We start from the raw sequence: 52,234 nt of genomic DNA on the forward strand, positions 1-52,234 counted from the left end.
AAGAAACGCTGCAAATACGAACGATTGTACTCTCCCGTTTCGGGATCGAGCAAATGAATCCCCGCAAAATGGGCTTCTCCTTTGCGCAGGGATAGAATTCCGGCTAAACTCCCCACGTGAGCTGAGGCAAGTGCTCCGCGCCCGTCCCTAGACTTCATATGACTACTCAAAACATCGAGGGTCAGATCATGGGACCCAATACACACGAGAGTTTCTTCTAGCTCCGAAACAGGGCGCAAGAGATCAACGGGTACGGTTTCTCCCTCATGAAACCCTTCCTGTAAGCGGGGAACCCGGATCATTCCGTCCGCTCTGACTAAACTCATGGTCACTCCTGCACCCCGACTCAGAGGGGCAGCAACCCAACGTTCTCCAACCTTCCCTACCTTAACACGCACAAACTCTTCACTGCCTAATGAGGAAAAAACTTTCTTGCTGATCACAGCATCCAGTCTCGCGGGCAGGCCTTTTGATAAACCCTGCAAGTGATAAACCCAAGGCTCTAGGAACAAATGCGCAGTCAAGTAAGTTGACACCGGGTAACCCGGTATGCCAAAGGTTGGCTTTCCTTGAATCTCTCCTAAGACCACCGGTTTGCCTGGCTTGATGGCTACGCCGTGTAAATACAGTGTCCCATGCTTTTGTACCATATGGGAGGTATAATCATCTCGTCCTTGGGAGGATCCAGCGATGATGACCAGAATATCTTGAGACGCTGCCATTTCAAGAATAGCATTTTCCAATTTTTCAGGTTGATCCGGTGTTATCGGCCAAATCGTAGCCGACCCACCCCATTCTTCGACTAAGGAAGCAAGGACGGTGGAGTTACTATCGACTATCTCTCCCACTTGAAGGACCGCCTCAGGTGGGCAGATTTCATCTCCCGTAGGCAAAATCCCCACTCGCGGCTTACAGCGAACTTCGACGTCGAGAATCCCGGCAGCGAGCAAGGCTCCCTGATCTTGGGGGCGAATGCGATGATGAATGGGGAGAAGTACTTCCCCTTCCACAATGTCCTCTCCTACTGGTCGCACATGATTCCAGGGAACAACGGGAGCTTGAATTAAGATCCCTCGCTCCCCCAATTCCAAAACGTCTTCCAACATGACTACGGCATCCATTCCCTCAGGAACAGGATCTCCTGTATCGACTTGAATGGCTTGGTTTCCAAGTTCTAGCCACCGCGGCTCCCGCTCCGAGATTCCGTGAGTATCCTTGGCTCGAATGGCATAGCCATCCATGGCCGATGCTGCAAAATGGGGTGAACTTCGTCTGGCCCTGACAATCGAACCGGTGATTCTATGGAGTGCTGAACGTACATCTACAAACTCATTCTTCGGAACACAGCGCTCAGCTAGCTTTTCCATCATCAAAGCCAGTCCCTCTTGCCAAGCCTTGTTTTCAAGATATATTTGCCGTTCCACAGTTTACTTGACCTCCTCATACCATTCTATAATTCTATAATTAACGCCAAAGCCGGAAAGCCACTTCTTTACCTGCTTCAATACCTTCAGTATTTATGCGAATATGCACTAACCCATCAGCCAAGACCATCGTTCGAATGAGACCGGACTTTCCTCGAATCGGTTCTACCTTCCATTCGTCTCCGTCAGGTATGAGCTGAACACGAACAAACTCTTCTCGACCACTTCCAGAATATAAATTTTGAGTTAATGTTCCCTTTGGCAAGGGAACAGATTTGGGGTATAAGACAGACCCATCTAGCCATGGACGAATTAATGCTTCAAAAACAATCATTGCTGAAGCGGGATGTCCCGGCAGCCCAAAGATCAGTTTGCCATCCACGACCCCTCCAATTGTAGGCTTGCCTGGTCGAAGAGCTAAACCATGAAATAGTAGTCCCGGCTTTCCTAGTTCACCAATCAGCTGAGCGGACAGATCCCGTGCTCCTACAGAGCTTCCGCCCGAAAGTAAGACAATATCATTTTCCTCTAACATTTGAGTTAATACAGAACGAAGTGCTTCGAGATCATCGTGCACAATACCATAATAACGAGCTTCGGCACCTCCCGCCAGTGCCTGTCCAAGCAGTGTATAGCCATTAATATCCCTTGACTGTCCAGGTTTTGGTTCTTGTTCCGGAGAAATAATTTCATCCCCTGTTGATAAAATTCCTACCCGGAAGCGGGGCAACACTGGTACTTGAAGTATTCCTTGGGATGCAAGGAGTCCCATTTCCTGCGCCCTAATTCGAGTAAATTTCTGAAGGATGACCTCTCCTTCGATCAAGTCTTCCCCAATATCGATCAGATTTTCTCCTGGGGCAACGGCCTTAGTAACCCCATAGAGTTGTTCGCCAAAATGTTCGAGATGTTCAATCATCACGACCGCATCCGCACCCTCAGGCAGCATCCCACCTGTAGGCATTAGTATTCCGGTACCCTGCCCCAAGGGTTCCTTCGGAGCTTCACCCATCCGTACTTCCCCATGACATTGAAGCAACGCTGGCATACTTTCACTCGCTCCAAACGTATCTGCCGCCCGAACGGCCATTCCATCCATCGTGGACTTGCGAAAATGAGGTAATGCGCAGGTGGCAGGAACAGCTTGGGTGAGAATTCGTCCCAGCGAATCAGCCAAAGGAATGGTTTCTACGCGCTGATAATAGGCGAGTACATAGGGCTTTATGATTTCAATTGCTTCAGCCAACGTTTTGACTTTAAACAATTCGCTACTGCTACCCATGGTTCATTACACCTTTCCTGATCAATTGTTGTACTGTATTTCAAATCGTTCAAATTCCATTGTCAGTAAATCAACCTGTAACCAAGCATGGCGCAAGGAGGGCTGGCGTCCGACCAGTAACTTTACCCCTTCTGCCACACTTAGGCTTGCCAAGACAGCTGGCGTAAAAGCAGGATTACCCCACGCACTCTCGACACCTTTATCGGCGCGTCCATATAGCCTCGCAACGCTATGATCTCCGGGCAAGCTAACTCCCAGTTGACCAAACCAACCTGCGATGCTGGCAAAAACCAGTGGTAACTCTATTTGATGACAGACTCGTTCCAAGCCAACCCGTGCTGGCAACGAATCAAGGGCATCGCAGACGAGATCGACTTCCCGAAGTAATTCAGCACCCCTATCTTCTTCAAACCAACCTTTTACGACGTCGACTCGCACCTCAGAATTCACACTTCGCAGTCTCTCCTGAGCGGCTTCCACTTTCCACTGTCCTAGATTGAGTTCTGTAGCCATAATCTGGCGGTTAAGATTGCTAACCTCTAGGCGATCACCATCGATAATGATTAATCGTCCGACCCCGATTCGTGCGAACTCTTCAGCAATGTACCCGCCAAGTCCTCCACAACCCACAATTGCCACAGACGAGGCAGCAAGCTTGAGCTGGTCCTCATCAGACAAGGTTTTCTTATTCCGCCCATAACGACCCTCGAATTTCATTTAACCCCCTCCTACTGGTGGGAAGAGTGCCAGGGTATCTCCATCCTTCAACACAGTGTTTTCCTTAGCATCCTTCCCATTTAGAAGACATATGGCTAATTCCTCAGGTTTAATGTTCAGCGGTTGAATGATATCAAGAACACAAGTTCCTTCAGGAAGATCCATCTCTTCAACCTTAAACCGGCCATCCCGAAACGACGCGAATAATTTAATGGTTACACGCACTTCTGTCTCTCCTTTCAATGATTCGATGGCTACCTATATGCCCAAGTACTTCGAAGGGGGGACCCCAAAAAGGTCCCCCTAAAAAACTCTATGATATTTTACCAAGTTTGCTATAGGATATACTATCGTGAACTACGCTCCATTAAAATGGAGAGCTTCAAGATTCTAGGCAACGAGTGAACATCTCGTTAAACCTATCCATCGTTGGCGTGCCCCAACACAACTACTGAGGTTTCCAAAGAACCCTATATGAATATTATACCATATTTGGTGAATGTATGTTGACAATTATCTCCCCATTAAAATGGGGAGATAATTGTCAAGATGTCCTAAATTCCTAGGTTTTTAAGGGTTTCAGCTGTTGGTACGCCAGCTACATCCCATCCACGTTCAACATAGTACGCAGGTAGAAGCTCCGGTAATCTGTGCACACTTCCTTTTGAAGGACCTGATGGAATTCCATCCTCTAATAAACGTTTTGGCAGTGTGTCATCAGCCATGGTCATTCCGACTCTTAAGTTTTGTAAACGTTCAACGTTCCAAATCCGATCTCCACAAGCCAATAGTTCAGCGTCCGTATAATCGGAACCGGTCACAGCGTTTACGAGCTCAGTGTAATCAGATAGGCCAAGGGCGAAAGAAGTGAACAAGCACAATCCAAGGGAGTCGATGACAGCCGTCAAATCTTGGAAGATCTTAACCCACGTTGTTTTTCCCTCAAGGGAATCCTTATCCAGTTTTTCTGGAAGGCCGATGATTTCCGGAGAAACCATATACCCACGAACGTGACAACCGCCACGGTTACTAGTCGCATATTGAAGACCATGACCTTGGATACCACGAGGGTCATAGGCTGGAAGATCAAGTTTCTTAACCGACATGGACAACTCTGGGACGCCATAGCTTTCTGCCAAGCGATAAGAACCCTGTGCCAATTTAGCTCCAAGGCCTTCAGCATAAGCCATTTTACGCACCCATTCTACCATTCCTTTGCCATTTCCGAACTCCAGTGGTGTCCCCTCAAGCTCTTCTGGCTTAATATATCCGCGTTGTGCCAGTTCCATAGCTGTGGCAATGGTGCAGCCAGCTGAAATCGAGTCCAGCCCATATTTATTACATAAATCATTGGCGGCATGAACTGCATCAAAATCATGGACTCCACAGTCAGCACCAAAGGCCCATGCTGCCTCATACTCAGGTCCAGCGCCTTCGCCGCCTTCCCATTTACTATAGCGACCACAAGCAATCGGACAGCGATAGCAAGCATCTTTTTTGATCAGGTGGTTTGCAGTCATGGTTTCTCCGCTAATTTTATCCGCATCAGGATCATATGCGTCTTGGAAGTTATTTACCGGAAATATTCCGCTTTCATTAACAATGTTAACAAGTACAGCTGTACCGTAGGTTCCAAGTCCTTGGCCAGTTACACCATTTTCCTTGAGTTTTCCCAAAGCCGCGCTTAAGACTTTTTTTATTTCATCCGGATTCGCATTTTCGACCTTTCCTGTTCCACGAACAACAATCGCCTTAAGATTCTTTGATCCCATGACAGCACCCACGCCACTTCGTCCAGCCGCACGGAATTTGTCATTCATGATCGATGCCACCAGAGAAAGATTTTCACCTGCGGGGCCAATGGTTAAGACTTTCGCTTTTTCATCCCCAAATTCCTGCAATACAGCCTCTGTTGTCGCATAAACATCTTTACCCCAGAGATTAGCTGCATCTTTAATTTCCACTTTGTCGTCGTTAATGGCAATATACACAGGTTTAGCTGCTTTGCCTTCCAAGATTACCATATCATAACCAGCAAACTTAAGCTGAGCTCCCCAATATCCCCCTGAGTTCGAAGAGGCAGCAACTCCATTGAGCGGGGATTTTGTCACAACCATATACCGGCCAGACGTTGGAGCGTTTGTTCCTGTGAGTGCTCCCGTAGAAATAAAGATTTTATTTTCGGGAGAAAGAGCATCTACATCTGCTGCGACTTCATCAAAACACATTTTCCCAGCAAGCCCACGCCCACTCAAATATTTCTTCGCAAGTTCCATGTTTAAAGGCTCAGTACTAACATTCCCCTCTGTTAAATTAATGCGCAGAATTTTACCAGCATACCCACCCATGAATCTTCCTCCTCGTTTCTTTTTCTCCGCTAAACATTTCCTTCAGTAATTAAACTTAAAAACTAACCCCAAAGCGGTCTTACTCATTATTATATAGCAATTATCATACCAAATGTTTCAAACTTCAAAATTAAACCAAATTTTAAGAATTAATCTTGCAATTAAAGTTTTAGAATATACTTATTCCAATTAAACCAAACTTAATCTAACTTAAACTAACTAAAACAATCTATTTAACACAAACTATTTAACACTAAATTTTATCCAAAAAAAACTAGATATAAGGTTGTAAGACTACCCAAAATTACTAGTTGTTCCGTTTTCGATCAGTTTTGCCGATACTTACGCTCCAATATGGAACAGTTTTTGCAAGTCTACTTCCAACTAACCTGTTGTTTGATTTATATAAATATGGTATTCTGACAATCATAAGGATAAAGAAAATCTATGCCTAGAAAGGAATGGGTGCGATATGGGGAACCATTGGAATCGTTTTATAAATGGCGAGAGCGTTGAATCCGAAGTCACTCCTTCCATCTTTCGTTCTTGGCAGAGAAGCGTAGAGTTTCAAGTAGACCATTCGCTAATTTCTAATCAGGACATTCTGTCTATTCCACGCCTTAATGAACGCCGAGAGGCTCAAAATTCTCTAATCCGTGCGGGCGAAACTGTTTTGCCTTACATTTTTAGTTTGCTTGGAAGCACGAATTACACCGTTTTGTTGGGGGATAACGATGGCTATATTATGGAAGCTATTGGTGACGCGCCCTTTATGAGTAAAGCCCAAAAGGTGAATTTAAGTCCTGGCGCCAGTTGGAGTGAAGAAATTCGAGGAACCAACGCCATCGGAACTGCTCTCCGTGATAATGCCCCCATCTCCGTCTTCGGTTGGGAGCACTTTGTACACGATAACCATTTCTTAGCCTGCTGGGCTGCCCCGATTCAAAACAGCAAGGGTGCGCCCCTAGGAGTTTTAGATATCAGTGGGGAAGCCAGTCTTGATCGACAAAAGATCTTAACCATCGCGACGATGGGCGCAAGTATGATTGAGAAAAACTTGCGACTTTTTGAGCTAGAGAATGAGCTTAAATTTTACCAAGAAGGAGCCAAGCTAGCTTCCTCACTTTTACAACAAGGATTTCTGTCCATTAATCACGCCGGCATTATTACTAACATCAATGCTCTCGGCGCTGCACTGCTTGGGCGTAGACAAGAAGATATCATCGGACAACTCGCCGTAGACATCTTCAGTACGCCCAAAGGATGGATGTTAAGTGGACATTCTCTGGATCTCCGTTTAAAAGATCACGCCGGGCAAGACATTTCCTCTCGCTTAAATCGTGTGGTCAACGAAGCTGGCCAACCATTAGGTGCCGTTGGAACGCTTCAGCTCGCTCAGGAATCTCCATCCAATACCTTATGGGTAGGAAATAGCCAGCTCTCGCAGCGCACTCTGGCACGAGCCTCGAAAGTTGCCTCAACCCATTCTTCCGTACTCATTCACGGAGAAAGCGGGACAGGTAAGGAAATAATTGCTCGGACAATTCATCAGCTTAGTCCACGTTGCGAAGGGCCATTTGTTGCTTTGAACTGTGCTTCACTATCTTCTACACTGATTGAAAGCGAGTTATTCGGCTATGTTGAGGGTGCCTTCACTGGAGCACGCCGAGGCGGGAAACCCGGGAAATTTGAATTAGCGGACAAGGGGACTATTTTCCTTGACGAAATTGGAGATATGCCCTTGAATGTACAAGCGGCACTCCTTCGAGTACTCCAAGAAAAGGAAGTTACCCGAATCGGGGATACAAAAACTATAAAAATTAATGTAAGGGTCATTACCGCATCGCACAAAGACCTCTGCGAGCTGGTTGAGACAGAACGTTTCCGCTTAGATTTATTTTATCGTCTGAAAGTCGTCACCATAGAATTACCTCCATTGCGTGAACGATCTGAAGACATCAGAGATTTAGTTCCCCATTTCATCCGTAAAGCCTGCGAATCGTTTGGCGGTCCAATCTTGGGGATTCAAGAAGATGTATATTCCCATTTATTAGCGCACACCTGGCCTGGCAATGTCCGGGAGCTAGAGAACTGTATTGAGAGCATGGTTGCTTTAGCAGATAGCTCGATTCTAACCGTAGCAGACTTGCCGGATGAATTTAAGCAGACCGTTTCAAAATCCGAACCCGCTACCGAAACCTTACTAAATCAACAAACCAAACAGACGATCCTCTATGCACTAACCCAAACCAAAGGAAAAATCGCACCAGCCGCTAAAATCTTAGGAATCGGACGCAATACGCTCTATCGCAAGATTAAAGAGCTAGATATTAAATTCTGAAACAAGGGGGTGTCGTAAGCGTGTCATGGGGACGGTCCTTTTAACACACTTTTTCAAGTGTGTAGGGAAAACACTGGGACAGGTTCACTGTTTCGCACGAATTTGTTACAATACTTTTAAGATAAAATAATCCCTGGAAGCCTAATTTCAGCAGGCTCCAGGGATTATTTTTAATTGACGAGAGAAAGTTTGTTTCAAGCTCTGCCAACTGCTTTGAGTAAGCCTTGAATTAAGGCTTGTGGCCGCGGTGGACAACCTGGTATAAAGACATCTACCGGAATAATATTATTAACTCCACCGGAACTAGCATAGCTTTTACCGCAAATACCACCACTGCAAGCACAGGTGCCGACAGCTAAGACAAGTTTCGGTGCGGGGGTAGCTGCAAAGGTCTTATGCACGGCAATTTCTAAGTTTCTGGTTACTGGCCCAGTCACCATCAGCAAATCGGCATGACGAGGAGAAGCCACAAAATCAAAGCCCAGACGTTGTATATCATAAACAGGGCCGGTTAGAGTCGTCATTTCCCAGTCACAGGCATTACAGGACCCTGAATCGAGGTGGCGTATGTGAACTGAATGTTTAAAGGCCTGAACATGAGGAGCTCGAACAACGCTTTCAGCTAATTCAGCTAATTCATATTCCACACCTTGAACCAAGGAATGCTGCTTACAAACATCAACACAATAACCACAAAAAATGCATTTCTTAGGGTCCACTGTCCAAAAAGATTCACTCTTGCTATTCCGCAATTTTATGGCCTTGGTTGGACATACGTCCGAACACTGGCCACAAAGATCGCAACTTTGCTCCTGCCACTCCGGTAGTCCTTGAAAACCAGACGCCGGAACAGTCGGATTTTTAGGATAGTCCGTCGTAACGATACCTGTCTTTAAGCTTTTACTAAAAATCCTCAACATCATGGTCCTCCTTAGTATAAAAACAAGATCGACTCAAACTCCCTATCTATCAAGGCAAGAATAACATAGCTCAAAACTCTTGTTAATTAAAGGAAAATCAGGAATAATATCTTCGGACACAATCAAAGGAATGATCGGCCAATTCACATAAGAGGCTGAACGAACCATATAGCGATAAATAGTTTTATCCTTACCGATCATGATAAAATGTACATTTTCTCCTCGAGGGGACTCCGTCATTCCCACCGCATAATTGTAGGGAATCATTTCCCTACCTAATTGTTGAGTTAATTCTCCCGTCGGCATAGAGAGCAGGATCTGTCGAATGATGTTGATGGATTCATACGTTTCAGCAACACGTACTTTAACCCTAGCTAAAACGTCCCCTTGCTCATAAACTGGCACCTTGAATGAAACGCGGTCATAAGCTGCATAAGGGTGGTCCCTCCGCACATCCCGATCGACGCCCGCAGCCCTTGCTACAGGTCCGACTGCGTGCAAGTCTCTGGCAGTCCGATTCCACAGTATACCGGTAGTCTGAACTCTATCCATATAGGAATTTGTATCAAACATTATTTCTACCAATTCTTTAAATTCTTGCTCTAATTTCTCTAAGGTTACTAAAATAAGGTTGATGTTTTGTATTGAAATGTCCCGTCTTACCCCGCCAGGGGTATTAATCCCCCTCAAGAAACGACTCCCAAAAACTATTTCGTTGAGCTGCATTAACCCTTCTCGCAGTCGTGCTCCATGCATTGTACCGAACGCGAAACCAATACCAGCGCATATGTTTCCGACATCTCCGACGTGGTTATATAAGCGTTCAAGTTCCAAAACAACGGTTCTGATATCCTTGACTCGTGTGGAAATCTCAGTTCCGGAGAGTTTCTCAAGGGCCTGACAATAAGCTGTAGTATGAGAAAATGAACAAGCCCCGCAGATTCGTTCAACGATCGGTAAGACTGCTAAGGGAGTTTTTCCTTCAGCTAGTTTCTCTATTCCCCTATGAGTGTAGAAGAATCTAGCCTCCAAATTTAAGACAGTATCACCCACTGCACTAAATCGGAAATGCCCTGGTTCAATAATTCCTGCATGAATGGGTCCAACAGGAACTTGGATAACCCCTTCTCCCTCAACTCTATCGTACGAAAACTGACCATTTGTCCTGGGAACCTCAATGTCTAAATTAGAATCCTTGCGCAGCGGATACAACCCCTCCGGCCAATCCTCATGTACCGCCAAACGCCGTTTGTCGAGGTGCCCGATAGGATCCAAGCCAAATAGATCCCTTATCTCGCGTTCATACCAATGTGCCGCCGGGACTTCATTCATTATGGAAGGAAATGACGGTTCAACTTCTGCTACACAGACACGCACTACAATCAGAAACTTTTCCTCGTCATTAGCAAATGTATAAAACAAGCGAAACTGGCCTTGGATACTACGTTCATCCGTAGCTGTAAGTTGGATTAAAGGGAACCCCCAATCACGTAATTTTACAGCCAGACTAAGAATTTCGTTTTTATTGATTTCCAGATGAAGTTCATCTACATAGGCCTTAGCGATGATGACCCTTTCCTCAAAGAAATTAGAAATAAGCTCAATAACCCTTTCTTGCCTCATCATTACTAGTTTCCTCCTACAAAAACGGCAGTTACTTGATGGAGAACATTCTGAATAAATACCGGGATATAGACTCCTAAAATAACGACGGGCACCAGTGAAATCAAAACAAGTACTATGGCAAATTTCCCTTGCCCACGCTCGCCCACCTTAACTCGGTTCGGTGGAGTCCCAAGAGCCATATTACTCGTAGCGTAAATAATTCCCGTAAATATTAAGGTTATTAAGATAAGAATTAAACTCGAAACCACATACCTCCCTTGGGCAAAACCTGAACTAAGAATAATAAACTCGCTCATGAAGATACTAAAGGGAGGGGATCCAGCGATAGCTAAGCCCCCAATCACCAAAGCCGGACCCGTTATGGGCATAGTTTTAACTAACCCTTTAATTCTAATAATCCGTTTGGTCCGATAATGTTGACAAACATTACCCACTATGAAAAAGAGCGAAGATTTAGTTAAGGCATGATTAATCATGTGAAGGAAGGCACCATACAGGGCTAATTTACTGCCCAAGCCCACTGCAGCGGCAATAATCCCCATATGCTCAACACTTGAATAAGCGAGCAATCTTTTTATGTCGTGCTGAACAAGAATAAAAGGTAAAGCAACTGCGATTGACAGGACTCCAAAAATTAAGATTAAATTGGACGAAAACTGTGGCCCGAGGGCTTCTGAAACAATCAAGTGAAAACGGATAATACTATAAAAGGCACAATTCAACAAGACTCCTGAAAGCATTGCACTAATTGGAGAAGGAGCTTGGCTATGAGCATCAGGCAACCATGTATGCATCGGAGCTAAACCCGCCTTCGTCCCATAACCCACTAAAACAAAAATGAAAGCAAGTTTAAGTAACTTGGGATCCAGTTGTTGAGCAGCCCGTCTCAGGGTCTGCCAATCTAAAGAACCGCTTTCGCCGGTCACCGAAACTGCCGCATAATGCAAAAGGATAGTTCCGAACAAAGCAAAGATAATTCCCACCGTGCAGATGATGATATATTTCCACGCGGCCTCCAAAGAATTTCGTTTATTGTAAAAACCAACCAGCAAAGCAGTGGCCAGCGTCGTCCCCTCTACAGCTACCCACATAATCCCCAAGTTCGCAGAGACTAGCACGAGAAACATGGTAAAAACAAAGATATACACCGAAAAATAATAATATTTCAAGCGCCTCTCCAACAACTCCCCTTCTCGAATATCATGGGCCAGATAACCTAAAGAATATAAAGCAACCATCAACCCAATGATGGCCACAAGACAAAGAATTAACGAACTTAAAGCATCAATGAAGATAAACTGACCCCAAACCACATTAGAACCCGCAAATACTTGTCGGGCTATGAGCACAGTCGTGAAGACGATCGTTGCCAAGCCCACAATACTTATAGCCCCTAATAGTCTTCTATCCGTGACCATCAGGCATAACAAGGCCATAACTAAGGGTAGAGCAATTAAAATCAATGGCATAAAATCAACCCCGTAAATTCCTTAGATTTTTTCGATCAATGATGTCAAAGCTCTGATTAATTCGGAACACTAACACACCCATGATTAAAACCCCTACCATAATATCCATAAATATTCCTAACTCAATCACTAAAGGCATGCCAATCGTCGTACCGATCCCCGCTAAAAAGATTCCATTTTCCATAACAAATAATCCTACAATTTGCATAATAGGAAATCTCAGATTAATCATCAGGAATAAACCAATCAACATCAAGGAAACAGCCACAGGCAACGCCCCGTGGAGGAGTCCAGACCCTTTCCCAATCACTTGTCCAGTCGCTAAATAAGATATAAAAACCAGACAAACGGCAAAGAGTAAGGTCATCTTCATATTCAAAAAGGATTCAACCTCCCTCTTAATCGCTACTATGTTGACAGCCTTGATGAGCACAACAGGAATTATCACAACTTTCACCACCAACGTTAATACTGCGGCGATATACATTTCATGAATCCCAGTCGTCCAACCCAACGTGGCACTTAAGGCTACAAGTAGGAGGCCTTGAATAATGACGGCCACAATGACTGAATTGAGACGGCGGGCTAAAATGATTAAAAATGTTGTAACTAAGAGTAAGGTGATTAAGAAATTCACAAAACCCTGATAATTTTGCATCTCCATCTTAAATTACCCCCTGAACACAAACTTAGAAACGAGTCCTAACAAGCCGATTAGTAGAGAAGCTAGGAGCAAATCAGGCACCTTAAATAACCTAGCTTTAGCGAAAGAAGTTTCAACAACCGCCATTACCATTCCTATGACTAATAATTTTAAAATGAACATTAAAGTCCCTAAAATCAACGCCCCGATACCCGCCGAGACGAGGACTATTCCCCAAGGGAAAAAGATATTGACCAGCAATGTGAAAATCAAGAACTGTTTAATCGAAACGCTGTAGGATAGCAACGCCAAATTCGTTCCTGAATATTCCAACAGCATTCCTTCATGAAGCATGGTTAACTCCAAATGAGTATCCGGATTATCGACGGGAATTCGTCCAGTTTCTGCAACAGCAACCACAAATAAGGCCACAAAAGACATTAGATGAGCGACCGTTAAGACACCCTCTCCTCCATTGACGACACTTTGTACAATTCCTGTAAGGTTTGATGTTCCCGCAGCAACCGCCATAGTAAAGAGCGGTAACATAAAAGCTGGCTCTGCAATCGCAGCTACGGCCATCTCCCTACTACTGCCCATTCCGCCAAAAGCGCTTCCGGCATCTACGCCTGCTAGAGCCAAGAAAAACCGTGCCAGAGCAAAAAGGTAAACAACAAGAATAAGATCTCCGGTGAAGGCTAATAAACTCTGAGTTACAACAACAGGTACTATAGCAGCTACCACTAACATCGAAGAAAGGTAAATTAGAGGAGTTACCCGGAAAATCCATGAGGTATGCTCAGATACCACGGACTCTTTTTGTAGATACTTATAAAGATCAAAATAGGGTTGAAAAATAGTGGGCCCCTTACGTGTTTGAAAAAAAGCCTTCGTCTTCTTGATTATTCCTGTGAGTAAAGGCGCTAATAATAAAATTAAGCCTATTTGATAAGCACCGATAGCTGCTTCCCGAAGCACACAATCCCCCCCTATCTCGCAAAAATAAGCAGAACAACCAAAGCAGCAAAAATATACCCTAAATAAAGATGAATACTTCCGGATTGTAAGGCTGTAACTTTATCAGCAAATTTAAGAAAAAGTTTGAGCAGCGGTCTATAAAGGTGATCTTCAAAAAAAGGGTTAATGGCCCCTTGAGATTTGATGCGACTTGTAAAATACGGTTTAAGCACAAACTCTTTCTTGGTTTCTCTAGTTGGCTGGAATATCGCGCGAAACATGATACGAATAGGGTGAGAATAGGAGGTCGCAGAATACTCCATTTCAGAGGTGAGATCTGACCCACAATTCCAGGTCTCATCAATTCGAACCTTACTAAACTTAGCAAACTTTTTAATAAATAAAGAAACCAACAGGACACTCAATACCAAAACAACTAGGATCATGGGAGGGGATATGGAATTAGTATTTATAACTGCGACACCCTGCCCCATAATCGGAGGAACATTCAGCCAGCGATACTCACCCAGCAGCGGGATTGTTTCCATGCCTATAAGGCTGAAGGTAACAGGACTTAACAGGTTAATGGCCATAAAAGGCATAACCCCAAAGATCAAGCATAACAAAGCTAAAAGGCCCATCCCTACCAGCATTGTACGAGGTACTTCTTTAGCTTTTTCTGCATTTATACTGCGAGGTATGGCTAGAAACATAATTCCGAAAGCTTTAACAAAGCACGCAGCGGCCAGAGCACCTGTCAAGGCCAAAGCTGCTCCTAGAACTGGTCCTATAATATTCATGGTTGCCCCAAGTTTCGCCGAACCCAAGGCCAATAAAGCTTGGTACGTTAACCACTCGCTGGCAAAACCATTGAAAGGCGGAATACCCGAGATTGCAAGCGAACCAATCAGAAAAAAGAAACCAGTCCAAGGCATTCGTTTTAGAAGCCCACCCATTGCTTCGATATTTCTAGTATGTGTCGCATAATGAACTGCCCCAGCTCCTAAAAAAAGTAAGCCTTTAAAAAGAGCGTGATTTAACACATGAAATAAGCCCGCCGTCAAACCAATCAAAGCAAGATCATTGTAGCCATAACTTTTAAAAACAAGAGCAGCACCGATTCCCATTAAGATAATTCCAATATTCTCCACACTATGATAGGCCAGCAGCCGTTTAATATCATGTTCCATTAAAGCATACATCACACCTAATACGGCCGAGACAGCTCCAATGAACAGGATTAATACCCCCCACCAAACTGATCCAACACCTAAAACGTCAATGACAATTCTAATAAACCCATAAATCGCTGTTTTCAACATAACTCCAGACATTAAGGCCGAAACATTACTTGGCGCAGCTGGATGAGCTTTTGGTAACCAAATATGCAAAGGAATTATTCCTGCCTTAGTCCCAAATCCGAGTGTAACTAGTATAAAAATAACTGTTTTAAGCGTTGGCGAAAGATTATGAGCTAGAGCAGAATATTGAGCGAAAACATAACTGCCAGTTTCTTTATATAAGAGTAAAAAAGCAATCGCAATAAAAGCTGTACCAATATGTGTCATCACAATATAAATAAAACCAGCCCTACGAACTCCATAATCCTGATGTTCAAAGACCACTAAAAAATAGGATACCAACGACATTACTTCCCAGAAAAATAAGAACATAAACGAGTTACTGCTGGATACTAGTGCCAGCATTGAAAGGATAAAAAGGTTATAAAATAACCCTAAAACTCCTACATTTTGTTTGCCAATATAGACACTGACGTAACCATAAGAAAAGACAGACACTGGAAGACTGAGGACTGAGATAACTGTGATAAAAAAAGCCGCTAAAGGATCAAGACTAAATTGAAGGCTAATCCCGAAAACAGACCATGGCAAGATTACGTCTAAGGAGTGCTTAGCCAACAGGAGTGTTGGACCTAAAATTAGTCCTGCCAGGCAAGCAAGGTTGGCAAACGTAAATCCCACCAAAATGCTTAAGCGTGGTTGCTTTTGTAAGACATAAGATAGGAGGGCTCCTAGCAGCAGGGATCCTGACATAACTATAAATAATAATTCAACGAATACTGGCATTTCTACCCCCCTCTAAGTTGAGTGAACTATTTAAATTACTCTGACAATTGTCACGTCAATTTAATCATAAGCAATAACTTCATAAATATCAATCAGCAGAAATGGCCTTGTTTTGGCTACAATCATGACTTATTGCCGTATTTAAGATATAAACAGCTCATATCCCATGTTATTAACATATATGGCCTAGTTTACCAAATATCCTTATTAAATCTATGTTTAGGGCCAATCCCTAAATTATTACTAATAATCGTCTCACGAAAAAAAGAGCCCCTCAGGCTCTTTTTTTATATCCTATATAAGTCATCCGCTGTCGTTCCAACCTCCGTCGACCAAAGCCAGAGAAAGTTTCTTGGTTTAGTGAGCACTCAAAGCGCCTTTGCGTCAATAAACTCAAACAGTCCCCAAGCGTTCACTCCACTGTTCCGTTCCACCCAAGCTAGAGGAAGTGTCTTAGCTCAGACACTTCCTCCAAACGAGCTAAGACTCTTTCTTCCCCATCATTCCTAGCAGCGCCTTAATTAAATCATCTGGCGTAGGGGGACAACCCGGAACCTTAATATCCACAGGTAATACATTTTCCATTCCACCTGAACTGGCATACGCACCTTTAAAAACTCCACCATTGATGGCACAATCTCCTACGGCCATGACCCACTTTGGGTTGGCCATCGCTTCATAGGTTTCATGAGCAGCATTGACCAACTGTGTGGAGCCGGGCCCAGTGCACATTAAAAGATCTGCATGGCGGGGTGAAGCCACAAAGTCAATGCCAAAATGCTGATGATCGTAAAGAGAATTGCCTAAGGCTGTCATTTCCCAATCACACCCATTACAGGAACCACAAGCAAGGTGCCGAATCTGTAGGGACTGCCTAAAACTAGCTGGCAAATCAGACGATTTTTGCGTTTTCAGCGAATTTTCGCCCATCTCTGTGAGACGTCCCATTTTGATTTTTCGGAACAGCAAATTCAACATGTTATCTCCCCTTTTCGGCTAGCGGTCACAACAACTATAGCACAATTCAAAACTTTTATTGATTAATGGAAAATCCGGGACAATATTGCCTGGTACAGTGAGAGGTACTGCAGGCCAGTTGGCATAACTAGCAGACCGAACCCGGCAACGGTAGATTTTACGTTCTTCATCCAGCATGAGCCAAATAACATCTGTTCCTCTAGGAGACTCTACACACCCCCAAGCTGGAAACAGCGGTCTAATTTGCTCTAGAGCAATTGAGGTTGGCTTATAGTCGAGCTCCGGTCCCTCCATCGCTTGGCACAGTAAAGTATTAAGGAATCGAAAACTCTCTCTAGTTTCCTTAACCCGTACCATTAACCTTGACCAAGCATCTCCATCCTGTTCAACCATAGATTTCACCTTGAGATGGGGATACAGAAGATGGGCATGAAGTTCTCGCCAATCATTGGCTATCCCTGAGGCTCGAGCAGCCGGCCCTGTAACTCCCATTTCGATAGCATTCTCTTGCTTTAATATTCCCGTAGTCACTGCCCTCTGTCTAAAACCGTCATGTTCCAACAGCAAGGGTATCCATGCTTCAAAATCATCCGCTATTTCAATGAGTCGGTTCAGAATGGCTTGACTATCTAGTGCCCAGGGTATCGACTTCATTCCTCCAGGAACAACCACACCTCGTAAGAAGCGGTGACCGAAGAATTCTAGATTTAGGCGCTGAAGCCTTTCTTTGCTTTGCGAACCATTGGCGTTACCTAGGGCAAAGCCTACTCCCGCACACATATTGCCAATATCTCCAATATGATTGTAAGCCCGTTCTAATTCAGCGAGGATCGTTCTCCATAATAAAACCGAGCGTGGAACTTCCAGATTAGCAAGTTTTTCAACCGCCTCACAATAAGCAAGACCATGACTTAGTGCACATACTCCACAAACTCGTTCAATGATGCGCAAGCCATCTTCAATACTTCTTCCTTCAACCAGCTTCTCAATTCCTTTATGAGTATAGAAGAGCTGGGCTTCTAAATGCAGAACTGGTTCCCCAATAGCGTAAAAACGAAAATGCCCCGGCTCAATGATTCCGGCATGAATCGGACCGACTGGAACCTGAAAGATTCCATCGCCATGCATTTCAGGAAATACTAAGGGTGCCCGATCGAACGCACTGCGTTCGTCCCCCACAATATAATCCTTACGCAAGGGATGGAATCCTTTGGGCCAACCCGGATGTAAGACCAAAGAGCGCGGGTCAGGATGTTCGACTGCTTCCAGCCCAAAGAGATCTTGGGCTTCTCTCTCAGACCAATTCAGGGCTGGAAAGATTAAGGCAAGGGTTGGAAATTGATCTTTTATCCCTTTGCCGACTAGAGTCAGCGAAAAATCCTTACCCGGAAAATGGAGAAGCAAGTAAAGACAAAATCCACGCCCCAACTGTCGCTCATCATTGACAACATGGGTCAGCCAAATCGGACGTGGTCGTATATCTAAACAATAAGTCAACACGTCTGGAAGGTCGCTGGGAGCCATCTCAGCGATACCCTCTTGGTTCTTCCACATAACAATCTCAAGGCCCTGATAACTCTGTAAATACTCCTGTAAGCCTAGCATCCTAAACTCCTCCCAATATCACTTCGACGACCTGATTGAGTACCTGATTCAGGCTTTGGGGAATGAATAAGCCTAAGAAAAGGACTACTAAAAGGGGGATTGCCAGAGCAAGTGTGCTGACACTCTCTCCAGGCTGATGCCGGCCGCTTGGCTTCCCATAAAGCATCTGGAGGAAATGATAGAGAAACCCTGCGAATATAACCGTAAGAAATAAAACACTCAAAAAGCCAAGTAGTGGATGGCCTGTTTTAAATAGAGCGGATAAGATAATGACCTCTGAGCGAAACGTTCCAAAAGGGGGCGTGCCAGTGATTGCTAATAAGCCAAGAACCATAATTATCCCAGTGTAAGGCCAGATTTTAAAGATTCCACGCATCCTCGAAATTTGCCTTGTTCCCGTCTTTTGTACCAACCTGCCAACAATGACGAATAGATTTGCTTTGGTAAGTCCATGAAGCAAGAGATGCAACGAGGCCCCCCAGACAGCTTCTCTGGTGCCTAATCCGAAACCGATTGCTAAGATTCCCATGTGTTCAACACTCGAATAGGCCAATAATCGTTTGATATCTTTTTGCAATAAGATAAACCCTACCATAAGCCCCAACGATAATAATCCAAAACTTATGAGTATCGTCCCTACGAAATCCGGACCTAAAGTGGTCAGACGAGCCACACAGTGCCAACGCAAAATGGCATAGAGAGCACAGTTCAGTAAAACTGCGGATAGCAAGGCACTGACGGGTGAAGGTGCCTGACTATGAGCATCAGGAAGCCAAGCATGCATAGGAGCGAATCCAACTTTTGCCCCATAGCCAACGACGGCAAACAAAACACCCAGGCGCAATAAAGTCGGGTCTAACTGACTCGCTACATTAGGGAGCATTCGCCAATCCAACGCACTTAAACTCTGACCCAAGAGCGGTGCCACAGACGCAAAAAGCAACATTGTTCCCAGTAAGGCAAAACTAATACCCACCACACATAAAATCACATATTTCCAAGCAGCTTCAATCGCCTGCTTGTTTCGATAGAAACCAACCAAGAGAGTCGTAGCTAAGGTTGTCCCTTCAATACCTACCCAAATGATGCCCAGATTGGGAGTGCTGACGACCAAAAGCATCGTTGCCATAAAGATCCAGATCCAGAAATAATACCACTTCAACCTCGTTCTCGGAAGTTTCTTTTCTCGAACTTCTTCTTCCATATACCCAAACGAAAATAGAATAACATAGATAGCTATCATGATAATGACGCTAAGAAGCAATACACTCAGTGCATCCCAATATAGTATGCCTGACCCATACCCGTAGGACCCTTGGCTCAACGTTTGTCTGATGGTCCATCCTCCACTCAACGTTAACAACACAAGAGCCACGCTGTTCAATAGTCTTAAGTAGGTTTTCTTTTCCGAAAATAGCATTCCTACTGCCGCGATTACCGCTACTCCAATAAACATCGCATACTATCCTTTCAATGACCTCATGTGATCAACATTTAGAGAATCATACGTTTCCAGCATTTGCTTAGATAAAATACCAATGATGACCATCCCCACAAGAATGTCAAAGGCCGCCCCCAATTCCACTAACAATGGCATCCCTTGGGTTAGGAAAAATCCTGCTAGGAATATCCCATTGTCTATAAGCAGAATTCCTAAAACTTGAACTATAGCGACTTTACGAGTCATCATTAGCAAAAGACCATAGAAAATCAAGGCTATTGCGACGGCTAACCCGTTGCGATAACTGGAGTGAAGTGCCATTAAAGGTTGTGTCACCTCGTAGGCTACCAGGGTTAAGCCTCCGGCAATAACTAAAGACGACGCGCGCTTTAAGTATATCTCACCAACCCACTCTGTCTTTGACTCTTTTAAAACCTGTCGTAAAAGTATGGGGATAATCCCAGCCTTAGCTACTAATAACAGCACTCCGAATATGATGATCTCCGTGGCATGGTTATGGACCCCTTCAGCTATCAAAAGAAGCGAGACAAAAACGGTTTGGATGGTCCACCAATTCAGGGCTTTTTTCACCCGGGCACTATAGACCATTAATAGTCCGCTGACTAAGAGGACAAGTAGTACTAAATTAAGCCCGTTCGCAGAAATACCTACCACTTTAAATCTGCCCCCTTATAATCCAAAGTGAAATTAAGGCTAAAATGGCACAAGCAGCGCCTGTTGCCAAAAAGTGAGGTGCTCGGAAAAGCCGCCTCTTAACGAAGAGACTCTCCACCGTGGCAAAGAAAAATCCTAACGCTGTCACTTTTACGCTAACAAAAACCAAAGCCAAGAGCGCACCTAAAACTCCATTACTAACCGAGACCAAACCACTAGGCCAAATGAAGTGCGCCAATAAAACCAGGAGTAAGAGTTGTTTTAGCTGTTCAGCGAAATTAAGCAGGGCCAGCGACGGTCCGGAATACTCTAGCAGCATCCCTTCATGAACCATCGTTAATTCCAAATGTGTATCCGGATTATCCATGGGTATCCGTCCCATCTCCGCAATACTTACCATCCCTAAGGCTATCAGGGCTAAGATTCGAGAAATATCCAGAGGGGAAAAACTCTGCAATCCAACCGTGATCCCCTGTAAGGAGGTTGTCTCGGTCATAAATGCTAAAACGATTAGCCCTAGAAGTAAGGCTGGTTCCGTTAATAATCCCAGGAAAAGTTCTCTACTGGCACCCATTCCTCCAAACGTTCCTGCCCCCTCTAACCCTGAGAGTGTCAATAACAAGCGTACCAGGCCAAGGCTTGCCCCGAATATAAAGAGGTCCCCCCATATGCTTAACGGCGCCCAGCCCCAAATACCGGGAATAACGAGCCCGGCCATTAATGTGCTAGCTAGAGCAATCCGCGGGGTTAATAGAAAGAGCCAAGAGGCATGTTCAGAGATCAGTTCTTCTTTATTCATTAATTTTCTTAAATCTCGGTAGGGTTGAAGGATTGGTGGGCCCTGACGCATCTGCCAAAACGCTTTACTTTTTTTAATGAAACCTTGGAGAAGCGGAACAGCAACTAAGAAGATTGCCAAATGCCCTATTCCCATCAAAAGACGGGTAAGTATCGTGAATAATTCGTCCATCTCTTCTCTCCTAACGTCCTAAAATCAAAACGACGATGACTGTAACTAATAGGTAGCCTAAATATAGATGGATGCTCCCCGCTTGTAGTTTGCGGATATGAGACGATAGCCAAAGCAACCCGCGTATTACAGGTCGATAGAAACTATCCTCAAAGACTTCTTTGATTTTCCCTTCGTACGTCAGAGAACTCAAACTATAAGGACCTTTAGCAAAATCCCCTTCAACACATCGTTGCGAACCCAATACTTTGGCAAAAAGGACTCGAATGGGATTTGTTAATCCACCGGCAGTATACTGTAAACTCGGTGTTAAGGGCGCACCGCAGTTCCAAGTTGCCGTAACTCTATGAATCCCTCGTTTACTTAGAATCACGACGCAGACCGTGAGAAGAATCAGCAGGATTAGGTAGACCGAGGAAAGGTTAAGCGGTGTCCCAAGGGCTGACCGTATTCCTACCATGTCACTGGGTCTTAGAACTGAAAGAGGTACATTGATGATGGCTAAGGTCCCTGAGGGGAATAGTACACTTAAAACCGCTAATCCTCCAGCAATTAAGGGTGTAATATACTGAACAGGGTTTGCTTCTTTAGCCTTTTCTGCCACTGAGGAGCGGGCTTGTCCAAGGAAAGAAATTCCAAACCACTTGACGAACGTGGCAATCGACAATCCACCTACCAGAGCGAGAACCCCAATCGACAACGGCAAGAAGACTTTACTCCAGCCATTGGCAAGTTCGGCTGTATTCACCCATAGAGATTGGAGAAGCATTAATTCTCCCCAGAACCCACCAAGCGGGGGTAATGCTGTAATACCTATGATTCCGATCAGGGCTGCTAAACCCGTCTTGGGCATGCGTTTGAGCAATCCACCCAAGCGTTCAAGATTTCGGGCATGGGTTGTCTGGATGATATTCCCAGCTCCCATAAACAGCAACGATTTGAAAAGCATATGTTGCATAGTGTGCCAAAAGAAAGCAACCAGTGCTAGATCCATTGCCCAAGCATGATTCCAGGATCTTGCCAGCAAGGCACTGCCTAAAGCTATGCCAAGGATTCCGACATTCTCTATCGTGGAATAAGCGAGTAATTTTTTGAGATCCGACTGCACAGAAGCTGATAATATCCCTACTAGGGCTGAGATTGCGCCAACGATCAAAAATAACCAACCCCACCAAATCGGGCCAGGTCCTAAAGTCAACCAGACCAATCTTATAAAGAGATAGAGCGCAACTTTTACCATCACACCAGACATCAGGGTAGATACTGGACTTGGGGCAGCCGAATGGGCATAAGGCAGCCAAATGTGAAATGGAACAAAGCCGGCTTTGGTGCCGAAGCCAATAAAGAAAGCAAGAAAAATTAAATTTAGCTCAATTGTGGAAAGTGAGGGAACCGCAACTGCCCATACTTCAAAAGCAAAACTTCCTGTCAAAGCATATAAATATAAAATTGCCGTGGTCAATAATACCGTTGCGACATGGGTCATGACAAAGTATATATAAGCAGACTTACGATTTTGAGGGTCTTCATGTTCGTAGAGTACTAAGAAGAATGAGAACAGGGACATCATTTCCCAAGTTAATAAAAAGGTGAAGCCATCATTCGCTAGTAATACGCCAAACATACTGGCAAGAAATAAAAACCAATTAACTAAAAAAGGCCAGAGTGACTTGTTCTTTTCTTGATACTCCTTGAGGTATCCCAGGGCATAAAGAGAGGCTAGGCCTTGCCCCAAGAGCAAGATAAAAAGGAAGAATACCGTTAGTCCATCCAATTTCCAGGTTAGTGAAAGTCCCGCTCCAGCGTCCGTAAAGAATCTTAATCCGGTTTTAATCCACTCCTCACCTCTAGAAGTTAAAAATGTTCCCCAGATGAGTCCCGCTCCAGCCAATATAACACTTAAACCCATAAATAATTGGCGAACGATTTGGCTCTCCTTATTAACCATTAATGCTTTCCCCCTGATCAAGATTGTGACATTTTTCATTAGCCTAAAAAGCGAGTATCCCCAAAATAATAAACAATTATTCCATTATTTGCAACCCCCATAAACAATGTTTATACACCCGATTTATACTTAATCATCAATTTTTCTTAAATATCTACCATTATTCTTCTATTTTCAGAATTTTAATTATCTATCTAATAATAACCTTCATCAGTGGTATGCAACGGCATGGAGTGTAAGGGGAACATGTGTAACGGGGACAGTCCTTTTAACACATTAATGTGTCAAAAGGGCCGTCCCCGTTACACACACCCACCTGTTAAACAGAAGAAAGAAAGAGACGCCCAAAATTTCTTTAGAGCGTCTCTCTTCTTCGTCATTAGTCGTATTCTAACCTACTTGTAAACCATAGTTTGAGCACAGCGCGCTTAAACCACCTGAGAAACCATTGCCCACAGCATTGAACTTCCATTCCCCTTGGTGACGGTAAAGTTCGCAAACGACGAGGGCAGTTTCCACAGAAAAATCTTCCCCTAAATCATAGCGCATGACTTCTTTTCCGTCAGTTTCATTGACAACGCGCACAAAAGCATTCGATACTTGACCAAAATTCTGTCCCCTGGCAATCGCATCATGAATGGTAACCGTAAAAGCAATTTTATCAACATGGGCAGGTACTATGCCAAGATCAACTTTAACTTGTTCATCATCTCCATCACCTGCACCCGTGAGATTATCACCCGTATGATTTACAGACCCATTTCCGCCGGAAAGATTATTATAATAGATGAAATCTTCTATACCCCCAGCTTTACCATTTTTATCAAGTAAGAATACCGAAGCATCTAAGTCAAAATCTGATCCACCTGAATACTTATTCGTATCCCACCCTAAGCCAACAATAATGTTTTTCAGCCCAGGGTTTCCCTTTGTGAGATCAATCTTCTGTCCTTTTTGCAAACTTATAACCGCCATAAAAACACTTCCTTCTATTCTATTTCGGCACATAACACTAAAACAAAGTTATTAAAGTAGGAAGTTTAGAAATACGTGCATCGTGCATCGTGCATCGTGCATCGTGCATCGTGCATCGTGCATCGTGCATCGTGCATCGAATTATACGTCTAACCCAAAATCTTTGCATAGTCCGGCTAGACCGTTTTGATAGCCACTGCCGATTGCATTAAACTTCCATTCAGCATTATTGCGATAAAGCTCACCCACCACAACTGCTGTCTCAATCGAGAAGTCTTCGCCGAGGTCATAACGGATTAGTTCCTCGCCTGATGCTTCATTGATAACACGCACATAAGCATTGGACACTTGACCAAAGTTCTGATTGCGTTCTGCCGCCTCGTGGATCGTAATCCCAAAGGTGATCTTGGCAACGTTGCTAGCTACAGTAGCTAGGTCAACTTTAATTTGCTCGTCATCCCCATCTCCTGCACCAGAACGATTATCACCCGTATGTGTCACTGCGCCATCTGGGCTCTTCGGGTTATTAAAAAAGATAAAGTTCTTCTCATCGGCAACTTTTCCTTCAGGACTTAACATAAATACTGAGGAATCTAGATCAAAGTCCTTTCCGCCATCATACTTGTTGACATCCCACCCTAGACCAATAATGATTTTTGTAAGACCCGGATTAGTTTTAGTAAGATCGACTTTTTGACCCTTTTGTAAACTAATAGCCATTTTTATATCCCCCTTTAATATTTCTTTTTTCCAAAGACCCTCACTTTAATAAGCAGAGGTTCTAAGTTTATTGATATCGACGAATGAGCTCACTTAAGGATGCATCATTTGTGCCTTGGCCCAAGGCAGCAAATTTCCACTCATTATTATGACGATAAACCTCTGCAACCACTAAACTCGTTTTACCAGCATAACTTTCTGTTAAATTGTACCGACAAAACTCTTGTCCATTAACTGGATTGACAACCCGAATGAAGGCATTGGCAATTAGTCCAAAGTCCTGTTTGCGTTTAACGCAATCGTAAATATTAACCACAAAAACAATCTTTTGAACACTACTAGGGACACTGCTGAGTTCTACCTGAATTTGTTCATCGTCTCCATCGCCGGCTCCTGTAAGGTTATCTCCACTGTGTTTGACACTTTTGTCGCCGCTTTGCAAATTACCAAAGTAGACCAAACGATCTTTAGAAGTAAGCTTGTCCTGAGCATCAAGCAGGATTGCTGAAGCATCGCAGTCAATTGCTGTAGTAGAACCTCCTCCTCCGCCGCCAAACAAGCCTCCGAGAAGTCCACCTGATTTTGGTTTTGATGAGGAAGATGATACTTCATCCCAGCCTAGACCCACCATGATTTTAGATAAGCCAGGATTTCCTTTGGTTAAATCAATTTTTTGTCCTTTTTGCAAGTTGATACCGGCCATAAATAATCCCCCTTTTTTGAATTAAACCCTATGTATAATACTCTTTTCTTCATTTCCTTACGATTTCCTCTTATTTAGCGTGATGAATGTAGAAATGATGGATTACTCGTATATTATCACATGAGAGCTTTAGGAAAATACGCATTTAACAAATTTCACATAACTTTCACATCTTTGCCTTAGATTTCTAAATTAATAATTGAACATCCTCCGCCAATCTTTGTTGAATAAGAAGTTACCAATGTTTCCCATTAATATAATGTACAATAGACCAATATTTTATACTACGGCCAGCTTGTAAAGCTCCCTAACCACACATTCTAAGATTTCTTCGGCGGCTTCTATGCCACTCTTTTGAGTAAAACGTATATGCTCAGGGTTCATCATTTTTTGAGCATATTGTGAAAATATCTCCCCATGTGCTGGGGCAATGGCAAGATTCGCTGCTTTAAGCATCTCTAAATCCAGTAATGAATCTCCAGCAGCAAGCACACTCTTCACGTTTTCATTTTGCTTGATATATTGGATAGCCGCCTTTTTGTTGACATTAATGGGGACCAGATAGAGTTTTCGCCCTTGAACCGATAACTCCCAGTTATGATCACTCGCCCATAATTTAAAAGCCGCTAATTCCGTGAGGGGGATTTTTTCTCGATCAACCAGACAGTAATAAAATAGATCATCGGCGAGTTTACCGGAATCTTTGATTACCCAGGAGGGGTGTGCTATTTCCTCAAATTCCTCGACAAGATCGCGAGTAGCCAGACAAAGATCTCTGCCAGCTAAAACATGTCTCTTCCAATCAAGATCTTCTACGCCTCGATTAAAGATTGTTCCACCATTACTGGTGACCGCGTATTGATGTGAGATGTTATAGTCACGAAAATTAATCCGCTCGTATTGAATGACGGTGCGTGTTGTAACCGGCACAAAAAATAGTCTGTGCGAAATTTCTTTCAGCATACTCAATGCTTTTTGAGTCATAAAGGAAATATATTGATGATCCAACCACTCGACAGGTCGCATTTGTTGGATTTCGAGGGGCTCTTTATCGATTAACATCCGATGCGAATAAATTAAGGTTTGATCTAAGTCACTGGCAAATAACATTAATTAGACTCCTCCATCAAAGTTGCCTCACAATACCACAACAGGAATAGGTAAGATCAGGATATTCCTCAACTGGAACTCCTTTATCTTCACACAATAGAAGAATATGTTTTAAATTTGGATTGGTAAGGGTATCAACCAACACTCGCTCCGGTAGTCGCCTTAATAGAACCCTTGTAGTTTCTCCTATACCCGGTTTAATAAAGTTTATATCAGTGATCTGAAACTTTTCTTGGATACCCTTCAAGGCTTTTAGGCCTTGCCAGGTAACCCTTCCTTCAAGATCGCCAGTCTCTACTCCATTCAGAGGCTGTCCAAGGTCTTTGAACTCGGCAGAGATTCGGTCGACGAAGAGATTTGAGACTTCTTCTTTCAAGAGTTCTTCGTAGAAACGAACCCCATGAAACTCATTTTCTCCGATCAGATCCTTCCGAAAAACCGTTCGACTCACTAATCCTGAAACCGTCGAATTAAGACAGGCACTAGGAATTAAAAAGTCTTCTCTGGTTCCAAAGGTCTTTACGCAATAGCCTGGATCAGCGAGAACTGCTAAATCGTTATCCAATTCGTACCCATATTTTGCTCTAAACTCCGTGCAGGCCTCTTTTAAAACACTGGTGATGGCACCCTTACCTGTCCAACCATCAATAAATTGAATCTTGGAGTCGGGATAATTCTGCAGGATATAAAGTATGGCATTTTCGTCGATGCCTCTACCCCTAATGATTGAAATGCTAAAGTGAGGTAAATCCAAGTCATGTATTTCTAAGAGATAACGTTTAATTAAGACGCCGATGGGCGTACCAGCACGGGCCAGTGAGACAAGGACCAGGTTAGAACCTTTTCTCTTTAAGATAAGTTCTGATACTACCCTCACTGCCTCTGCGACCTTGTGAGCGCTCTCGTGCAGCGTCTGATGGAAAATCTCAAGATATTCCTGGGTCGGTTCATATTCTATCGGCAGCATCTCCGAGTAGTGACCACCCGACTGAATTCGCCTCTCACGAGTTTCTAAATCGGTTTCTGTTAATAAACCATTGAGATTTTTCAGCAGAAAGATGACATCATGAGGGTTATAACATCCCATGGGCGACGGATCGGGAATACGATCCAAGGTCTTTTGATTAATCACCCAATTCAAACCACCTTTCTTCCAAAGCAATACCCCTAACCATGAACTGATCCTGATTCCCTTGAAGCGCAAATGACTAACACCAATCTCGGGATCCCTAATTCGCGAACTGTCGCAAACAGCGGCAGCAATCGTTCTTGACTAACATCCCTTTCAAGGAACAAATAGACTTCTTCATAATAATTCAAAGGCACATTGTACACATAATTAGTAAGACTCGACTCATCTGGACTCTCAAAGGCAAAGCCATTTTGAATCGCGTAGTTTGGTTTGGCAAAGGGATAAATAGGACTCCTTGTGGTGGAGTGATAGCGTATTCCCTCTCCCATATAAGCAGAAACGAGCATCGGAAAATACATGAATTCACCCGTTCCTAAACAAAGCGTCTTCTTACTGGTCCGGTCTTCTCCTAGTTCTTCCCCAAACTTTCTGGCTAAGGGCAGCGCCTTCAAATTATCCTGGCTTGACAAACCAAATCGTCCCGTTAATTGTAAAAAGGGCGATGGGTTTTTTTGCCCTGCTAAGTCTTCAGAGTAAACTGCCACGAGATCCGAAATGTTCAGGGATTTTAGTTCTGGAAAACTCTTAATCTCCGCTAAACAATCCGACCTCAAACTTGATTTTACGTGATCAGTCTTTTCAGGGTCGGAGTCACCGGTTACCGTTATTTCCCCTTCCATTAGAGCAATCGTGTGGATTTTCGTGTCAAGTTGTTGCTCTAGCTCCTTAAAATCGGTTCGGTTTTCGCTAGTTCTCCAATCCAAAAGCGACAATACCACGTATTCTTTTTTCGGATAGTTGTTATGGATTGCTCTAATTATATTTCGAGCTGTATTACCGGTGGTTATCTCATCATCCACTAGAACAATGGTTTCAGAAGTTTTCAATATCTCCCTGTCCAAGGGATAGCAACGATGATTAACTGCGTGAGAATGGTCTTCGCTAAAGTTAAGCTCAGATTCTAAGAGGGGTATCTGTTCACGGGTTGTGTGCAGATAGTGTGCATTATCGAAGATGCTAAATACCGCATGCCCTAGTCCTGTTGCCGTTTCAGCGAAACCGATGAACAACGTTTTCTTAGGCAGTGGAACTAGAGGTCTGCCGATCACCGTCTGATACACATTTTTCGCTTCTTGATAACCCTTTAAAGCCTGAATAATCCCTAGAGTATCCGTGTGGTCCACGCCGTTAATTTCACTTGAAAACTGAACGCCAAGAGCAACTCCGGCAAGTAAAGGAACAAAGGGATCGACAGGTACATGTTTACCTAAGACATTGCTAACAAACAAAAAACTCCGTTTCTTGTTCTTCCTTGCAGCAAGAGAAAATAAGGTTTGTGGCTCGATATCGAAGGGATTGTTTAAGAGGCTAACCTTAACCCTTTGTCCTTGCAGATTATACGTAAATATCTTCGGTGAAGAGACTAATGAAATTGTGTTGTTCATGAAATACTCCATAATTCTTTGCTCGTAACAGCATTTTCTGGGCCCAATTATAATGTGGTTTGATCTCATTCATTTTATTGGTATACTGGCTTTTCATAACGCCTTTTGTTTCATTGCCAATAATGCTGAGTGCATCTAAATACTCTTCATACCCCACAATATATAAGGATTGGACGGGGATAATATGACTCGGATGAATGATGGTTTTGCCAATGATCCCATTTTCTCTGTCTAAGATTACTTCACGAATTAAACCATCAACATACTTATTTAAGAGCATGCTTCTGATTTTTGCTCTATTATTCCCATCGATATCATGAAATTCTTCAAAGGGGCTCTTGCGAAGCTGTGGTTTGAGGACTCTACCTCCATTTGAGAAGTACTCCCATACGGGTCCAGAGACTATGTACCCACTGCCAACTCGCCCAAAAATGTTAATAATATCTGCAATGCAATCACGGATCACCGTAATATCATAGATTGTTACATCCGGTCCCCTGCGGATTCCATAATGCCCGGAAAAATCCGTTGCCCCAATTCGCACATTTAAAACTAAGTCGTGATAGGTTTCCAATAAGCTCTTGATTTCCATCAGTTCCTTTAAGCGTGATTCACGATAAATAACCTCAGGACTTTCAATGATCGGCATACCATAAAACGGCCCAATTCTTTGATCATTAAGATGCTTGATAACTTCAAAATATTTAAAGCTTTGGGAGGTGAATTTGGGAAAGATAAACCCCGTAATCAGCTTTGCAGCGTCTCCCATTTCCTCTGTCAGCCTAAGGATTTGTTCAGGATTCCTGACCCGAATGAAGATCAGCGGCAGGTCAGCAAAGTCGATCTCTTGATGAATTAAGGCCAAATGGATCTTCTTGACTTGGGTTATGATATTTTTCTCCGCTACAGGCACCTCAGAATCTCCAATCGAATCCTCTAAACAAAACACAGTAGAAGCGAGTCCAATGTTTTTCTTAGTAATAATATCAATGGCGATGGTTTCTCTAGTTCCAGGCATATATAGCGTAGCCCCTAGGGCATACGAAAGAATTTCTCGGGGCGTATCTTTATCAAATGGCTCTGGTACTTTGAAAAAAGTTGCTTCCCTACCCTCATTAGATAAGTAATTAAAATGCCTCATTAAATCGTACCCACGTTTTTAAAGAGTACTTCTCTCCTTCCTCTGATCAAACATTACTATCTTATGGCTAAACATGCCTTAAGTCTACTACAAAATCAATCATCTTTTATTAAAAATAGATTAAATTATTGTTAAATCTTGGATTGAAAACATAATTAAAAGCTTTAGGGGATGTAAAAAGAACCCGATCAAACGATTTGTTAAAGCGAGTTCCTTTCAATGCCATCTTCAACTGACATATCTTAGCGATCATGCTGCTTAACTACTATAGCATTCAATCTAGAATGTGAATACTTTGGATTCCGTTGCTAAGTCAATGAGGTGGGCAGCCGTCGATAACTTAGCTCCTGGGATATATTCATCTTCACTATAAAGTCTAGTTCTAGCACATGGTGTACAAATAAAGAACGCTACTTTATTCTCAATCAAATAATCGAGATACGGTTTAGCCCCATCTCCAGTCGGTGCCTTAACATTATCTGCTAAGCCCATCACTGCATAGACAACAGCGTCATCAACTAAGAAAATATTCACTTCATGACCTTTTTCTTTGGCCACCTTCGCCAGCTGAAAGGCCCGGGTAGCACGGGTAGGATCCTCAAGTCCACGACTTAAGACAAAAAGAAATTTTTCCAAGGTGATCCCTCCTTAAGTTTCAAGTTATTAAGGGTATTGAATAGTTGCCCTTAAAATCTATCAATATTCTATTTCTCTTCCTGAACAATAAATCCTGCCTATCACGAAAATTTTCCTTAATATGTTAAACGCTAAGATGCAAAAACTTCAAACCCACCAATAATTGCAGCTTTACGGACTAAACAATTACCACTTAGTCGGAGCGACATGATTTGAACATGCGACCTTATGATTCGACCGTATCAACCATGCCTACCGTTCCCCAGGGCTTGGTTGAACAACTTTTCTAATATCTTATTAAGTTTCCCTGTACCCAAAAGAAGGAAAATCAGTGCGTCGTCGCTAACTAAACAAGATAAGTATTTTAGTGATATTAAAGTAGCGATTTTTTGATTGAGAGCATGCGTAAGTGTATGAGTATGAGTATGAGTATGAATAACAGTATAAGTGAGATAAGGAGAGCTAATCCTAATTTGAAGAGGGAGGGTTAACCATGTTTTACGAAGGAGCAATTTACCGACCACCAAGCGAGGCTTCGAGTCTCATTCTCCAAGTGACTGTGGGCTGCCGGCACAATCACTGTACCTTTTGTAGTTCGTTTAAAGGAAAATCTTATCGAGCGAAAAGCCGCACAGAAATTACTGAAATAATTGCAGAAGGTTTCAAGATGGACCCTTACGCCGAACGAATTTTTCTGGCCGACGGAGATGCTTTAGCCTTAGATATGGACCTATTACTCGATATCCTTAAAGAACTCTACCAGAGGTTTACACATCTAAAACGCGTAGGCATCTATGGTGCACCCAAAGATATCTTAGAAAAATCCCTCGAGGAATTAGTCTTACTCAGAGAACATGGACTTCACATCATTTACTTAGGTGTAGAAAGCGGAAGCGCCGAAGTTCTTTATCAGATGAAAAAAGGCGTAACCCCTCAGGAAATGATCACCGCGGGACAGCGGGTTGTAACCAGTGGTATAAAATTATCGTGCACAGTCATTCTGGGTCTCGGTGGAACGAACTATTCTAATGAACATGCTCTGGAAACGGCCAAGGTCCTCAGTGCCATTGATCCCCACTATTTAGGGACACTGACGCTAATGATCGAACCCGCTGCCCCCCTGAGCAGACAAGTGGCCGCGGGGACCTTTAAGCTACTCAACCCTTGGGAGATTCTTCAAGAACTCGAGCTGATGATTCAGCATCTAGATGTTCAAGATTGTGTCTTCCGCTCTAATCACGCCTCGAACTACCTTCCCCTCAAGGCGCATCTCCCTTTCGAAAAAGAGGCCTTACTAGGAACCATAGCAAATGTTATTAGACAAAGCCGCGAGGAACTATTGAAACCTGAAAAATGGCGGAGACTTTGATGGGTGGCATGGTGGACCTGGAATCTAATAGTAAGCATTAAGAAAAAGAAAATGAAACTTTCATAATAAACCATCAAATTCATTTTTATACGTTATGCTGTATAATAAACAAAAAATGAATTTTGAGGTGTTAATAATAATGTCCATAGAGATTGAAGATATAGAAAAGATGATTAAAACCTGTCAAACCATCTTGGAGTCTTGTGACAAACCTTTTGTCTGGGAAGAAGAAGGTACCTATCAATATGGCAACTATAAAAAGCCTTTTAATCTTGTTCTGCCGCATCAACAGATCGATAATGAGTTACATAATTTATTGGAATCATTTTCAGGCTCCGAATATTTGTACGATCAGATTCAAGCAACTTGTACCCTTGATGAGGAATGGATGGAGTCTGGAACTTACGGCTTGGATAGAGATTTTACCTGTTACTTCCGTAGATTTACCCTAAAACCGGAATATGTAGAGCAAGTCAATACCTATTTTAGGAATCGTCTGAGCGAATTGCAGAAGAGCAAACGTGAAATAGGAATACCTAATGACAAGTGACTATAAAGAGAAAACCAACTCATCGTTTCTAAAAGCAACCTATAGTTGCTTTAATTCCAATCTGAGGTTAGATAAATATTCCTACTTCGCTTTATCCTACTGTGAATATCAACCTTAGAACCAATTCACTCCCTTTGCGCTATAATAAATATCCAACAAGTTCCATGAAACCTTTTCCGCCTAGTGCTATTATTTCATTATTTGGAAGGATCTCTTGTCCGGACAGGATACAGGTTCTCGTGTCTGTCTACCTCGTTCCCCAAATTCTTTCCCATAAATTCAACAAATCAAACTTCCCCCAAATAAACCTTCGACTAAAGGGCTTGGCTTGTTCAACCAAGCTTATATTAGGATCTAGCTCGTTTAGAATTCCCTCAAGGGTTATCAAGGATTTACCTACGAGGATGAATTCAGAAGGAATATGAATTCCATGGCGAAAGATGATATTAAAAAAGTCCTGAATAGATTCACCCATGGCAAGTTTCCTCGAGGGTCCTTTTAAATGTTTATGACGCAAGGCAGAAATATCCGTTTGGAAGGCCAGCTTATCAGCCTGCTCAGATACAATGCCCATTTGCGAGATTGTCTCCAAAATCAAAGCATTATTTCCCCGGATCAGTGCTGACATTAGTGACAAGATCTGACCCCTCATAGTACGGGTTAGATGTCCTGTTATCCCAAAATCAAGCAAGGCAATTTTTTCCCCAGGTAAAATTAAAATATTGCCAGGATGAGGATCGCCGTGAAAACAGCCCACCAGAAGAATTTGCTGGAGAAGTGCTTTGCTTAAGCGATCGGCGATCCGATGAACATCATAAGCTGCCTCTTGAGAACCTATAATGTGATGTAACGGAATCCCTGAAATATACTCCATAGTTAACACTGAGGGCTGCGTTAATTCCCAGTAAATCTTCGGTATCAGAATATGGGGATTGTTTATGCTTACTTTTGATAGTTTCTCGGCATTTCGCCCCTCATTTACAAAATCCAGTTCTCCCTTAATCGTATTGGAAAACTCTTCAAGCAGCATACGAAGAGGGTAGCGTTTTCCCCACTGAGTTCTCTGTTCAATTTGATCGACAAAGATTTGAAATATTTCTAAATCCGTTTGAACAGTCTCACGAAGATGTGGGCGCTGCACTTTCACGGCCACTCTTTCTCCATTGTGCAGAACAGCCTGATGGACTTGCCCAATCGACGCTGCCGCCAGAGGGACAGGATCAAATTCATGATAGGCTGACTCTAGGCGAGACTTTAAGGATTCTTCGACCACTCGTCGCACTACCTCAAAGAAAAGCGGGTGAACCCTGTCTTGGAGCTTCGCTAATTCTTGAACAATGGGTTGCGGCAGAAGATCCGATCGAGTACTCGCTAGTTGTCCTACTTTTACAAAAGCTGGACCAAGTTCCGCACATGCATTTCTTAGATGCACTCCAACGAGTGCTAAGTTTTCCTCCTGCATTGGCCTAAGATTCCCCGAGAAGAGCATATAACCCAAGCCATGTCGGATGAGTACGGAAAGGATCTCGTAGTAACGGGTAAAATGTCTCGCAGATATTTCATACATACTGAATGCTCTCCGTTTCTTAAAGGACTATTATATAGTTATGGAACTTTAATGGTAACGTGACAGCGACTCTATCGAGTCCACCAAAGATTAACAATACCCCCCATTACTTTACAAACAATGCAAAGTGAATGGAGGGTAGCATCAAGAACATAAGAGCCAAATTAAAGTCCCACTGCTACGCCCAAGAGTTATGGTAGAACCCATAATTTTCTTAGCTTCCAGCAAGTCTGATGGCATAACAGCTGAAAGAGTAACTGCCCTTGAATTTTCCAACTGGCTCATTAAGTTTAATACGGTTGATTAACTATCCGTAATGTACATGCCGATATTCAATTATTTCACACATGTTGCAGCTATACGTTGACTATGAGAGGTGGGGCGGCTTTTGAGAAAAAACAAACCTATCAGACCCGCCAAGATTGGAAGTAGGAAAAGAACGAAAACTGCTGACGATATGCCCCAAATATCAGCGATTCGGCCAATTAGAATTACGGCTAGACCACCTATCCCTCCGGCAAATCCCATGGTTAGGCCTGCGGCCAGGGCTTTATTATTAGGGATGGCTTCTTGGGCAGCTACAACAGTGACTGCAAAGCTGGACAGTAATGTTGCCCCAGCAAGGCCAAGGAAGATTGTGCTCAACGTACCATGTGTATAAAAGAAAGCAAAAAATAAAGGTGAGGAAATAACAAGGGATCCAACAATTAAACGCTTACGCCCATATCGATCAGATATGAAACCACCTAGGACCCCGCCAATGGCTCCCGAAAAAAGCATAATTGTTAATAGGTGACTCGCGGCGATGTTCGATAAATCCTTAGCCTTAAAATAAAGTGGCAGCATTGTTAACATTCCTGTATAAGCTAAGGAACGGACAGCAATTACACCAATTATGGCAATAAGTTCACGAGATGCAGACTTTAAGGAATCTATTACCTGAGAAAATTCCGGCCTAGTAGCTGTTGAAACAGGATTACGTGGCGCGAAAAGAAGTAGTAACAAAGCTACCACGATTCCAGGAATCACAGTTACGATTGTAGCGCGTAAGCCATAAAATTGAAATAAAGGGATTAACAAAAGTGGTCCCAAAGCAAAACCAACGTTACCGAAAGCTACAAAGGCTGAAAGTACAACAGCTTTGTTGTTACCACTTAAGTCATTTACCATGGTGGCTGCTTGAGGATGAAATACAGCGGTGCCTAAACCTGCCAGTGCGGCCAGCGTTACCAGAAGCCCATAGTTATGGACTATTCCCGTTAAGCTAAGCATAATACCCATCCATAGTGTTCCTACATATAGGAGCCAACGTTTACCTTTTCGATCTAAAAAATAACCAAAGAAAGGTTGTGTGAAGGAAGAGGTTATGGTAAAGACAGAAATTAAAATAGCCGCTCTGGTCGCTGTAAAACCGGGTGTCATTACAACTAAAAATGGGAGTAACTGGGGTAGGTAGTTGCTATAGAGGTCATTAAGCGTATGTGCAAGAGAAATTACCCCGATTTTGGGATAATTAATAGTCTGTTTATTACTCACAGGAGGACTCCCTTTCATTATTTAGTGTCCTTGCTGCTATATCCAAAATGAGTAGCCAGCAAAAAAGTTATTTTGTAACAGCTAATTTTACAAAAGTCCATTTTCTTGTCCTCTGGTATAGTGTCTAAGGATTAAGACCAGGGTTTAATGGAATTACGAGTCCTGTCTAGGGAAACATATCCGTCGTGCATATTTGAATCGCGATATTCGCTTGGCGTAACCCCAGTAATCTTTTTAAAAGCCGCGCTAAATTGTTGAATATTATTATAGCCTACCAGCTCGGCTATTTTGTAAAGTTTATTATCGGTAGTCAGTACGAGCCGTTTGGCTTCCTCGATCCTTACCTTCATTATATAATTGACTAAATTGTCACCTGTCTCATGTTTAAATAATCTACTAAGATAGACTTTATGTAGACTTATTGCCTCCGCTATTTCGCTTAGCCCAATATCTCTAGTGTAATTAGAGGTTATATACTTAATAGCAGCTTTAATATGTCTATTATATTTTTTGTCATCCTGCCTACTTTTCTTTGTAATAATTTGAACAAATACCTCGTTAAACCATTCTCCGATATCTTCTGCAGAGTCCAAATCCTCTACCTGCTGAATGGGAAAATAATTACAACCAAACAAATCTTCATAGCTAATACTATAGATATGACAAGCAACCATAACCAAACTATACAGATGCGCATTAATCTCTTGAAGATAATTGTATTGCATATATCCTTGCAGGTCTTCCCGATAAAGCATTCTAACTTCTTGAGATAGACCTTTGAAGTCATTTTCCTCCAAGGCCAGTGAAATTTGTTTTACTCTCTGATTAATCTTAGTATTGTTTAGGGAGTGGACCTTTGTCAAAACCGTATTGTAGAAGATAATTTTTCCTTTCCCCAAAAACATTTTATACCTCGTCACCTCTTGAGCTTCTTTATATCGCAGGGAGATATCCTCAAATCCGTAAAATCCCCGGCTAATCCCGATGGTAACGCTAATTTCTTGGGCAGCTTGAATATTCCGGTATACGCCATGTGCTATTTCATAGCTTTTGGATATATATTTCAACTCACTGACACTATCCTCCAGCTTAGCAATAACAATAAACTCCCCGTTTTGATAATAAAAGCATTCTCCTCCCGACACGGCTTCCAGTGCCTTTTTTATTGAAATAAATATGTTTTTCTCAAGATTCACCCATTTAGAATAGTCAACGCTTACTGCTTTCTTTTCTAGACAAACTATGAGAAGAACTAAGTAGCTGCCCTTAATATCTAATTCAAATTGTTCTATAAGGGCTTGTTTTTTGGTTGTAGACCGCTCTTCTAAAACGATTGCCTTCATTGCCATAGTTCTAGAGGCATCATAATATTCATCGTACTCGTTTAATTTCACGATTGACTGATCATCAACGACTACTTTTTGGTCTTCTAGCTCTTTTTGAACCTTCACAAGTACAGTATACAAATCCTGCGGAGTAATCAGATCCTTAATAAGGTAATCTGTCACGCCCATTTGGATAGCTGCCTTAGCATAAGAAAACTGCTCATGACAGCTCAAAATCACAAATTTCGACGTTTTGTTTACTTGCTTAATAGCTTTGATTAAGGTTAATCCATCCATTAACGGCATTTGTATGTCTGTGATGATGAGATCAGGCTCTAAAGTATGATATTTTTCTAGAGCATCTCTGCCATTTTTCGCTGTAGCTATAATCTCAAAAGCTGTGGCATCCCAATCAATCAGATAAGTTAAGGTCTCCCGAGCTGGTTTTTCATCATCGACCACCAACACTTTTAACTTGCCCATAGCTACTCCCCTTTGTGTTTTTCAGATTTCGGGATATAAAACCAAACACAAGTTCCTTTCCCCAACTCACTTTGAATTTGAAGGCTGTACTCATCGCCATAAAACAGTCTCAAGCGCGCATTGATATTATTAAGACCTATATTGTTGAATCCACTTTTGGGATGTTGTTTTACTTTTTCACGTAATAAATTAATTAAGTCTTCTTCTCCAATTCCAATTCCATCATCTATCACGCGGATCGATAGTTTATCCTGGACTATATGGATATCAATCTTGATGGTTCCTCCACAATCCTTTGGAATAATCCCATGGTAAAGGGCATTTTCCACAATAGGCTGTAAGATAAGCTTGGGAATTTGAACGTCATTAAGGCATTCATCTGTGTCAAAAATCACTTCGATGTTATTATCGTATCGATATCGCTGAATGTTTATATAGCTGTTTACCAATTCCAGTTCTTCTTTGACAGTTACAAAGTCCTTAGTCACAGACATACTAGCTCGCAGTAATAGATTAAACGACTGGATCAGGTCCCGTATATCCTCAGCGCCTCTTTTCAATGCCAGATACTGCACCGCATTTAAAGTGTTATGTATGAAATGGGGGTTAATTTGAGCTTGTAATAATTCAAGTTTAAGCTCTAGGGTTTTGACTTCTACTTTTGCTTTTTCTTCATGCTCTTGATGCACCTGATCCAATAATGCCCTAAATTGTTCAACCATGTGATTAAATCCATTAATGAGGCTTTTTAATTCATCCTCAGTCTTAACGTTTAACCTATCAGGCCATTTCCTTTCCTCAAATTGAGTCATGGCATTATTGATTTCCAAGATAGGATCCGTTATTTTTTTTGCTAAGAAATATGAAATAATAACTGCCATAAATACACTGATTATCCCAATAAAATAGACAATATTTAATATTAATCTCGAATCCTTTTTAACCGTTCTATACGCTATTCCCCCCACGACTTTCCAATCAGGGTAGGCACTAAGGGACTGACTGATAAGGTAATATTCATCACTATTGATTTTTTTAACTTCATTAACCTTATCAGGCTTCATTGCATAGGCTTGAATAAGCTCATCTTGCAAAGGTAGATCGCCAATCTTGTTTATGATTTCGCCCTTTTCATCAATTATGTAAGTAAAATCAAACACTTGCTTATGGATTTGACTTAGCTCACGGAAAAGTTGCTCTTTTTTAATGCTAATCAAAATATAGCCAAAATGTCTGAAATCGTAATTACTCATGTATTGACTAAAAAAGGTAATCTCCGATTTTTCCCTGTTACTTGTACTGTCTAACCTATTGGGAAAGTTAGTAGGAGCGGAGAAAGCATTAAACTTCCCTGAGGCAATAAATTCGTCGAAGGCTTTATAATTAGCGATGATTTCATTGTAAGGCTGTATTTGATATAAAGGGTCATAGACTCGTTTATGTAAGCCAATAGCAAATATTGAAGTTATAGAAGTGTGAGAGTAAACACTCTTCCGTAAAATATTCGAGATCGCTTTCATCTGGGCATAGTCGTTCCCTTGAGACCTATCCTCGAGGGCCATCAATTCCTGCAATTCTTCATTATCTCTAATATTATCACAAAGTCCTAGGACAGCAGTAATCTCTTTATCCAGGCCCATGGTAATAATTCTCATTTTTTGAGCTGCAATCGTACCAGTTTGTTCTACAAGTTTTTTGTTGTATACCCAGCTTATTGAACTACTAATAGCCAGGATAATAAGCACAATAATACTTGAAATATAAAGGGCAATTCTTACTTTAATATGCTTTACTCGAGGCATTAAAGGGAATCCCCCCCAGCCAGCGCCTTATCTAACTCTCCCTGCGAAGTCTCCTTTGCTTCTTGCAAAGCGATCTCCGCGGGGACATTTTGAATTTCCACTTTCTCTGCGGCAACCTTCAAGGCATCGTAAATTTTGCCCCCAGTCGGGTCGAAGAAAACTTTCGTAGCTAACTTGGTCTGATGATAAGGAACCATGATTTGAGGATTTTCCTCGGCAAACTTCTGGTAACTGTCTGTGGTCATTGCAGAATTTCTGACAGGCAAGTACCCTGTTTTGATAGACCATTGGGCGGTAATTTCAGAACTGGTCATATATTTGATCCATTCAAAGGCGGCTTCCCTTTGAACTTGAGGGACATCTTGGGGAATACAGAGAGCCCGGGCATGGGCTACTGCGCGAGGGTAGCCTGCATACCCTTCCCAGCTAGGCTGTATATGGGCCTCAATAATACTAAAATCCAGTTCTCCTTGATCACCGCTGGAACCGGTATATCCAGCGGCCCGACCTTGTATAACATCATGAATAGTTGCATACCAATATTCCCATCCTTCTCCCCCATAATTGACTTTCATGGTTTTCTCCTCATGGATAGCCCTTCTAAAATACTCCCAAGCCTCTATCCATGCCCTTCCATCAATCGTTACCGTTTTCCCGTCTGCGCTGAGGAATTTTCCTCCCCTACTGATAGCTGCATCGATAAGATTTTCCGGTCCCTGGATAGGTTCCCAACCATAAACCAAAACTTCTTGACCGTTTTTCATGGTCAGCTTTTTAGCAGCTTTCGCCAACCCTTCCCACGTGTCTAATGTGTCAGGTTTAATTCCCGCTATAGTAAAGAGGTCTTTGCGGTAATATAAGACTTGGGTTGTGCCATAAGCCGGTAAAGCATAGGTATTCCCCTTAAACTGGCCTTGTTGTAAAAATGAATCTACGAAATCCTCTTTGTGAAAATCTGCATTAACATTGATTAAAGAATCTAGAGGACTTAAAGCCCCTACATTGGCAAAAAACTGCATTCGTTGATCTTCCAGCAACACTACCGCTGGAGGCTTCCGCCTGACAATTGATGCTCTTAAGGCTTGGGCCGTTTTTTCGTAATTCCCTTGAGCCACCCCAACTACTCTAACCTTAGATTGCTGTTGGTTATATTCATCGATAAACTCCTTCATAGTCTCCCCAAGGTGTCCACTTAAGCCATACCAAAAATCAATTTCTACCACATCTGTTTTCGTATAATTTAGTCCATCAATGGGCTCACGAATACATGCGCTCAGCAAGCCTAACATAATAACTAAACATAAAATTAGGTAAAATCTTACGTTTAATTTTAAAAAATCCAACTCTGACTCGCTCCTTCTCAAGCTTGAGATCATAATTTTCAGTGTGATTTTATTGTACAGCATTTTCCAAGTAATACAACGAATCTAGAGGTAGAGAAGTTAATTATTCATAAATTAAGTTAACTATTATGAATTATCTAAAATTATAGTCGCTGTTATACTAAGATAAAATGGAAAATCATGCTGATTAAGTAACAACAAGGAGGGATTTATTCACAAGGGTATCAGGTATCCAAAGGATTGTACTATTTAGGAGGGGGAAATGATTTGAAAAACAACAGATTTACATTTCGGTCCTTATTTATCGCAATTTTTATCCTATGTTTTTCCTTTGTACCATCAGCCTATGCTGCTGAACCACACAATGACCAGGTTGTGATTATGACAGTCCAGGAGCTGCGTGATGCTGGCGTACCTTTACCGGATGGCACCTTTATTAAGAACGGTGAGGCCCTGAGCTCAGACGATTTGATTATGTTTAACAGTCATATCGCCGTCGCTATCTCCGTGGGCACACCCAATCCTTGGGGGTACCCGCCCAATAGTATTCTGGATGCATCCTTGATGGTTGATTCTAGATCAGGTTCCGAAAGTCTTCTAGATGCAGCCAAGAATGGCAGTCTAAAAGCAGGCACTGATACCATCTGGGACATGGAATTTTTGATGGACAACTGGGACAGCTGGGGCCCGGAAAATTCTAAGCCTAGAACAATGATGATTTCCGAAAATATTGACTTTGACGGTGATGGAGTTGGCGACGGCAATAAAGGACTTGTCTCAACTCGGAAATTTGCTCAAGAAGGCAAGACCCCAATGGATGTCGTGACTTACTATGTCTTGGGTAATGATGACAACTACCTGAGGATTAACACAATTGTTAGCAATCCAGCGAACGGGGATGCCTATGATAAGTCAGTATCGACGGACGGTCCTGGCTTGTCCACTGGATATTCTTTAGGTAATAAAGGGGCTTTTATGTTTGCCCCTGACAAAAGTGTCGGTGCGCCTTATAACAAATTTGTCAACACATACAACAAAGAGTATAGTGTCAGCCTCATTGACTTAAAAGCGGAAACCGCTGATCTTTGGGGTAGTTCAGGTTATAAAGATACGGAGAGAAAGACCTCCTATGAACCGGGTAAGACCTATAAGTTTGAGGCCATTTTTAGAATCGATAATCAAGGGAGCCTGGAAGGTACTTTAAATCAATTAATGAACGAAGTTAAAGCAGAAACAGTGACGGTTTCCGGCAAGGTGTTAGATTCGGCCACGTCAACCCCTGTCAAATCTCCAATTATCGTTGTCGAAAAAGGAGAGAAAACCTTTACTTGGGTTATTGGTAAAGAAGACGGAAGCTTCGGGTTTGACTTGCCTAAAGTCGAAGACATGAACACCTACAAAGTATATGCTCTGAAAGAGCTATATTCTCCTAGCGAAAAAGCTGGGCTCACTCTTACTGGCAAAGCTTATGATGCTGGCACCTTAAAGTTGGCTTCAACAGAACAGATAACAGTCACAGTTAAAAACGATGCGGGTCAGCCGATTGATGCCAGGGTGGAATTATTAGGCGTAACGACTCCGGCTGTTCGCTACGTTGCCCAAACAGTATTCTTTACAGATTTAGATAATATTGGTCTCGCTAAAATTCCTGTAGCGACAGGTCCCTATAATCTTGAAGTAAGCAGCGGTGGCTATTTTGAGTCGTTACCAATCAAGATTCAAGGGAACAGTGCTACAGACAAGGCCACTGAGGTAACGATTAAGAAGTTGATTGCTCCTACTGCGAATTGGTATTCTGCAGATTTGCATCATCACACTAATAAGTCAGATGGCAGCACTTTACCCATTAACCTGATCAAATCCCAGCTAGCCAATGGATTAGATGTGATCGTGACTAGCGATCATGACTCTATCGCTAGCAACGGTGAGGTAGCCGATTATGCAAGCAAGCGAAACGTGACCTACCTTCCTTCTTTAGAAGTATCCCCAAGTTGGGCTCACTTCGGAATATTCCCGGTGACGCCTACGGCTGCAACTAACATGATTACTGATAAGTTTTCCATCGATCCCTATATGGATTTTCCGGCGATGGTCAAGAAAGCACATGATTCCGGGACAATTATAGTTGCCAATCATCCTTATATTGCCTATGGTTTGTTCACTGCCCAAGCAGCCTCTGCAGTTCCAGGTGGCTATGATTCGAATTTTGATTTGATCGAAATCAACGGAGGAGTAAAAGCTGCTAAGAATCAACAGGCTCTAGATAAAGCTATGGATTTCTGGACAGCGAGCCTCACCGGCAGTAAACGCTACTATCTCACCGGTGGCAGCGACACCCATGATGTATTAACTCCGAATATGAAGACCAGTCTCTACAGTGGCAAAACCAGAACCTATGTCAATATTCCCGGTGAGCTGACCTCTGCAAGTTATATGGATGCCTTATTAAAGGGTAATTCCTATGTCACTATGGGGCCCATTCTCTATTCAAATAACCTCTTTGGGCAGAGCACTAGTATCAACAATGGAGACAAGTTTAGCCTTTCCTTTGATGCTATGTCTGTAAAAGGGATTTCCAAGGTTGAAATCTTTACCTCTGGCAAAAAAATTGCTATGTCAAAGGAATTTGCCACACCCAGCATGAATCGGGAAAGTCTCTCGTTCTCCTTTGAACCGAATGCTAGCACGTGGTATAACATTATCGTCACCGATGCGGACGGTAACAAGGCAATCTCCAACCCTATGTGGGTTGAGGTTAAGGCTGCTCCCGCTGCTGAGGTTAAAGGTGCTCCCGCAACTGAGGTTAAGTCTGGGGCAAGATATATCGTGAAACAAGGAGATACAGTTTACCACATTGCAATACGTTATGGTACAACGATGCAAGCCATAATTCTTGCGAATAATCTGCATAACCCAGATCTTATTTACCCAGGACAAAGCTTCATCATTCCAGGCCTATCGGAATTTACAAAGTAGATCCACCTGTATCATTTGATGGCTCATAACCAAACATTCTAAGACAGAAGAAACTATAAAAGACCTAAACCCTGAGTTCAGATACTCGGGGCTTAGGTCTTTTTGCAACACACTCACGATACATGCACCCGCACTTCATCGAACTCTATATTCCCTTTAGGGACCGGCATGCCGATTAGATTTAAAGCCTCAATATGACCTTCTATCGCTTCCTGTATCCGTTCAAGGGCTTCTTTCCGATTATTGCCTTGGGTAACGCATCCCGGAAGTCCTGGTACCGTCACAACATAAACTTTTTTCATCGTCCCACTCAAGAATCACCTTAAAAATTTTTTCCATCATCGTGAACCTCCATCCCCCTAAGCAAATCGTCAAAACTTTCATCTTCAATAAGTTCTTCGGAAGGGTCTGCAAAATCATCTGCCTTTAAGCCAACAAAGTCCAACGCGGTTTCTAAACTCTTCCTAGGAATTAACTTGTCATAATAATTTGAAATGACCCATTCGAGATATTCAGCGGGGATCTTCTTTGCTTCCGAGGATTTGCACAAATCCGAATTACCCTTAATTGCATTCAATAGTTTTGAAGCCGTTTTCTCAATCTTTTCTAATATTTTAAATTTTCTAAAAGTGTATTATCTAAGATGCCCAGTGCTTTCAAGCGAACAAGCGTCATATCATAGCTTACAATAAACGTTGTTTGAATCCTTGGGCCGTTCTCTCCGTGTAACTTACCGACTCCGCCAGCCACTTGCCCCATTCCCCATACGGAATCAGGTCCTTGGCCTCCTTCAGCTACTATTTGAGCTTTGGAAAAGGTTTTTGTGCGCTGGACCCCAATGCTATTGAGAGACCATGCTGATATGAATGAGAGACGTTGCTTCATCTAAATGAGTTACTATTAAGATCTGATTCATGATCCGACTGAGCGTATCCAAATCAATGATCGTGCGCACAGTCTCCTGAAGGGCTTGAGATTCCACACCCAGACGTGCGGCAAGGTATTGGCAAATGGCATCTTGAGCCATTAGGATTTTCCCTTTTGCCATCCCTTTATTCTCTGCTGTCTCTATCCTCGTTAGCTGGTCACGAAGCTCAGCCTCTCTGGCATCGTACAGCATTCTTGCCTTTTCATCCTTACTGATGATCTGCAATAAATCATAGGCTTTTTTGATGTCCTTATTCTTTTCCGCTAACATCTCAATCACTCCTTTTGATTTTGCATCCAAGAACTCCATCCATTCCACGACAGCATCATTCTCATCTCTTTGAATCGCCAAATCAGCTAGCTTTACGATCTCCAGAAAATGCACTTCTAATATATCCGTCAAACGGTACCCAGTTGCATCCTCTATCAAATGATAGTCTCTCGGTGCTTAATCTCCTTTACTACCAGCGCCCGCGTTACCAACCCCACAATAGCCCTGCCCAACTTACAGGATGCTGGCATGTGCCGTCCTTCGTCGGTTATACCGGCTCTTACAATGGATCTGACCCCAACACATTGATAGCTCTTTTGACAAGTCCTCCAAGATCGTCACCATGGTAAATCATCAAAACCTGTTTGCAGCTCCATGTCTTTTCCCTCTTCATCCTCTTCAGAATACGCCAGAGCAAAATATTCCTGAAAACCCCAATAAAGCTCTTCTACCTTATCTGGCAAATGAACATGAGTTCCACTCGTCTTCTGTATTGTGCCATTCGAATAATCAACCTCGACATGCCATGTGATAATTTCTGATGCTTCATCCTGAACTTCTTCTTCGTTACCTTTAAAGCATTCTTCAAAGTCGTCTAAGTCGTCACAATAAATTTGATCTTTCTCTAAAAAATTAAAACTGTCATTATTCTGATAATAATCTTGCTCCCATTCCGAAATTTCCAGAGAATGTACTATCCATTTCAGGAATTTAGCCATATCTATACTAACTACAAATTTTTCCTGTCTACTTGCAGGAGAGCCACCACTAGAAAACTCCGTTTGAACGATATTATTGCTCATTTTATCTGCTTCGAACAGACAATTGGCATTTTGCACATGGCGCCGCTCGTCAAAAGCCTTCGCATGTAGCCTGAAACTCAACTTGTTGATATGAAGCTGCTTTTTCCTATTATTTCGCTCCATGTGTGGATACAACTGCTTATATATCTCCTGAGCAGCTGTTTTAACTTCTTCACGCTGATCATGGAGTCTGTTTTCAAGCCAGCTCTTTTCTGCCTGGCTAAGCTTTCTGAATGGCATATTATTGATTCTGTTCAAGGTCATATCAGCAGCTTGCACAGCTGGAGACTTTTTACTGCATCTTTTGCATATGTGATTTGCATGTCCCTTACCCGAAAAGCTCTCATTCGATCTAAATTCATGGCAAATCTTACAGTAATGACCGCTTCTGCGTTTTTTCTTTGACATTTCCCTCTCCAATACCACTAGTTTTAAGATAAAGTATTTTATTCATCCAGCTCTCTATGCCCCGTAGACTCTTCATCCACCCAATCTTCCTCTTCGTACACCATCCCGTTTCTGCCTTCTACCTTCCTGATTGGACCTGCCTTATACAAGTTACACGACAAAGGGCCATAACAAAATGTCTCAAACCGGTATTTTCGTTTCCTTGGATTCCAGTTATCAACAATAATTTCCACAGGCATCCTGCATCCCCATAGACATGTAGTACATTTACTATCATAAGTCCTAGCTGCTAATCGCCGGTGCCCCCTCTCTCTATATTCCTCCAGCTCTGGTGTTACCTCTTCCCAGGGTGGTGGAGCATGTCGATGGGTGGTATTATTACCGGCCTTTTTCAACTTAGATACTTTATAAAACTCAACCGGCTCCAGCCGTTCATCTGCGACTGGTGCGCATTCACCCGATACCTCATTCCCAACACAAAATTGATGTTTCTGCTGGGCAGCCTTACCAATGCCTACAGAAAAGATTCTATTAGATGGATCTTGCTCAGCTTCTTCTGAGAACTCTGGCTCAACATTATCAATCACACCTTTAATCAAAAGCGAATAGCCAAGATAGTTATGGGACCGCTCATCGAACGAACGTATCATCCTGATTCTCGGTTGTACTGATATAATAATTCCCTTGAAAGCTAGTTTTGACATCAGCTTATATCCTCTCTTTGTCTGTTGCTATCGTTAGTCAATTCGACAAGTATTTTCCTTTTACCTTTGTAGGTAACAAAAAAGCGCCATAACAAAGACTACAAAATATAACCAGCCCAAATAAAAAACCTCCCATCATGGGAGGTTAATTTTAAATGACTTATTTTGAGTATTTTTCAGGCTAATATCAGTTCATGAGAAGGTTAGCAAAGCCTGTTGGAACGTTAACTGCAGCACAATTTTATTTCAGTCAGACAGAAACTGTTTAAATACTTGCGAAAGACTCGGGTAATCGTACCGCTCGGTACCAGGGTGTTAAGTACAATCTCCTATCTCGTACTGCTCCTACCCAGCTCATCACTTAACTTCTACAGCTCCTCTTTACCAAGCCGGTTCACATCTGGGAATGAGCGGGCGAGTGGATAGGAAATTTCCCTTTATATAAAATATATGGTTTACCTACCAGTGTATGTTGCTCTTCTTCCATAGGTTTCTTTTCCATCGTTTTTATTTTACGGCTGCGGTCCCCAAGTTATTGAGCGAAAAAAGAAAAAAGACCACTTTGTGGTCTCCAATTGCCATTTTGGTATCCGTTGGCTTGAGCGAATCCATTAAGAAGGCTCAATATCCAGCAAGATCTTAGTTCGACCCTTTAGAATAAATTGAAGCCATAATACGATCGAATAATGTGTCGTTGCATTTTGTGTTGCTTGCAATTTTGTACAGGCTCTTAGAAATAGATTTTAAATGTTTAGTCATGAGTGTGATCGCCTCCGTTTTTTCTAGATCCTTTATATCTATAATACACTCTTTTCGGTTGCTTTGCGCTATATATCACAAAGTTCTAAAATTAAAATAATTGCAAATATTTACACTAATCTAATTTATCTCATTATGTCAAAAGTTTGAAACAATTATGTCATTATGTTTCAAGTTCAAATTTATCCGTCAACAGCAAAAGAAATGAATCTTACTTTCCACAATAAAAATCCCCTCACTAGGAGGGGTATAGGAAAAAAGGAGGTGTAGAAATGAAAAGAAGTTCAATATTTCAACCGCTAAACTAGCGGATTGTTATCTCTGTTATTTATCATAATATATAATTGTAACCAGTTTGTGACCTTTGTATGGAGAATATGTGAAGCCTAATAATGAGAAAGAAGTATGCCTTTATTGCGTAAAGGATTATCACTTAGGTTTATGATGTCGGTAGCACCAAACGGCAGATTTGACATACAAGAGAACCCAATTTATAATTAGTTATACCCCTCACGGGTATAACTGTCCTTTAGTAAGGAAGCGAAACATCATACCGATACTAAGTATGACCTGCTCTGCCAGGAATTCGGAGAGAAATTCTCTGTATACTGCAGTGTATCCGCCAAAAGGAAAGCAGACGTGTTGCGCTATCAAAATCCTTGATCAGCCAGCGGTTTAGTGCAGTCGATATCGGTACTAGTAAAAGTGGCGGCACCGTCAGCAGTGGGGTCTAAACAGCCTTCGGGTTTTGGGATGCTGAAAAAACTTGTAGGCAATAAGAATTCTGTTGAGCATACGCAAAAGAGAAAGGAGTATGTTTCTATGAAGAACGTCATCATATTCACCACACAAACCTGACCGCATTGTTATACAGCGAAGAAGTTTCTTTCGCAGCATAGGATTCATTTTGTGGAAAAGGATATCAACCGTGATGATCAAGCCCGCGCGGAGTTAATCCGCAGAAACGTCAGCGGGGTTCCTTCTTTTCTGATTGGGGATGAGTTAGTAGTCGGATTCGATCAGGCACGAATTCTACAGCTAGTCGATCATCGGGTCATTGAATGCGAAAAATGCAAGACTAAGATGCGAGTTCCTATTAATAAAGGGACACTCCAGGTGACTTGTCCGAAATGTTCGTATTGCTTTAATACTACGCCGGAGAAAATTTAAACTGGTTAAGTAGGAAACCCGCTCAATGTAGCGGGTTTTATTACATGACATAGTAATCTGCTATTATACAAATATGTAACAAACCTACAAGATCCATTCCGTATCCAGTTGTTAAGGCACCAAAATCCGAGAAACATCTTGAGTTATTTCCATGAGCTTCACATCATTTACTGGATACCACCTGGCCCTGGGCATTATAAAGGACTCCGGGATCGCCATTGATAAGTTGGTGCACCAGGTTCCTTTGACACCAGGTTCCTTTGAAACACCGCCCTTACCCCACTGATATCTCGATAACTTCAACCCCTAAATCAATATTTGTACCCTTTACATTCCAACTTGCAATATTCTTCCATTCCAGAGCTCCTTTTTGTAGACGCTTGCACATAACTCAAAACAACGATAATAGCGAGACTTAAAACTAAAAATAACATTTAAATCACTCCTTAATATTTGTTGCATTATACAACTATATTCTCGAAAAAAATTATATCACTCTACGACAACATTCCGGACTCTTTGAAATTGCATTTAGTAGAAGAGTGAGACTTTCATTGACCTGATCTCTTCTTTCTTCTGGTATCTGGTTGAAAATATCTACCACATAGCCCGCCAGAGAATTAGTTAAACTCTGATTAATTAAAAGTCCTTGCTCCGTTAGATTTAAGTTTAGATACCGTTTATCTTCAATTGATTGGAGACTTTTAACGATCCCAGATTCAATAAGTCCTTGGACATGACGGCTAATGGTACTTTTCTCTAAACCTAACATATGTGCTAAATCATTAACAATGATTCCAGGATGTCTACCAATTTCATAAATGATATGGTTTTGGGCAGGGGTAATCCCACAGCACTGAGCCCCTTCCTTCTGTAAAAGACCTAGGCTACGAATTAGGTCATTCAACAAATCACTTAATCTCTCGACTTCAAGCCTTTCCATAACATCCCTCCTCTTAGTTGTAGTATATTATTTATAGTTGCAATATGCAACTATAAATTTAATGGGAATCCTTAATTTTTTTTGGTTCCAACTCCAATCCAAGAAGTATAATTGTCCTTATCTAAAATCTTATCAATGATATCGGCTGTTTGCTCTAAGCTTGACTTTGATTGATACCTACGAAACATTGGATTCTCAGATATTCTAGCAGACACCAATTGAGATAGCGTTATTTTGAAGAGTACATTAAGATTTTGTAAAGCCTTAATCCCATCTTCAGGAATAGGATGCCTTCCCCGCGTTATGTCAATTTCTCGTTGAAGATGCTTAATAGCCTCTGAAAAGATGTTAAAAGAACGTGAGGCTATTAAACTCTTCTGGTGACACAAAGAAAATTAAAATACAAAAAGAATAGGCCCCTCGTCAGGGGCCTTAAATCGAGATAATGTTATGGTGAGGCATAATCTAATTATTTTTTGAGGGTTTGTTTTGCTTCCAAATCAAATTTAACGGACTTCAGAGCATTTTCAATACTGATTAAGGGAGTAATCTCTGTCTCAAGAAAAGGAAATATAGGAGATTGGGATATTAATGTATGGAGTTCCTCGACGGACTCAACATCCCAAATAACACAACCACCTTTTCTACCGGCAATCATCCCTTGTGCCAAAATCTTCCCCTGTTTCTGATAGTTTATAACTTTTTCCCACCCTTGTACCATAATTTCTTTGACCTGTTGAGGTGGGAACGGAGGCAATTGTGTCAATTCGCTTTTAACAAAGAATAACATACTTAACCCTTCTTTCCATTTGATTTTGGCTGTTCATTTAGGAAATGCTTGAGCATCTTGCCTCACCATAGCAAGACAATCGGGTTGACAGTTTATCTTTTCAGTTTCAACCCGAAATAAAAAACAAGAGCAACCGTCCACCTTATTAGGTCTGGGTTGCTCTTGTTCCTTATTTGGGACTGAAAGACTGATTCTGATTCTCCTTCCACTTTTGAGGGAGAAATCGGAGCAGGAATAAAGAAAACCGGCACAAAGCCGATTCTAATCTAATAATAAATTTTAGAAATTAAGTGACTATGTATCGTCACTATAAACCTCGTAAGCAAGGTTACCTTCCATTTCCTTATATTCATAATAATAGCACTAAATGAATTTCTGTCAATAGCATTTGACGGAATAAATAAAAAGATTTTCCTAAATGCAAGCGTTGATATTGAACATACCTATTTCCACACCGAATATGAACCGAGGGATTATATTATCAAGTCAGTCATTCATGTACTTGATTACGAGAACTATTTCCATTCTTTCCTTCATCTTCCTAAAAAATTGCCATAAAAACAAAAAGCCAAACCGTCCTGGATCCGGCAACACAAAATCAAAATATATTCCCCTTTACGCCACATACTTTAAAAAGACTATATGTCTTATCAAAGCCGCTGATACCAAGGCTTTCACTCAACCCCGATATAGCACTATTATTGTCTCCACGTGCCCAGTCCACGGAAACATATCTCCTGATTATGTTCTAAATGGTATCTAATTCAATTTAATAAACTTTGCAGAGTTATTCAAATGGTACGTAAGGATTAATCATGGAAAATCCCAAAACTAATCCCCTCGTAATCGAGAGGATTAGTTTTAAAACGCTTGATTTATACGTATTAAATGCGTACAATATAACTAAGGGGTGAGGAAATGAAGCGGAAAGACTTAATAAAAAAGTTAACTGATAATGGTTGGTGGTTATTGAGAAACGGTGCAAACCATGATTTGTACACCAACGGAATATACAGTGAACCGATTCCTCGCCATAGAGAAGTTGATGAAAAGCTAGCAAAAGCTATCATCAAGCGACAGGGGCTAAACTAAGCCCCTAAACGCTTTGAAAATATGGAGGTGTTTTTTGATGAAAAAAGTATATCCTGTTGTTTTAACTCCGGCAGACGTAGGCTATGTTGTCTTTGTCCCTGATTTGCATATTAACACCGAGGG

Annotated in this window: 44 protein-coding genes; 6 read left to right on the plus strand and 38 right to left on the minus strand. The window is 42.2% G+C overall.

Annotated features, from left to right (window positions below):
* The 5 genes from JL57_RS07960 to JL57_RS07980 all read right to left on the minus strand — a co-directional run.
* On the minus strand, positions 1-1,424 hold a 1,424-nt coding region (locus tag JL57_RS07960; protein WP_034141528.1), incomplete at its 3' end, for a molybdopterin-binding protein.
* Between the two features lie 40 nt (positions 1,425-1,464).
* Positions 1,465-2,706, minus strand: coding sequence for a gephyrin-like molybdotransferase Glp (glp, locus tag JL57_RS07965; RefSeq protein ID WP_034141529.1), 1,242 nt, complete (start codon positions 2,704-2,706; stop codon positions 1,465-1,467).
* A 21-nt stretch (positions 2,707-2,727) separates the two neighbouring features.
* Positions 2,728-3,423: a HesA/MoeB/ThiF family protein gene (locus JL57_RS07970; RefSeq protein ID WP_034141530.1), complete on the minus strand. Its 696-nt coding sequence runs from the start codon at positions 3,421-3,423 to the stop codon at positions 2,728-2,730.
* Positions 3,424-3,648, minus strand: a complete 225-nt coding sequence (locus tag JL57_RS07975; protein ID WP_034141531.1) for a MoaD/ThiS family protein — start codon at positions 3,646-3,648, stop codon at positions 3,424-3,426.
* 329 nt (positions 3,649-3,977) lie between these two features.
* A complete protein-coding gene (locus JL57_RS07980; protein ID WP_034141532.1) occupies positions 3,978-5,771 on the minus strand; it encodes an aldehyde ferredoxin oxidoreductase family protein in 1,794 nt (597 codons plus the stop codon).
* A 472-nt stretch (positions 5,772-6,243) separates the two neighbouring features.
* Here JL57_RS07980 and JL57_RS07985 point away from each other — a divergent pair, with 472 nt between their 5' ends.
* The gene (locus JL57_RS07985; protein WP_034141533.1) at positions 6,244-8,112 is read left to right on the plus strand and encodes a sigma-54-dependent Fis family transcriptional regulator; all 1,869 of its coding nucleotides are present in this window, start codon (positions 6,244-6,246) and stop codon (positions 8,110-8,112) included.
* 194 nt (positions 8,113-8,306) lie between these two features.
* Here JL57_RS07985 and nuoB (JL57_RS07990) read toward each other — a convergent pair whose 3' ends face one another.
* From nuoB (JL57_RS07990) to JL57_RS08085, 20 genes are all read right to left on the minus strand, one after another.
* The gene (gene nuoB, locus JL57_RS07990; RefSeq protein WP_034141534.1) at positions 8,307-9,032 is read right to left on the minus strand and encodes an NADH-quinone oxidoreductase subunit NuoB; all 726 of its coding nucleotides are present in this window, start codon (positions 9,030-9,032) and stop codon (positions 8,307-8,309) included.
* Between the two features lie 42 nt (positions 9,033-9,074).
* Positions 9,075-10,658, minus strand: coding sequence for an NADH-quinone oxidoreductase subunit C (locus JL57_RS07995; protein ID WP_034141535.1), 1,584 nt, complete (start codon positions 10,656-10,658; stop codon positions 9,075-9,077).
* Positions 10,659-10,660: 2 nt separating this feature from the next.
* On the minus strand, positions 10,661-12,127 hold the full coding sequence (locus tag JL57_RS08000) for a hydrogenase 4 subunit F (RefSeq protein WP_034141536.1): 1,467 nt from the start codon (positions 12,125-12,127) through the stop codon (positions 10,661-10,663).
* Between the two features lie 4 nt (positions 12,128-12,131).
* On the minus strand, positions 12,132-12,791 hold the full coding sequence (locus JL57_RS08005; RefSeq protein ID WP_034141537.1) for a hydrogenase: 660 nt from the start codon (positions 12,789-12,791) through the stop codon (positions 12,132-12,134).
* 6 nt (positions 12,792-12,797) lie between these two features.
* Positions 12,798-13,748 carry a respiratory chain complex I subunit 1 family protein gene (locus JL57_RS08010; protein ID WP_034141538.1) on the minus strand — a complete coding sequence of 317 codons (951 nt, stop codon included), beginning with the start codon at positions 13,746-13,748 and terminating at the stop codon, positions 12,798-12,800.
* Between the two features lie 11 nt (positions 13,749-13,759).
* On the minus strand, positions 13,760-15,814 hold the full coding sequence (gene hyfB / locus JL57_RS08015; RefSeq protein WP_034141539.1) for a hydrogenase 4 subunit B: 2,055 nt from the start codon (positions 15,812-15,814) through the stop codon (positions 13,760-13,762).
* A 480-nt stretch (positions 15,815-16,294) separates the two neighbouring features.
* On the minus strand, positions 16,295-16,792 hold the full coding sequence (gene nuoB, locus JL57_RS08020; RefSeq protein WP_034141540.1) for an NADH-quinone oxidoreductase subunit B family protein: 498 nt from the start codon (positions 16,790-16,792) through the stop codon (positions 16,295-16,297).
* Between the two features lie 18 nt (positions 16,793-16,810).
* Positions 16,811-18,397, minus strand: coding sequence for an NADH-quinone oxidoreductase subunit C (locus tag JL57_RS08025; RefSeq protein ID WP_034141541.1), 1,587 nt, complete (start codon positions 18,395-18,397; stop codon positions 16,811-16,813).
* A 1-nt stretch (position 18,398) separates the two neighbouring features.
* A complete protein-coding gene (locus JL57_RS08030; protein WP_034141542.1) occupies positions 18,399-19,853 on the minus strand; it encodes a hydrogenase 4 subunit F in 1,455 nt (484 codons plus the stop codon).
* Between the two features lie 6 nt (positions 19,854-19,859).
* The gene (locus JL57_RS08035) at positions 19,860-20,513 is read right to left on the minus strand and encodes a hydrogenase (protein WP_034141543.1); all 654 of its coding nucleotides are present in this window, start codon (positions 20,511-20,513) and stop codon (positions 19,860-19,862) included.
* A 1-nt stretch (position 20,514) separates the two neighbouring features.
* A complete protein-coding gene (locus tag JL57_RS08040; protein ID WP_045691070.1) occupies positions 20,515-21,483 on the minus strand; it encodes a respiratory chain complex I subunit 1 family protein in 969 nt (322 codons plus the stop codon).
* A 10-nt stretch (positions 21,484-21,493) separates the two neighbouring features.
* Complete coding sequence (locus tag JL57_RS08045) at positions 21,494-23,431, minus strand: proton-conducting transporter membrane subunit (RefSeq protein WP_034141544.1); 1,938 nt, start codon at positions 23,429-23,431, stop codon at positions 21,494-21,496.
* A gap of 390 nt (positions 23,432-23,821) precedes the next feature.
* Positions 23,822-24,406: a TerD family protein gene (locus tag JL57_RS08050; RefSeq protein WP_034141545.1), complete on the minus strand. Its 585-nt coding sequence runs from the start codon at positions 24,404-24,406 to the stop codon at positions 23,822-23,824.
* Between the two features lie 141 nt (positions 24,407-24,547).
* A complete protein-coding gene (locus JL57_RS08055) occupies positions 24,548-25,126 on the minus strand; it encodes a TerD family protein (RefSeq protein WP_034141546.1) in 579 nt (192 codons plus the stop codon).
* A 67-nt stretch (positions 25,127-25,193) separates the two neighbouring features.
* Positions 25,194-25,829, minus strand: coding sequence for a TerD family protein (locus JL57_RS08060; RefSeq protein ID WP_034141547.1), 636 nt, complete (start codon positions 25,827-25,829; stop codon positions 25,194-25,196).
* Between the two features lie 279 nt (positions 25,830-26,108).
* Positions 26,109-26,939: an HAD family hydrolase gene (locus tag JL57_RS08065; protein ID WP_034141548.1), complete on the minus strand. Its 831-nt coding sequence runs from the start codon at positions 26,937-26,939 to the stop codon at positions 26,109-26,111.
* A gap of 16 nt (positions 26,940-26,955) precedes the next feature.
* Positions 26,956-28,071 carry a cysteine protease StiP family protein gene (locus tag JL57_RS08070; protein ID WP_366556997.1) on the minus strand — a complete coding sequence of 372 codons (1,116 nt, stop codon included), beginning with the start codon at positions 28,069-28,071 and terminating at the stop codon, positions 26,956-26,958.
* Positions 28,072-28,106: 35 nt separating this feature from the next.
* A complete protein-coding gene (locus JL57_RS08075; protein ID WP_034141549.1) occupies positions 28,107-29,516 on the minus strand; it encodes a phosphoribosyltransferase family protein in 1,410 nt (469 codons plus the stop codon).
* Positions 29,467-30,657: an HpcH/HpaI aldolase/citrate lyase family protein gene (locus JL57_RS08080; RefSeq protein ID WP_034141550.1), complete on the minus strand. Its 1,191-nt coding sequence runs from the start codon at positions 30,655-30,657 to the stop codon at positions 29,467-29,469. The genes JL57_RS08075 and JL57_RS08080 overlap by 50 nt, the downstream gene beginning before the upstream one ends.
* A gap of 279 nt (positions 30,658-30,936) precedes the next feature.
* Positions 30,937-31,293: a DsrE family protein gene (locus tag JL57_RS08085; RefSeq protein WP_034141551.1), complete on the minus strand. Its 357-nt coding sequence runs from the start codon at positions 31,291-31,293 to the stop codon at positions 30,937-30,939.
* Between the two features lie 493 nt (positions 31,294-31,786).
* On the opposite strand from JL57_RS08085, the gene JL57_RS08095 reads away from it, so the two are divergent.
* Together JL57_RS08095 and JL57_RS08100 are read left to right on the plus strand one after the other, a co-directional pair.
* Positions 31,787-32,662, plus strand: a complete 876-nt coding sequence (locus JL57_RS08095) for a radical SAM protein (protein ID WP_034141553.1) — start codon at positions 31,787-31,789, stop codon at positions 32,660-32,662.
* A 139-nt stretch (positions 32,663-32,801) separates the two neighbouring features.
* A complete protein-coding gene (locus JL57_RS08100) occupies positions 32,802-33,212 on the plus strand; it encodes a hypothetical protein (RefSeq protein ID WP_034141554.1) in 411 nt (136 codons plus the stop codon).
* Positions 33,213-33,459: 247 nt separating this feature from the next.
* Here JL57_RS08100 and JL57_RS08105 read toward each other — a convergent pair whose 3' ends face one another.
* From JL57_RS08105 to JL57_RS08125, 5 genes are all read right to left on the minus strand, one after another.
* Positions 33,460-34,779: an AarF/ABC1/UbiB kinase family protein gene (locus tag JL57_RS08105; RefSeq protein ID WP_034141555.1), complete on the minus strand. Its 1,320-nt coding sequence runs from the start codon at positions 34,777-34,779 to the stop codon at positions 33,460-33,462.
* Between the two features lie 336 nt (positions 34,780-35,115).
* Entirely contained in the window at positions 35,116-36,333 is a 1,218-nt protein-coding gene (locus JL57_RS08110; protein WP_034141556.1) for an MFS transporter, read from the minus strand.
* Between the two features lie 113 nt (positions 36,334-36,446).
* Complete coding sequence (locus JL57_RS08115) at positions 36,447-38,123, minus strand: response regulator (RefSeq protein ID WP_045691069.1); 1,677 nt, start codon at positions 38,121-38,123, stop codon at positions 36,447-36,449.
* Between the two features lie 2 nt (positions 38,124-38,125).
* Entirely contained in the window at positions 38,126-39,925 is a 1,800-nt protein-coding gene (locus JL57_RS08120) for a sensor histidine kinase (protein ID WP_034141557.1), read from the minus strand.
* On the minus strand, positions 39,925-41,268 hold the full coding sequence (locus JL57_RS08125; RefSeq protein ID WP_034141558.1) for an ABC transporter substrate-binding protein: 1,344 nt from the start codon (positions 41,266-41,268) through the stop codon (positions 39,925-39,927). Before JL57_RS08125 ends, JL57_RS08120 begins: the two co-directional genes overlap by 1 nt.
* Before the next feature lie 267 nt (positions 41,269-41,535).
* Between JL57_RS08125 and JL57_RS08130 the strand changes: the two genes are divergently transcribed.
* The gene (locus tag JL57_RS08130) at positions 41,536-44,244 is read left to right on the plus strand and encodes a CehA/McbA family metallohydrolase (protein WP_291299837.1); all 2,709 of its coding nucleotides are present in this window, start codon (positions 41,536-41,538) and stop codon (positions 44,242-44,244) included.
* 113 nt (positions 44,245-44,357) lie between these two features.
* Here JL57_RS08130 and JL57_RS08135 read toward each other — a convergent pair whose 3' ends face one another.
* The 6 genes from JL57_RS08135 to JL57_RS08155 form a co-directional block, all read right to left on the minus strand.
* On the minus strand, positions 44,358-44,546 hold the full coding sequence (locus JL57_RS08135; RefSeq protein WP_366556998.1) for a type II toxin-antitoxin system HicB family antitoxin: 189 nt from the start codon (positions 44,544-44,546) through the stop codon (positions 44,358-44,360).
* A 20-nt stretch (positions 44,547-44,566) separates the two neighbouring features.
* Complete coding sequence (locus JL57_RS08140; RefSeq protein WP_291299838.1) at positions 44,567-44,821, minus strand: hypothetical protein; 255 nt, start codon at positions 44,819-44,821, stop codon at positions 44,567-44,569.
* Positions 44,822-44,927: 106 nt separating this feature from the next.
* Entirely contained in the window at positions 44,928-45,038 is a 111-nt protein-coding gene (locus JL57_RS33860) for a DUF3102 domain-containing protein (protein WP_366556999.1), read from the minus strand.
* A gap of 47 nt (positions 45,039-45,085) precedes the next feature.
* A complete protein-coding gene (locus JL57_RS08145; protein WP_291299839.1) occupies positions 45,086-45,601 on the minus strand; it encodes a PD-(D/E)XK nuclease family transposase in 516 nt (171 codons plus the stop codon).
* Between the two features lie 179 nt (positions 45,602-45,780).
* Complete coding sequence (locus JL57_RS08150; RefSeq protein ID WP_034141561.1) at positions 45,781-46,653, minus strand: hypothetical protein; 873 nt, start codon at positions 46,651-46,653, stop codon at positions 45,781-45,783.
* 38 nt (positions 46,654-46,691) lie between these two features.
* A complete protein-coding gene (locus JL57_RS08155) occupies positions 46,692-47,357 on the minus strand; it encodes a hypothetical protein (protein WP_034141562.1) in 666 nt (221 codons plus the stop codon).
* 1,581 nt (positions 47,358-48,938) lie between these two features.
* Between JL57_RS08155 and JL57_RS08160 the strand changes: the two genes are divergently transcribed.
* Positions 48,939-49,286 carry a glutaredoxin family protein gene (locus tag JL57_RS08160; protein ID WP_291299840.1) on the plus strand — a complete coding sequence of 116 codons (348 nt, stop codon included), beginning with the start codon at positions 48,939-48,941 and terminating at the stop codon, positions 49,284-49,286.
* A 487-nt stretch (positions 49,287-49,773) separates the two neighbouring features.
* Here the strand turns inward: JL57_RS08160 and JL57_RS08165 are convergent, their stop codons facing one another.
* Both JL57_RS08165 and JL57_RS08175 read right to left on the minus strand, forming a co-directional pair.
* Entirely contained in the window at positions 49,774-50,229 is a 456-nt protein-coding gene (locus JL57_RS08165; protein ID WP_034140066.1) for a MarR family winged helix-turn-helix transcriptional regulator, read from the minus strand.
* 469 nt (positions 50,230-50,698) lie between these two features.
* Complete coding sequence (locus tag JL57_RS08175; RefSeq protein WP_034140068.1) at positions 50,699-51,019, minus strand: muconolactone Delta-isomerase; 321 nt, start codon at positions 51,017-51,019, stop codon at positions 50,699-50,701.
* Positions 51,020-51,937: 918 nt separating this feature from the next.
* On the opposite strand from JL57_RS08175, the gene JL57_RS08180 reads away from it, so the two are divergent.
* Complete coding sequence (locus tag JL57_RS08180) at positions 51,938-52,111, plus strand: type II toxin-antitoxin system HicA family toxin (protein ID WP_034140069.1); 174 nt, start codon at positions 51,938-51,940, stop codon at positions 52,109-52,111.
* The last annotated feature ends 123 nt before the right edge of the window (positions 52,112-52,234 follow it).

The sequence above is a fragment of the Desulfosporosinus sp. BICA1-9 genome, assembly GCF_000802135.1.

What these genes read in the sequence shown, in the direction of transcription:
- JL57_RS08025 (WP_034141541.1), bottom strand. Translation starts at nt 18,397, where the DNA reads ATGCTAGGCTTACAGGAGTATTTACAGAGTTATCAGGGCCTTGAGATT.
- JL57_RS08005 (WP_034141537.1), bottom strand. Translation starts at nt 12,791, where the DNA reads ATGGAGATGCAAAATTATCAGGGTTTTGTGAATTTCTTAATCACCTTA.
- nuoB (WP_034141540.1), bottom strand. Translation starts at nt 16,792, where the DNA reads ATGTTGAATTTGCTGTTCCGAAAAATCAAAATGGGACGTCTCACAGAG.
- JL57_RS07980 (WP_034141532.1), bottom strand. Translation starts at nt 5,771, where the DNA reads ATGGGTGGGTATGCTGGTAAAATTCTGCGCATTAATTTAACAGAGGGG.
- JL57_RS08045 (WP_034141544.1), bottom strand. Translation starts at nt 23,431, where the DNA reads ATGGTTAATAAGGAGAGCCAAATCGTTCGCCAATTATTTATGGGTTTA.
- JL57_RS08050 (WP_034141545.1), bottom strand. Translation starts at nt 24,406, where the DNA reads ATGGCGGTTATAAGTTTGCAAAAAGGACAGAAGATTGATCTCACAAAG.
- JL57_RS08040 (WP_045691070.1), bottom strand. Translation starts at nt 21,483, where the DNA reads ATGGACGAATTATTCACGATACTTACCCGTCTTTTGATGGGAATAGGG.
- JL57_RS08060 (WP_034141547.1), bottom strand. Translation starts at nt 25,829, where the DNA reads ATGGCCGGTATCAACTTGCAAAAAGGACAAAAAATTGATTTAACCAAA.
- JL57_RS08075 (WP_034141549.1), bottom strand. Translation starts at nt 29,516, where the DNA reads ATGAACAACACAATTTCATTAGTCTCTTCACCGAAGATATTTACGTAT.
- JL57_RS08105 (WP_034141555.1), bottom strand. Translation starts at nt 34,779, where the DNA reads ATGTATGAAATATCTGCGAGACATTTTACCCGTTACTACGAGATCCTT.
- JL57_RS08135 (WP_366556998.1), bottom strand. Translation starts at nt 44,546, where the DNA reads ATGAAAAAAGTTTATGTTGTGACGGTACCAGGACTTCCGGGATGCGTT.
- JL57_RS08095 (WP_034141553.1), top strand. Translation starts at nt 31,787, where the DNA reads ATGTTTTACGAAGGAGCAATTTACCGACCACCAAGCGAGGCTTCGAGT.
- nuoB (WP_034141534.1), bottom strand. Translation starts at nt 9,032, where the DNA reads ATGTTGAGGATTTTTAGTAAAAGCTTAAAGACAGGTATCGTTACGACG.
- JL57_RS08055 (WP_034141546.1), bottom strand. Translation starts at nt 25,126, where the DNA reads ATGGCTATTAGTTTACAAAAGGGTCAAAAAGTCGATCTTACTAAAACT.
- JL57_RS08000 (WP_034141536.1), bottom strand. Translation starts at nt 12,127, where the DNA reads ATGCCATTGATTTTAATTGCTCTACCCTTAGTTATGGCCTTGTTATGC.
- hyfB (WP_034141539.1), bottom strand. Translation starts at nt 15,814, where the DNA reads ATGCCAGTATTCGTTGAATTATTATTTATAGTTATGTCAGGATCCCTG.
- JL57_RS08150 (WP_034141561.1), bottom strand. Translation starts at nt 46,653, where the DNA reads ATGTCAAAGAAAAAACGCAGAAGCGGTCATTACTGTAAGATTTGCCAT.
- JL57_RS07995 (WP_034141535.1), bottom strand. Translation starts at nt 10,658, where the DNA reads ATGATGAGGCAAGAAAGGGTTATTGAGCTTATTTCTAATTTCTTTGAG.
- JL57_RS08110 (WP_034141556.1), bottom strand. Translation starts at nt 36,333, where the DNA reads ATGAAAGGGAGTCCTCCTGTGAGTAATAAACAGACTATTAATTATCCC.
- JL57_RS08030 (WP_034141542.1), bottom strand. Translation starts at nt 19,853, where the DNA reads ATGTTTATTGGAGTAGCGGTAATCGCGGCAGTAGGAATGCTATTTTCG.
- JL57_RS07970 (WP_034141530.1), bottom strand. Translation starts at nt 3,423, where the DNA reads ATGAAATTCGAGGGTCGTTATGGGCGGAATAAGAAAACCTTGTCTGAT.
- JL57_RS08080 (WP_034141550.1), bottom strand. Translation starts at nt 30,657, where the DNA reads ATGAGGCATTTTAATTACTTATCTAATGAGGGTAGGGAAGCAACTTTT.
- JL57_RS08065 (WP_034141548.1), bottom strand. Translation starts at nt 26,939, where the DNA reads ATGTTATTTGCCAGTGACTTAGATCAAACCTTAATTTATTCGCATCGG.
- JL57_RS08100 (WP_034141554.1), top strand. Translation starts at nt 32,802, where the DNA reads ATGTCCATAGAGATTGAAGATATAGAAAAGATGATTAAAACCTGTCAA.
- JL57_RS08115 (WP_045691069.1), bottom strand. Translation starts at nt 38,123, where the DNA reads ATGGGCAAGTTAAAAGTGTTGGTGGTCGATGATGAAAAACCAGCTCGG.
- glp (WP_034141529.1), bottom strand. Translation starts at nt 2,706, where the DNA reads ATGGGTAGCAGTAGCGAATTGTTTAAAGTCAAAACGTTGGCTGAAGCA.
- JL57_RS08165 (WP_034140066.1), bottom strand. Translation starts at nt 50,229, where the DNA reads ATGGAAAGGCTTGAAGTCGAGAGATTAAGTGATTTGTTGAATGACCTA.
- JL57_RS07985 (WP_034141533.1), top strand. Translation starts at nt 6,244, where the DNA reads ATGGGGAACCATTGGAATCGTTTTATAAATGGCGAGAGCGTTGAATCC.
- JL57_RS08155 (WP_034141562.1), bottom strand. Translation starts at nt 47,357, where the DNA reads ATGTCAAAACTAGCTTTCAAGGGAATTATTATATCAGTACAACCGAGA.
- JL57_RS08175 (WP_034140068.1), bottom strand. Translation starts at nt 51,019, where the DNA reads ATGTTATTCTTTGTTAAAAGCGAATTGACACAATTGCCTCCGTTCCCA.
- JL57_RS08120 (WP_034141557.1), bottom strand. Translation starts at nt 39,925, where the DNA reads ATGCCTCGAGTAAAGCATATTAAAGTAAGAATTGCCCTTTATATTTCA.
- JL57_RS08180 (WP_034140069.1), top strand. Translation starts at nt 51,938, where the DNA reads ATGAAGCGGAAAGACTTAATAAAAAAGTTAACTGATAATGGTTGGTGG.